The 55,729-nt window shown below is 63.8% G+C and carries 55 protein-coding genes and 1 other RNA gene (2 of these 56 only partly in view); 28 read left to right on the top strand and 28 right to left on the bottom strand.

Going from position 1 to position 55,729, the window contains the following annotated elements; translation table 11 throughout:
* The 6 genes from BLQ92_RS23615 to BLQ92_RS23590 form a co-directional block, all read left to right on the top strand.
* Window positions 1-782 carry the 3' portion of a sugar ABC transporter ATP-binding protein gene (locus BLQ92_RS23615; RefSeq protein WP_090687018.1) on the top strand. Its footprint begins 706 nt before the window's first position, so only the last 782 of its 1,488 coding nucleotides appear in the window; its start codon lies off the left edge, out of view; the stop codon is at window positions 780-782.
* Window positions 763-1,776: an ABC transporter permease gene (locus BLQ92_RS23610; protein ID WP_090687016.1), complete on the top strand. Its 1,014-nt coding sequence runs from the start codon at window positions 763-765 to the stop codon at window positions 1,774-1,776. Before BLQ92_RS23615 ends, BLQ92_RS23610 begins: the two co-directional genes overlap by 20 nt.
* Before the next feature lie 56 nt (window positions 1,777-1,832).
* Window positions 1,833-2,795, top strand: coding sequence for a substrate-binding domain-containing protein (locus tag BLQ92_RS23605; protein ID WP_090687015.1), 963 nt, complete (start codon window positions 1,833-1,835; stop codon window positions 2,793-2,795).
* 58 nt (window positions 2,796-2,853) lie between these two features.
* A complete protein-coding gene (locus BLQ92_RS23600) occupies window positions 2,854-3,912 on the top strand; it encodes a sugar phosphate isomerase/epimerase family protein (protein ID WP_090687013.1) in 1,059 nt (352 codons plus the stop codon).
* A 77-nt stretch (window positions 3,913-3,989) separates the two neighbouring features.
* Complete coding sequence (locus tag BLQ92_RS23595) at window positions 3,990-5,141, top strand: Gfo/Idh/MocA family protein (protein ID WP_244106358.1); 1,152 nt, start codon at window positions 3,990-3,992, stop codon at window positions 5,139-5,141.
* A gap of 53 nt (window positions 5,142-5,194) precedes the next feature.
* Window positions 5,195-5,902: an NAD(P)H-binding protein gene (locus BLQ92_RS23590; RefSeq protein WP_090687009.1), complete on the top strand. Its 708-nt coding sequence runs from the start codon at window positions 5,195-5,197 to the stop codon at window positions 5,900-5,902.
* Between the two features lie 27 nt (window positions 5,903-5,929).
* Here BLQ92_RS23590 and BLQ92_RS23585 read toward each other — a convergent pair whose 3' ends face one another.
* The 6 genes from BLQ92_RS23585 to BLQ92_RS23560 all read right to left on the bottom strand — a co-directional run bounded on the left by BLQ92_RS23585 (window position 5,930) and on the right by BLQ92_RS23560 (window position 10,569).
* A complete protein-coding gene (locus tag BLQ92_RS23585) occupies window positions 5,930-6,199 on the bottom strand; it encodes a hypothetical protein (RefSeq protein ID WP_090687006.1) in 270 nt (89 codons plus the stop codon).
* Window positions 6,200-6,256: 57 nt separating this feature from the next.
* Entirely contained in the window at window positions 6,257-6,904 is a 648-nt protein-coding gene (locus BLQ92_RS23580; RefSeq protein ID WP_090687003.1) for a retron system putative HNH endonuclease, read from the bottom strand.
* Window positions 6,901-7,947: an AAA family ATPase gene (locus BLQ92_RS23575; RefSeq protein ID WP_208449385.1), complete on the bottom strand. Its 1,047-nt coding sequence runs from the start codon at window positions 7,945-7,947 to the stop codon at window positions 6,901-6,903. The genes BLQ92_RS23580 and BLQ92_RS23575 overlap by 4 nt, the downstream gene beginning before the upstream one ends.
* Before the next feature lie 20 nt (window positions 7,948-7,967).
* Entirely contained in the window at window positions 7,968-8,207 is a 240-nt protein-coding gene (locus BLQ92_RS23570; RefSeq protein ID WP_090686999.1) for an AAA family ATPase, read from the bottom strand.
* Between the two features lie 151 nt (window positions 8,208-8,358).
* Window positions 8,359-9,519 carry an ABC transporter substrate-binding protein gene (locus BLQ92_RS23565; RefSeq protein ID WP_090686998.1) on the bottom strand — a complete coding sequence of 387 codons (1,161 nt, stop codon included), beginning with the start codon at window positions 9,517-9,519 and terminating at the stop codon, window positions 8,359-8,361.
* Between the two features lie 108 nt (window positions 9,520-9,627).
* Window positions 9,628-10,569 carry a CysB family HTH-type transcriptional regulator gene (locus BLQ92_RS23560; protein WP_090686995.1) on the bottom strand — a complete coding sequence of 314 codons (942 nt, stop codon included), beginning with the start codon at window positions 10,567-10,569 and terminating at the stop codon, window positions 9,628-9,630.
* A 216-nt stretch (window positions 10,570-10,785) separates the two neighbouring features.
* On the opposite strand from BLQ92_RS23560, the gene BLQ92_RS23555 reads away from it, so the two are divergent.
* From BLQ92_RS23555 to cobA, 6 genes are all read left to right on the top strand, one after another.
* The gene (locus BLQ92_RS23555) at window positions 10,786-12,465 is read left to right on the top strand and encodes a nitrite/sulfite reductase (RefSeq protein ID WP_090686993.1); all 1,680 of its coding nucleotides are present in this window, start codon (window positions 10,786-10,788) and stop codon (window positions 12,463-12,465) included.
* 22 nt (window positions 12,466-12,487) lie between these two features.
* Window positions 12,488-13,033: a DUF934 domain-containing protein gene (locus BLQ92_RS23550; RefSeq protein WP_090686991.1), complete on the top strand. Its 546-nt coding sequence runs from the start codon at window positions 12,488-12,490 to the stop codon at window positions 13,031-13,033.
* Window positions 13,030-13,770 (top strand): phosphoadenylyl-sulfate reductase, encoded by a 741-nt coding sequence (locus tag BLQ92_RS23545; RefSeq protein WP_090686989.1) that lies wholly within the window; start codon window positions 13,030-13,032, stop codon window positions 13,768-13,770. The genes BLQ92_RS23550 and BLQ92_RS23545 overlap by 4 nt, the downstream gene beginning before the upstream one ends.
* Before the next feature lie 90 nt (window positions 13,771-13,860).
* Window positions 13,861-14,823 carry a sulfate adenylyltransferase subunit CysD gene (cysD, locus tag BLQ92_RS23540; protein WP_090686986.1) on the top strand — a complete coding sequence of 321 codons (963 nt, stop codon included), beginning with the start codon at window positions 13,861-13,863 and terminating at the stop codon, window positions 14,821-14,823.
* A 21-nt stretch (window positions 14,824-14,844) separates the two neighbouring features.
* Window positions 14,845-16,158 (top strand): sulfate adenylyltransferase subunit 1, encoded by a 1,314-nt coding sequence (locus tag BLQ92_RS23535; RefSeq protein ID WP_090686984.1) that lies wholly within the window; start codon window positions 14,845-14,847, stop codon window positions 16,156-16,158.
* A gap of 125 nt (window positions 16,159-16,283) precedes the next feature.
* Window positions 16,284-17,036: a uroporphyrinogen-III C-methyltransferase gene (gene cobA / locus BLQ92_RS23530; protein WP_090687218.1), complete on the top strand. Its 753-nt coding sequence runs from the start codon at window positions 16,284-16,286 to the stop codon at window positions 17,034-17,036.
* A 662-nt stretch (window positions 17,037-17,698) separates the two neighbouring features.
* Here the strand turns inward: cobA and BLQ92_RS23525 are convergent.
* From BLQ92_RS23525 to lptF, 3 genes are read right to left on the bottom strand one after another with little or no spacing between them, the layout of a single operon-like run.
* The gene (locus tag BLQ92_RS23525; protein ID WP_090686982.1) at window positions 17,699-18,076 is read right to left on the bottom strand and encodes a sirohydrochlorin chelatase; all 378 of its coding nucleotides are present in this window, start codon (window positions 18,074-18,076) and stop codon (window positions 17,699-17,701) included.
* Window positions 18,077-18,086: 10 nt separating this feature from the next.
* A complete protein-coding gene (gene lptG / locus BLQ92_RS23520; RefSeq protein ID WP_090686980.1) occupies window positions 18,087-19,235 on the bottom strand; it encodes an LPS export ABC transporter permease LptG in 1,149 nt (382 codons plus the stop codon).
* A gap of 3 nt (window positions 19,236-19,238) precedes the next feature.
* Entirely contained in the window at window positions 19,239-20,339 is a 1,101-nt protein-coding gene (gene lptF / locus BLQ92_RS23515) for an LPS export ABC transporter permease LptF (protein WP_090686978.1), read from the bottom strand.
* Between the two features lie 134 nt (window positions 20,340-20,473).
* Here lptF and BLQ92_RS23510 point away from each other — a divergent pair, with 134 nt between their 5' ends.
* The 3 genes from BLQ92_RS23510 (at window position 20,474) to BLQ92_RS23500 (ending at window position 23,104) form a co-directional block, all read left to right on the top strand.
* On the top strand, window positions 20,474-22,000 hold the full coding sequence (locus BLQ92_RS23510) for a leucyl aminopeptidase (RefSeq protein ID WP_090686976.1): 1,527 nt from the start codon (window positions 20,474-20,476) through the stop codon (window positions 21,998-22,000).
* Window positions 22,001-22,049: 49 nt separating this feature from the next.
* On the top strand, window positions 22,050-22,466 hold the full coding sequence (locus BLQ92_RS23505; protein ID WP_090686974.1) for a DNA polymerase III subunit chi: 417 nt from the start codon (window positions 22,050-22,052) through the stop codon (window positions 22,464-22,466).
* A 101-nt stretch (window positions 22,467-22,567) separates the two neighbouring features.
* Entirely contained in the window at window positions 22,568-23,104 is a 537-nt protein-coding gene (locus tag BLQ92_RS23500) for a DUF2486 family protein (protein ID WP_090686972.1), read from the top strand.
* A gap of 41 nt (window positions 23,105-23,145) precedes the next feature.
* Here the strand turns inward: BLQ92_RS23500 and BLQ92_RS23495 are convergent, their stop codons facing one another.
* Entirely contained in the window at window positions 23,146-23,472 is a 327-nt protein-coding gene (locus BLQ92_RS23495) for a c-type cytochrome (protein WP_090686970.1), read from the bottom strand.
* A 171-nt stretch (window positions 23,473-23,643) separates the two neighbouring features.
* Window positions 23,644-25,317, bottom strand: a complete 1,674-nt coding sequence (gene ilvD, locus BLQ92_RS23490; protein ID WP_090686968.1) for a dihydroxy-acid dehydratase — start codon at window positions 25,315-25,317, stop codon at window positions 23,644-23,646.
* A 153-nt stretch (window positions 25,318-25,470) separates the two neighbouring features.
* Here ilvD and BLQ92_RS23485 point away from each other — a divergent pair, with 153 nt between their 5' ends.
* Together BLQ92_RS23485 and lgt are read left to right on the top strand one after the other, a co-directional pair.
* On the top strand, window positions 25,471-26,463 hold the full coding sequence (locus BLQ92_RS23485; RefSeq protein ID WP_090686966.1) for a LysR family transcriptional regulator: 993 nt from the start codon (window positions 25,471-25,473) through the stop codon (window positions 26,461-26,463).
* A gap of 129 nt (window positions 26,464-26,592) precedes the next feature.
* Complete coding sequence (gene lgt, locus BLQ92_RS23480) at window positions 26,593-27,498, top strand: prolipoprotein diacylglyceryl transferase (RefSeq protein WP_090686964.1); 906 nt, start codon at window positions 26,593-26,595, stop codon at window positions 27,496-27,498.
* Window positions 27,499-27,651: 153 nt separating this feature from the next.
* Here lgt and BLQ92_RS23475 read toward each other — a convergent pair whose 3' ends face one another.
* The 5 genes from BLQ92_RS23475 to BLQ92_RS23455 all read right to left on the bottom strand — a co-directional run bounded on the left by BLQ92_RS23475 (window position 27,652) and on the right by BLQ92_RS23455 (window position 30,257).
* Window positions 27,652-28,377 carry an SIMPL domain-containing protein gene (locus tag BLQ92_RS23475; protein ID WP_090686963.1) on the bottom strand — a complete coding sequence of 242 codons (726 nt, stop codon included), beginning with the start codon at window positions 28,375-28,377 and terminating at the stop codon, window positions 27,652-27,654.
* Between the two features lie 297 nt (window positions 28,378-28,674).
* Window positions 28,675-29,133 carry an EVE domain-containing protein gene (locus tag BLQ92_RS23470; protein WP_090686961.1) on the bottom strand — a complete coding sequence of 153 codons (459 nt, stop codon included), beginning with the start codon at window positions 29,131-29,133 and terminating at the stop codon, window positions 28,675-28,677.
* 156 nt (window positions 29,134-29,289) lie between these two features.
* Window positions 29,290-29,471, bottom strand: a non-coding RNA gene (ssrS, locus tag BLQ92_RS23465) — 6S RNA.
* A 118-nt stretch (window positions 29,472-29,589) separates the two neighbouring features.
* Window positions 29,590-29,904, bottom strand: coding sequence for a cell division protein ZapA (locus tag BLQ92_RS23460; RefSeq protein WP_074302088.1), 315 nt, complete (start codon window positions 29,902-29,904; stop codon window positions 29,590-29,592).
* Complete coding sequence (locus BLQ92_RS23455; protein WP_090686959.1) at window positions 29,901-30,257, bottom strand: ATPase; 357 nt, start codon at window positions 30,255-30,257, stop codon at window positions 29,901-29,903. The genes BLQ92_RS23460 and BLQ92_RS23455 overlap by 4 nt, the downstream gene beginning before the upstream one ends.
* 613 nt (window positions 30,258-30,870) lie before the next feature.
* Between BLQ92_RS23455 and BLQ92_RS23450 the strand changes: the two genes are divergently transcribed.
* From BLQ92_RS23450 to cobC, 5 genes are read left to right on the top strand one after another with little or no spacing between them, the layout of a single operon-like run.
* Window positions 30,871-31,914 carry a FecCD family ABC transporter permease gene (locus tag BLQ92_RS23450; protein WP_090686957.1) on the top strand — a complete coding sequence of 348 codons (1,044 nt, stop codon included), beginning with the start codon at window positions 30,871-30,873 and terminating at the stop codon, window positions 31,912-31,914.
* Window positions 31,911-32,771, top strand: a complete 861-nt coding sequence (locus BLQ92_RS23445) for an ABC transporter ATP-binding protein (RefSeq protein ID WP_244106360.1) — start codon at window positions 31,911-31,913, stop codon at window positions 32,769-32,771. Before BLQ92_RS23450 ends, BLQ92_RS23445 begins: the two co-directional genes overlap by 4 nt.
* Window positions 32,772-32,806: 35 nt before the next feature.
* Window positions 32,807-33,859, top strand: coding sequence for a nicotinate-nucleotide--dimethylbenzimidazole phosphoribosyltransferase (gene cobT, locus BLQ92_RS23440; protein WP_090686955.1), 1,053 nt, complete (start codon window positions 32,807-32,809; stop codon window positions 33,857-33,859).
* Between the two features lie 24 nt (window positions 33,860-33,883).
* Window positions 33,884-34,642 carry an adenosylcobinamide-GDP ribazoletransferase gene (locus BLQ92_RS23435; RefSeq protein WP_090687214.1) on the top strand — a complete coding sequence of 253 codons (759 nt, stop codon included), beginning with the start codon at window positions 33,884-33,886 and terminating at the stop codon, window positions 34,640-34,642.
* On the top strand, window positions 34,627-35,217 hold the full coding sequence (cobC, locus tag BLQ92_RS23430; protein ID WP_090686953.1) for an alpha-ribazole phosphatase: 591 nt from the start codon (window positions 34,627-34,629) through the stop codon (window positions 35,215-35,217). Before BLQ92_RS23435 ends, cobC begins: the two co-directional genes overlap by 16 nt.
* Window positions 35,218-35,284: 67 nt before the next feature.
* On the opposite strand, the gene BLQ92_RS23425 is transcribed toward cobC, so the two are convergent.
* Genes BLQ92_RS23425 through cobU form a run of 4 tightly spaced genes read right to left on the bottom strand, consistent with a single transcriptional unit; the run spans window position 35,285 to window position 38,810 of the window.
* Window positions 35,285-36,232, bottom strand: coding sequence for a cobalamin-binding protein (locus tag BLQ92_RS23425; protein WP_090686951.1), 948 nt, complete (start codon window positions 36,230-36,232; stop codon window positions 35,285-35,287).
* 55 nt (window positions 36,233-36,287) lie between these two features.
* Window positions 36,288-37,331: a threonine-phosphate decarboxylase CobD gene (gene cobD, locus BLQ92_RS23420; RefSeq protein WP_090686948.1), complete on the bottom strand. Its 1,044-nt coding sequence runs from the start codon at window positions 37,329-37,331 to the stop codon at window positions 36,288-36,290.
* Window positions 37,324-38,259 carry an adenosylcobinamide-phosphate synthase CbiB gene (gene cbiB, locus BLQ92_RS23415; protein WP_090686945.1) on the bottom strand — a complete coding sequence of 312 codons (936 nt, stop codon included), beginning with the start codon at window positions 38,257-38,259 and terminating at the stop codon, window positions 37,324-37,326. Before cbiB ends, cobD begins: the two co-directional genes overlap by 8 nt.
* Window positions 38,260-38,261: 2 nt before the next feature.
* The gene (gene cobU, locus BLQ92_RS23410) at window positions 38,262-38,810 is read right to left on the bottom strand and encodes a bifunctional adenosylcobinamide kinase/adenosylcobinamide-phosphate guanylyltransferase (protein WP_090687212.1); all 549 of its coding nucleotides are present in this window, start codon (window positions 38,808-38,810) and stop codon (window positions 38,262-38,264) included.
* Between the two features lie 65 nt (window positions 38,811-38,875).
* Here cobU and BLQ92_RS23405 point away from each other — a divergent pair, with 65 nt between their 5' ends.
* Window positions 38,876-40,405, top strand: a complete 1,530-nt coding sequence (locus tag BLQ92_RS23405; RefSeq protein WP_090686943.1) for a cobyric acid synthase — start codon at window positions 38,876-38,878, stop codon at window positions 40,403-40,405.
* 152 nt (window positions 40,406-40,557) lie between these two features.
* The gene (locus BLQ92_RS23400) at window positions 40,558-40,974 is read left to right on the top strand and encodes a DoxX family protein (RefSeq protein WP_090686940.1); all 417 of its coding nucleotides are present in this window, start codon (window positions 40,558-40,560) and stop codon (window positions 40,972-40,974) included.
* A 69-nt stretch (window positions 40,975-41,043) separates the two neighbouring features.
* Here BLQ92_RS23400 and BLQ92_RS41450 read toward each other — a convergent pair whose 3' ends face one another.
* Complete coding sequence (locus BLQ92_RS41450) at window positions 41,044-41,322, bottom strand: AbrB/MazE/SpoVT family DNA-binding domain-containing protein (RefSeq protein WP_090686937.1); 279 nt, start codon at window positions 41,320-41,322, stop codon at window positions 41,044-41,046.
* Window positions 41,323-41,394: 72 nt separating this feature from the next.
* Complete coding sequence (locus BLQ92_RS23390) at window positions 41,395-41,814, bottom strand: PaaI family thioesterase (RefSeq protein ID WP_090686935.1); 420 nt, start codon at window positions 41,812-41,814, stop codon at window positions 41,395-41,397.
* A 167-nt stretch (window positions 41,815-41,981) separates the two neighbouring features.
* Between BLQ92_RS23390 and BLQ92_RS23385 the strand changes: the two genes are divergently transcribed.
* The gene (locus BLQ92_RS23385; RefSeq protein ID WP_090686932.1) at window positions 41,982-42,623 is read left to right on the top strand and encodes a ParA family protein; all 642 of its coding nucleotides are present in this window, start codon (window positions 41,982-41,984) and stop codon (window positions 42,621-42,623) included.
* Window positions 42,624-42,725: 102 nt separating this feature from the next.
* Here BLQ92_RS23385 and panD read toward each other — a convergent pair whose 3' ends face one another.
* From panD to BLQ92_RS23365, 4 genes are all read right to left on the bottom strand, one after another.
* A complete protein-coding gene (gene panD, locus BLQ92_RS23380) occupies window positions 42,726-43,112 on the bottom strand; it encodes an aspartate 1-decarboxylase (protein ID WP_090686929.1) in 387 nt (128 codons plus the stop codon).
* A 60-nt stretch (window positions 43,113-43,172) separates the two neighbouring features.
* Window positions 43,173-44,006, bottom strand: coding sequence for a pantoate--beta-alanine ligase (gene panC / locus BLQ92_RS23375; protein ID WP_090686926.1), 834 nt, complete (start codon window positions 44,004-44,006; stop codon window positions 43,173-43,175).
* A 199-nt stretch (window positions 44,007-44,205) separates the two neighbouring features.
* A complete protein-coding gene (locus BLQ92_RS23370) occupies window positions 44,206-45,078 on the bottom strand; it encodes a segregation and condensation protein A (RefSeq protein WP_090686924.1) in 873 nt (290 codons plus the stop codon).
* 2 nt (window positions 45,079-45,080) lie between these two features.
* Complete coding sequence (locus BLQ92_RS23365) at window positions 45,081-45,266, bottom strand: DUF3460 family protein (protein WP_090686922.1); 186 nt, start codon at window positions 45,264-45,266, stop codon at window positions 45,081-45,083.
* 444 nt (window positions 45,267-45,710) lie between these two features.
* Between BLQ92_RS23365 and BLQ92_RS23360 the strand changes: the two genes are divergently transcribed.
* Both BLQ92_RS23360 and BLQ92_RS23355 read left to right on the top strand, forming a co-directional pair.
* Complete coding sequence (locus BLQ92_RS23360) at window positions 45,711-47,492, top strand: autotransporter assembly complex protein TamA (RefSeq protein WP_425312492.1); 1,782 nt, start codon at window positions 45,711-45,713, stop codon at window positions 47,490-47,492.
* A 69-nt stretch (window positions 47,493-47,561) separates the two neighbouring features.
* A complete protein-coding gene (locus tag BLQ92_RS23355) occupies window positions 47,562-51,767 on the top strand; it encodes a translocation/assembly module TamB domain-containing protein (RefSeq protein WP_090686917.1) in 4,206 nt (1,401 codons plus the stop codon).
* A gap of 87 nt (window positions 51,768-51,854) precedes the next feature.
* On the opposite strand, the gene metG is transcribed toward BLQ92_RS23355, so the two are convergent.
* Window positions 51,855-53,999, bottom strand: a complete 2,145-nt coding sequence (gene metG / locus BLQ92_RS23350) for a methionine--tRNA ligase (protein WP_090686915.1) — start codon at window positions 53,997-53,999, stop codon at window positions 51,855-51,857.
* A 378-nt stretch (window positions 54,000-54,377) separates the two neighbouring features.
* Complete coding sequence (locus BLQ92_RS23345; protein WP_090686913.1) at window positions 54,378-55,028, bottom strand: YiaD family glycine zipper/OmpA-like lipoprotein; 651 nt, start codon at window positions 55,026-55,028, stop codon at window positions 54,378-54,380.
* Window positions 55,029-55,345: 317 nt separating this feature from the next.
* Between BLQ92_RS23345 and apbC the strand changes: the two genes are divergently transcribed.
* Window positions 55,346-55,729, top strand: partial view of an iron-sulfur cluster carrier protein ApbC gene (apbC, locus tag BLQ92_RS23340; protein ID WP_090687210.1) — the 5' end (the start) only. The gene runs 705 nt beyond the window's last position; 384 of the gene's 1,089 nt are visible here — the first part of the coding sequence; it begins with the start codon at window positions 55,346-55,348; the stop codon falls past the right edge of the window.

Here is a 55,729-nt window from a genome sequence, read left to right as displayed (position 1 = left end):
TGGTCGGGCGCGACGTGTCCGACATGTTTCCGGACAAGGCGCCGGTGGCCGCTGACGCCGCGCTCGCGTTGAAGGTCGAAGGCCTCGTCGTGCCGCATTGGGTCGAAGATTTGAGCTTCGAAGTGCGCGCGGGCGAAGTGCTGGGTTTCGCCGGTCTGGTCGGAGCCGGCCGTACAGAAGCCTTCGAGGCGATCCTCGGCTTGCGCCGCCGCAGTGCCGGGCGCATCGAGATTGGCGGGCGCGCGGTCGATGTGAAAAGGCCGCGCGATGCCATGCGCCACGGTCTCACGTACCTCAGCGAGGACCGCAAAGGCAAGGCACTGCACGTCAATCTGAACTTGCAGGACAACCTCACGCTGATGACGCTCGAGCGCTACACGCATCCGCTGCTCGATCTGAAAGCGGGGCGGGTGGCCCTGCAGCAGGCGGTCAGCGATTTCGGCATTCGCACCGGCGACCTGTCGAGCCGCGCCCGCATGCTCTCGGGCGGCAACCAGCAGAAGCTCGCGCTCGCCAAGTTCCTGCAGCCCGACCCGAACGTGGTGGTGCTCGACGAGCCGACCCGCGGCGTCGATGTCGGCTCGAAGCGCGACATCTATTTCCTGATTCACCGGCTCGCCGCCCAGGGGCGCGCGGTGATCGTCATCTCATCTGAGCTGATCGAGCTGATCGGCCTGTGCCATCGCGTCGCCGTGATGCGCGCCGGCCGCCTGCAGGCCACGCTCGATCTCGACCACCTGACCGAAGAGGAGTTGATCGCTCATGCGACCGGCACCCACTGAAGCCGCGCAATCCGGACGTGCGCTGCGTCTCGCGCACCATCTGTATGGGCTGGGGCCGCTCGCGGGCCTCATCGTGCTGTGCATCGCCGGCACGCTGCTCAATCATGACTTCGCGACCATCGATAACCTGATGAACGTGCTCACCCGCACCTCGTTCATCGGCATCATCGCGGTCGGCGAGACCTTCGTGATCATCTCCGGGGGCATCGATCTGTCGGTCGGCTCGATGGCCGCGTTGATCGCCGGCAGCATGATCTGGCTGATGAACGGCTTGTCGGCGGGCGTGGGCGGCCACACCCTCGCGCCGCTGGCGATCATCGCCATCGGCATCGTGCTTGCGCTTGTATTGGGTGGACTGTTCGGCTGGGCGCACGGCCTCTTGATCACCAAGGGGCGCATCGAGCCGTTCATCGTCACGCTGGGCACGCTCGGCATTTTTCGCGCGGTGCTCACATGGCTCGCCGACGGCGGCGCGCTCACGCTCAACAACTCGTTGAGCGATCTCTACGGCCCTGTCTATTACGCGAGCCTGCTCGGCGTGCCGGTGCCGATCTGGGTGTTTCTCGTGGTGGCGGCGGGCGGCACGCTGATCCTCAACCGCACCGCGTTCGGCCGGCATGTGCAGGCAATCGGCTCGAACGAACAGGTCGCGCGCTACGCGGCGATCCGCGTCGATACGGTCAAGATCGTTACTTACGTACTGCTTGGTATTTGCGTCGGCGTCGCGACGGTGTTGTACGTGCCGCGGCTCGGTTCGGCCACGCCGACCACTGGAATCTTGTGGGAACTGGAGGCGATCGCGGCGGTGGTGGTCGGCGGCACCGCGCTCAAGGGCGGCGAGGGACGCGTGATCGGTACGGTGATCGGCGCGATCCTGCTTTCGGTGATCGCGAACATTCTCAATCTGACCAGCATCATCAGCGTGTATCTGAACGCGGCGGTGCAGGGCGCGGTGATTATCGTCGTGGCGTTTTTGCAGCGTGGGCGACGCTAAGCAGCAGTGCAAAAATCCGGGGCGCACGAAAGCGCTCACAAACTGGAGACACAACCATGAAGCAGGTCATTCGAGCGGTCGGCGCCGGCGTGCTGGCGTTGGGGATACTGGGGACGACGGGCGCAGCGCGCGCCGACGACAAGGTCGTTCTGGGCGTGGCGATACCGACGGCCGATCACGGCTTTACCGGCGGCATCGACTGGTGGGCCAACAAGGCCAAGGAGGACCTGGAGAAGGCGCATCCCGACCTGAAAGTGATCCTCAAAACCTCGGCGAGCGCGCCGGAACAGGCCAACCAGTTGCAGGACATGGTCACGGTCAACAAGATCAACGCGCTTGTGATCTTCCCGCATGAATCGGCTTCGCTGACCCAGCCCGTAGCGCAGGTGAAGAAGAAAGGCATCTACGTGACCGTGGTGGATCGCGGCCTGACCGACACCAGTGCGCAGGACGCTTACGTGGCCGGCGACAACACTGCCTTCGGCAGACTCGCCGGCGAGTACTTCTGCAAGACGCTGAACGGCCAGGGCGACATCGTTGCGCTGCGCGGCATTCCGACCACGCTCGATAACGAACGCTATACCGCGTTCACCAACGCATTGAAGGCGTGTCCCGGCGTGAAGGTGCTCGACGCGAAATACGCCAACTGGAATCGCGACGACGCGTTCAAGGTGATGCAGGATTACCTGACGCGCTTCAAGCATATCGATGCGGTCTGGTCCGCCGATGACGACATGTCGGTGGGCGTGCTCAAGGCCATCGATCAGGCGAAGCGCACGGACATCAAGGAAGTGCTCGGCGGCGCCGGCTCGAAAGAGATGGTCAAGCGTGTGATGGATGGCGACAGGCTCATCAACGCGGACGTCACGTATTCGCCCAAGTTCATCTACGACGCGATCAAGCTGACTGCCGAAGCCCGTCTGAAGGGCCAGACGTTGCCGCCGACGACGATCGTGCCGTCGGTGCTCATCACCAAGGACAATGCCAAAGACTACTACTTCCCGGATTCGCCGTTTTGATGTGCTGGGCCGCGCGCCCGGCGGCGTGCGGCCCAGGCTTTGAGCGAGGAGCGACACGATGAAAACCATCAAGGGGCCGGCGATCTATCTCGCCCAGTTCCTGGGCGACAAGGCGCCCTTCGATACGCTGGAGAACCTGGCCGGCTGGGCTGCCAAGCTCGGCTATGAGGGGATTCAGGTGCCGGTCGACGCACGCCTGATCGACCTCGAGCAGGCGGCGGCGAGCCAGACATATTGCGACGATCTGCTGGGCGTGGTGGCCGACGCCGGTGTCGAGATCACCGAGTTGGCGACCCATCTGCAGGGGCAACTGGTGGCGGTGCATCCGGCCTATGACCTGCTGTTCGACGGCTTCGCCGCACCGCACGTGCGCGGCAATCCAGCGGCGCGCACCGAGTGGGCCATCCAGCAACTGAAGCTGGCGGCGCAGGCGTCGCGGCGTCTCGGGCTCGACACGCATGTGTCGTTTTCCGGTGCACTGGCCTGGCCGTATATCTACCCGTGGCCGCAGCGGCCCGCGGGCCTCGTGGACGCCGCCTTCGATGAACTCGCGCGCCGCTGGACGCCGATTCTCGAGGCATTCGACGAGGTGGGCGTGGACGTTGCGTACGAACTGCATCCGGGCGAGGACCTGCACGACGGCGTGACGTTCGAGCGTTTTCTGGAGCGCCTGAACGGAACTCGCGCACGGCACCGCGCGAACATCCTGTTCGATCCGAGCCACTATGTTTTGCAGCAACTCGATTACCTTGCGTTCATCGATATCTATCACGAGCGCATTAAAGCCTTCCACGTCAAGGATGCGGAGTTTCGTCCAACGGGCAAGGCCGGTGTGTATGGGAGTTACAGCGGCTGGACCGAACGTCCGGGCCGCTTCAGGTCGCTTGGCGACGGCCAGATCGACTTCGGCGCGATCTTCTCGAAGATGGCGCAGTACGATTACCCGGGCTGGGCCGTCCTCGAATGGGAATGTGCACTGAAGCATCCGGAAGATGGCGCACGCGAGGGCGAGGAGTTCATTCGCCGTCACATCATTCGTGTCGCCGAACATACGTTCGACGACTTCGCCGGCAGCGGCGTAGACACTGCGCAATTGAAGCGCCTGCTGGGCCTCTGAGCAAGCGGCGTCGCGCGCTGGCGCGACGACCCATGTGGCGACGCGCGCCCAAACGCATCATCAAAGGAGCATCTCCCATGACACGAAAATTACGCCTGGGCATGGTCGGCGGCGGGCAGGGCGCCTTTATCGGCGCGGTGCATCGGATCGCCGCGCGCCTCGACGATCGCTTCGAACTGGTGGCGGGGGCCCTGTCGTCCGATCCCCAGCGAGCCGCGGCAAGCGCGGCGGAGGCCGGCATTGCCCGCAGTTACGCGCACTGGCGCGAGATGGCGCAAGCGGAAGCCGCGCGCGAGGACGACGGCATCGACGCGGTGGCGATCGTTACGCCCAACCATCTGCATGCGCCGGTCGCCACGGCGTTTCTCGAAGCCGGGATTCACGTGATCTGCGACAAACCGCTCGCGGTCTCGCTCGCCGAAGGGCAGGCGCTGGCGAAGCTCGCGCGCGAGAAGCACCTGCTGTTCGCGCTGACGCACACCTATTCCGGTTATCCGCTGGTGCGTCATGCGCGCGAACTGGTCGAGGCCGGCGAACTCGGCGAGGTGCGCGTCGTGCAGGTCGAATATGCGCAGGACTGGCTGGCGGAGCCGATCGAGACGACCGGCACCAACAAACAGGCCGGCTGGCGTACCGATCCGTCGCAGGCCGGCCCGGCAGGGTGTCTCGGCGATATCGGCACGCATGCGTATCACCTGGCCGCGTTTGTGACCGGGATGCAGCCTAAGTGGCTGTCGGCCGAACTGCACACCTTCGTGCCGGGCCGCCGCGTCGACGATCACGTGCAGGCGATGCTGCGCTATGAGAACGGCGCGCGCGGCATGCTGTGGGCAAGCCAGGTGGCGAGCGGCGCCGAGAACGCGCTGCGGCTGCGCGTATACGGCACGAAAGCGGGTCTATCCTTCGATCAGGAGAACCCCAACGAACTGTGGCTCACGCCGCTTGGCGGTCTCGCGCAGCGGCTCACCCGTGGCCGGGTGCGAAGCGCGATCGCCGCGCATGCGACGCGCGTTCCGCCCGGGCATCCGGAAGGCTACCTGGAGGCGTTCGCCCAGCTCTATCAAGACGCGGCGCTGCAGATCGAGGCGTTAAATGCCGGCCAGCCGCTGCCGCCGGAAAGCCGGCTTCTGACGACCGTAGACGACGGCGTCGCCGGATTGCACTTCATCGAAGCGGTGCTCGCAAGCAGCGCGGCCCATGGACAGATCCACGAAGTGCGGGGCGGGTAAGCATTGGGACGACGCGGTAAGATGCTGCGGTGCCCCTTTTCACGGACTCACGCATGTCGACTCCCCTCGCGTCCAGCCAGTCCAAAGCCGTTCGTAAACAGACCGTCCTGCTGCTTGGCGGCACGGGCCTGGTCGGCAGCGCTTGCCTGCGCCTGCTCGCCAGAGACGACCGCGTCGGCGAGGTTCGACAGCTTGTGCGCCGCGCCTCGGGGGCGGCGGTGACGGGGCTCAACGCGACCAACCGGGTCGTCGAGCATCTGATCGACTATGACTGGCCCGATGCGGATTCGGACGTGTTCGATGTCGATGCGGTCATCTGCGCGCTCGGCACCACCATCCGCACCGCGGGTTCGCAAGCTGCGTTCCGCAAAGTGGACTACGAGTACCCCCTGCGGATTGCCGGCATCGCACGCCGCCACGGCGCGTCGCACTTTGCGCTTGTCAGTGCGATCGGCGCCGATCCGCATGCCCGGACCTTTTACAGCCGGGTGAAAGGGAATGTGGAGGAAGGGCTGAGGAAACTCGACTATCCGACGCTGACGATCGTCAGGCCCTCGTTCCTGATGGGCGAGCGTACCGAGAGCCGGCCGCTGGAGAGCATTGCCCGGCACGTTGGCGTGTATCTACCGCTGAAGTGGCGCTCCGTCTCGGTGGAGCGGGTGGCGCGGGCGCTGGTGACCGAGGTGCTCAGCAACGACACGCGTGGCGTGAATATCATCGAGAACGATGCCTTGCATCGGGCGCCGCCGTTGTGCCGGTAGGCAGGCGCTTCGCTTCGCCAGTTCCGTTCAGGTCTCGTCGCGGCCTTTGCTCTTCCTGATCTGCTCTTCGAACGCCAGATCGAGCTTGCTGGCCTTGCGCGGCTTCGGCGGCCCGAAGGCGTCGACGAATTTGACGAAATCGTCGAGCGTCAGCGGGTCGGAGACTTTTTTGTCGGCGCCGCTCGATTTGTCGACCAGGTAAAACAGGCCGCCGGACAGGCTGATCGCCGCAAACTGCGGATTGCCGCTGCGGGTTTTCAGCCGTTCGACGGCGTGGATGGCTCGGGTGGTGCGCATGATGGGGTACGGCTGCGGAAGAAGGGGCAACTACTGTACTGCGATTGCGAAGTAACCTCAAACGCCCATTAGCTGTTCGGCGAACCTGGCGATGACGTGCGCAAAGTCCTGAAAGTTTCTATCGCCATCGCGCGTTCGGTAAGTCTCGCGGATTTTCTCGAGGTCTTCGTCAGTTGCGGACGCAAGAAACTCGTTATCGAACATACCTGCCAAAATCGCCTCGCGCCGATTGCGCAGTGCTGCAATGTCGAGTTTAAGGAGGTCGATCATATAACGTGCGTTTTCGTCGGCCTCATTTGCAGGGAGCAAACCGCCATCCAGCGCATATCGAAAGCGGTGTTCGTAGGCAGGGTCGAGCGGCGATATGCTTCGTTTCAAATCCAGGTGCTGGCCTTTCGCGTGACCACAATGGAGAGGGAGCCTTGGCGTGAGGGCCCGGATACATGACGCATGTAGATTGCGATACTCGAGCGCGAGGTCCTCACTCGCTTCCTGAGGAACGAAGTGCTCGATATGGCTTTCTTCCAGACTGATTCTTCGGCCGCAATAGCAGCAAGTACCGCCTTGTTCTGTCAGTAGAGCAAGGTGCACGTCGCGCTTTTCTGGATTCTGTAGGTCAGGGTATGACGGAGTCCATTCTTCGTTTACCTGCTCTTTCCACGCAGCAAGAGAATCAGGCTCTCTATCTTTTGCTACAAATCTCATCGGCCGAGAACCTCTTCGCGTTTCAGCAGCGCTTCTGCACGATTCAGATCAGCGATTCCCGGTGCATTGTTTCGCAAGTTGGCGAGCATTTGTCGTGCGGCGTCGAGCTCATTTCGTTCAAGCGCCGCAAACAGTTGTTCCAGATCGCCTTTGATCTCAGTTGGTCGGGCAGACGCGTCCATGATCTCTTCAAGGACAGCGCTGGAGTCGAGTCCGTAGCTCACCTGCGGATTCGAGGCGGAACCCGCGGTGAGTACGATGATCTGCTCCGGTTGCATTTCGCTAAGTATTTGTGGCGAATGGCTTGCGACGATGAACTGGACGGACGGGAAGGCTGCTTGCAATCCTCGCGTCAGGGACCGCTGCCACTTCGGATGCAAATGCATGTCGAGCTCGTCGATAAGTACGATCCCGGGCGTCTGAGTCATGACTTCTTGGCCAAGATGCGGATTCAGTAGGCAGATCCGCCTCGCAATGTCCGAGATCAGGCCGATAATTGCTTTTTGGCCATCGCTGAGATTTTCGAATATCGTGGGACGTCGTTCGGACAGCGCAGGCTGCTTCCATTCGACTAGCAGGCTCTTCTCTCGCATGTCGTATTTGACGCCTTCTGCTTCCTCTATAGCGTTGGAAATGGCGCTATTGACGAGTGCTAGTTCATCGTCGTGGACGTCATCAAAGGCGATGCCGGTTTCGGACGACACCTGGAAACGCTCAAGGCACTTGGAAATTACCCACGTGTTGAGCACGCCGGAGTCTGTGGAGGCGTCCCAGTAATTTCGATACCCGTCGGCTCGGCTGTACTTCTGAGTAGCCGCGGCCAACTCGTTATTTTGCGGCGTATTCCAGTGGCGGTTGGCACGATAGAAAGCCAGCACAGGGAGTGTTTGCCCGGGTTGGCTTGTTTCTGACTGGCCTTGGGCACGTAGCCACACGTTTCCCGGAGGTGACCCGAGCCACTCGATTGGCTTTGCCGCCGAAGCGCGCGTCACTCCCCAACTCACCGGCCTGCCGGCGAATGTTCCGCTTGCATCGACAACCACCGGATACTGCGGCTCGAACCTTAAGCGGCCTCCTGTTTCGAGCCGTTCAACGCGAATCGAGTCGGGCGCGAGTGGGGAATGAGCGTCGTTCCGAGGGCGGCGAAGTGTATAAATCCAGAAAAAGTCTCCGCGATCGCCCTTAGGAGCGAGGTTTTCCCACTGCCGTTGACCCCGATCAGCACATTGAAATTCGGCGTGAAGCAGGCCTCCAGATCACGATGGCATCGATAGTTGGTCAGTCTTACCTTATCGAATTTCATGATGATGTTTTCCGTTGCACTGCTCTATAACAATGACCTGCATCTCTCGTGGGGACTTTAGGCCGGTCGCGGACATGCCGCAGACGCATTGCAGGTTCTCGATAGATTCTACCTTTGGCGAACCGCGTCCGGTTTGTTGATATTGCTTCGCTTACTGACTCAAATACGTAAACTTCCCGTCCTTGATAATCCCCATCACGCTCGCGCGCTGATCGAGCCCGACGTGATCCTTGGCGCTGGTATTGACCACACCGTTCGGCACGACGAGTTCATGCGCGTGTTCCAGCTCATCGCGCAGCGCAACGCGAAACGCGGGGGTACCCGGTTGCGCCGTCTTCAATGCTCGCGCCACGGCATCCTGCAGACGCGGATAGACGCCCGCCGCATCGCCGGCGAACTGCGTAACCGTCCCCGGGCCGTACTTGGCCTCATACGCGTTCACGAATGCGAGCGCGGCCTTCTTCGCCGGATGATCGGCCGGCAGCGTACGCGCCACTACGACCGGCTGCGTCGGAAACAGCGTGCCTTCGACATCCTTGCCGCCGAGCTTGATGAATTCCGGCGTCGCGATGCCGTGCGTCTGGTAAATCGGGCCCTTGAAGCCACGTTCGATCAGCGTGCGCTGCGGCAGCACCGTCGGCGTCCCCGCGCCCGCGATCAGGATCGCATCGGGCTTGGCCGCCATCACCTTCAGCACCTGCCCCGTGACGCTCGCGTCGGTACGGTTAAAGCGCTCGGTGGCAACCAACTGGATATGCCGGAGCGCGGCGAACTTCGAAAACTCGTTGAGCCAGCTTTCGCCATAACCGTCCGCAAAGCCGATAAAACCCACCGTCTTGACGTTGTGGTTCGACATGTAGCGCGTCATCACGTCGGCCATCGCGCTATCGGTCTGCGCCATCTTGAAGGCCCAGATGCGCTTGCCTTCCTGCGGTTCTACGACGCTCGCCGAGCCGACCAGTGTGATCATCGGCGTCTGGCTCTCCGCGACCGGATCCAGCGCGGCCATCGCCGCCGGCGTGATATTCGGCCCGACGATCACGTCGACGTGGTCTTCGTTGATGAGCTTGTGAATGTTGCGCACCGCCGCGCCCGGGTCCGAGCCGTCGTCCAGGATGATGTAGTCGGCTTTCTGTCCGGCGATGGTGTCCGGCCACATCAGCATGGCGTTCTTGCTGGTAATGCCGATCACGGCCGCCGGGCCGGTGCTCGACAGATCGATGCCGACTTTCAGGTCGGCATGGGCAGCCGTAGCCGCAAGCAGTGCCCCGAGCACGGCCATGCCGCGCAGGGTCTTTTTATACGACGTCATCGGAGGTCTCCGTAGCAGGAAGCGGAAATTGAAGCCGCTCAAAAAACGCGCTGCAAGGGCCTGATCCCTTGGTGGCCAGGCGCGCAGCAACGGGTTTGAGCGGGCTCCTTATAGTTCGTACGTTTCGTGTTCGCCCTTGAGGGCCTGCTCGATCAGCTTGCGGTTCATGCTCGGCGACAACAGTTCGACGAGCGTATACACATAGCTGCGCAGATAGGCGCCGTTCTTGAGCGCGAGGCGCGTCACGTTGCTGCCGAACAGATGGCCGACCGGCATCGCCCGCAAATGGCGGTCGCGCTCGGCGTTAAAGGCGATGTCCGCCATGATCCCCACGCCCAAGCCCAGTTCGACGTAGGTCTTGATCACGTCGGCGTCGATCGCCTCGAGCACGATGTCCGGCGACAGCCCGCGCAGCCGGAACGCCTCGTTGATCTTGGTGCGGCCCGCAAACGCGTTGTCATACGTAATCAGCGGATATTGGGTCAGATCGTCGAGCGACAGCAGCTTCCGGTCGAGCAGCGGATGATCCGGCTGCATCACGGCGACGTGGTGCCACTGGAAGCAGGGCAGCGAGACCAGCTCCTTATAGTTAGCGATCGCTTCCGTGGCGATCGCCAGATCCGCCTGGTCGTGGATCACCATCTCGGCCACTTGCGTCGGGCTGCCTTGCAGAATCGAAAGGTGGACTTTCGGAAAACGCTTCTTGAATTCGGCGATGGCGGCCGGAAGTGAGTAGCGGGCCTGGGTGTGGGTGGCCGCGATGACGAGGTTGCCCTGGTCCTGCGCCGCGTAATCTTTACCGACGCGTTTCAGGCTCTCGACCTCCTGCAGGATCTTCTCGACCGAAGCGAGGATAATGCGCCCCGGCTCGGTCAGCGAGCGCACGCGCTTGCCGTGCCGCGTGAAGATTTCGACGCCCAACTCGTCTTCCAGCTCGATGATCGCCTTCGAGACGCCCGGCTGGCTTGTATACAGCGCCTTGGCCGCTTCCGTGAGGTTGAAGTTCTGCCGCACGGCCTCGCGCACGAAGCGGAACTGGTGCAGGTTCATATATAACCTCGTTGCATATCAAAAGAATTTTTTAGTCGTTTGAAGTATATGGGGAGTTTATTACTATTTCCCCATCTTTTTCAATATGGATATCTGTTTTTGTCATTAGCAAGTGAGCGGGGGGTCTAAAGGTCCCGCTCACCCGCACTGGCAAAGGCTGAGATCTTTGCGTGGCGCAACCGGAGCGCTGCGTGTAACGCAAACTGGGGTCCCCGAATGTACCAATACGATCAGTACGACCAGACCATCGTTGACGAACGGGTCGCGCAGTACGCCGATCAGGTTCGCCGCCGCTTGTCGGGCGAATTGAGCGAAGAGGAGTTCCGTCCGCTGCGCCTGCAGAACGGCCTGTACATGCAGCGCCATGCGTACATGCACCGCATCGCGATTCCGTACGGCAACCTGCGCAGCGACCAGATGCGCGTGCTGGCCCAGATCGCGCGCGAGCACGACCGCGGCTACGGCCACTTTTCGACGCGCTCGAACATCCAGTACAACTGGATCCAGCTCGAAGAAACGCCGGAAATCCTGCGCAAGCTCGCAGCTGTGCAGATGCACGGCATCCAGACCTCGGGCAACTGCATCCGCAACATCACCGCCGACCAGTTCGCCGGCGTCGCGCCCGACGAAGTCGTCGATCCGCGTCCGTGGGCCGAAATCCTGCGCCAATGGTCGACGTTTCACCCCGAATTCGCCTGGCTGCCGCGCAAGTTCAAGATTGCCGTGTCCGGCTCGAAGGAAGACCGTGCGGCCGTACAGATTCACGATCTGGGCGTTTATCTGAAGAAGAACGCACAGGGCGAACTGGTGGTCGACATCCTGGCCGGCGGCGGCATGGGCCGCACGCCGATCGTTGGTGCGATCATCCGCCGCGACCTGCCGTGGCAACACCTGTTGACCTACTGCGAAGCCGTGCTGCGCGTGTATAACCGCTACGGCCGCCGCGACAACATCTACAAGGCGCGCATCAAGATCCTGGTGAAGGCGTTGAGCCCGGAGAAGTTCTCGGCGCAGGTCGAAGAGGAATGGCAGCATCTGAAGGACGGCCCGTCGACGCTTACCCAAGCCGAGCTCGACCGTGTTTCGCAATACTTCCAGCCGCCGCAGTACGAAAAGCTGCCGGATACGGACGCTTCGTTCGAAAAGCATCTGCTGGAAGACCGTGGCTTTGCCCGCTGGGTCGAGCGCAATGTGCGTCCCCACAAAGTGGCAGGTTATGCTTCGGTCACGTTGTCGTTGAAGCCCACCACGATCGCCCCCGGCGACGCCACGGACACCCAGATGGAAGCCGTGGCCGACTGGGCCGACAAGTACTCGCTTGGCGAGATTCGCGTGTCGCACGAACAGAACCTGATTCTGGCGAACGTGCAGAAGCGCGATCTGTTCGAGCTGTGGGGCGAGGCCAAGGCGCAAGGTTTTGCGACGCCGAATATCGGCCTGTTGACCGACATCATCGCCTGCCCGGGCGGCGATTTCTGCTCGCTGGCCAACGCGAAGTCGATTCCGATTGCGCTGGCGATCCAGGAGCGCTTCAACGATCTGGATTACGTGTATGACCTCGGCGACGTGTCGCTGAACATCTCGGGTTGTATCAACGCTTGCGGCCACCATCACATCGGCAATATCGGCGTGCTGGGCGTCGATAAGGACGGCTCGGAGTGGTATCAGGTGACGCTCGGCGGCGAGCAGGGCAACGGCGCGACCGGTGCGCAGATCGGCCGCGTGATCGGCCCGTCGTTCGCGGCGGAAGAGATGCCGGACGTGGTGTCGAAGGTGATCGATACGTTCGCGGAGAATCGCCTTGAAGGCGAACGCTTCATCGACACGTACAACCGCATCGGCATGGCCCCGTTCAAGGAACGCGTGTACGCATCGCGTCAACCGGCTCACGCGTAACCGAGAGACAAGGAACTAGCAGATGGCTTCGATTATTAAAAACCGCGCGATCGTCAACGATGACTGGACGGTAGTGCGCGCAGCGGAAGACGGCGCCCTGCCCGCAGTGGACGCGCTGCCGGCCGGCAAGATCATTGTGCCGCTCGCCTTGTGGCAGGCTGCGCGCGAAGCGTTGAGCGCTTCGCGCAGCGCCGCTGACATCGCAGTGTGGCTCGCGCCGGACAGCGAACCGGCGGATATCGTCGGCGACTTCGACAAGATCGCGCTGATCGCCGTGGACTTCCCGGTGTTCCGCGACGGCCGCGGCTTCAGCATCGCGCGTCTGCTGCGCGAGCGCTATGGCTACAAGGGCGAGATTCGCGCGATCGGCGACGTGCTGCGCGATCAACTGACGTTCATGTTCCGCTGCGGCTTCGACGCGTATGCCGTGCGGGCCGACAAGGACCTCCACGACGCGCTGAAGGCGTTCGACGAATTCACCGTGCAGTATCAGGGCGCCGTGGATAATCCGTCGCCGCTGTTCCGCCGCCGTGAAGCGGCTGCGGCCGCGCAGAAGGCCGCGGTATGAACACCGCTGCCGAAATCAAGCCGGAACTGGCTGCGAAGATCGAGCGCCTGAACGCGCTGCTCGATTCGATCGCGGCCCGTCACGACAAGGTCAAGCTCGCCAGCAGTCTCGCGGCGGAAGACATGCTGCTCACGCACGCGATCCTGTCGCGCCAGGTGAAGATCGGCATCTTCTCGCTGAACACCGGCCGCCTGCATGCGGAAACGCTCGGCATGCTCGACCGTGTGCGCGAGCGCTACGGCTACGAGATCGAGCAGTTCCATCCGCAAGCGGCCGCGGTCGACGAATACGTCGGCTCGCACGGCGCGAACGCGTTTTACGAAAGCGTCGACCTGCGCAAGCGTTGCTGCGAGATCCGCAAGGTCGAGCCGCTCAACCGCGCGTTGTCGGACGTCAGCGCCTGGGTGACCGGACAGCGCCGCGAGCAGTCGGTGACGCGTGCCGAGTTGCACGAGGAAGAGCAGGACGCGGCGCGCAATATCGCCAAGTTCAATCCGCTTACGGACTGGACCGAAGCCGATGTGTGGGCCTATCTGACGGCGTTCGACGTGCCGGTCAACCCGCTGCATGCGCGCGGCTATCCGAGCATCGGTTGCGAGCCGTGTACGCGAGCGATCCGTCCCGGCGAGGACAGCCGGGCAGGGCGCTGGTGGTGGGAGTCGCGCGATACGAAGGAATGCGGCCTCCATATCACCACGATTCCGCTTGCAGTCGTCGGCGAAAACGCTTCTGCCTGAACGCCGAAGCCGATTGCGATTCTCGATAGAATATTTGTTTCGCGTGACGCGGGCAGCCGCTGGCGACACGAACTCACGAAGGACCCGAACATGAGCACTACGCTCGATTCCACTGTCAACGCACCGCTCACCACTACGGCGAACCGGATGGATCACCTGGACTGGCTCGAAGCTGAATCGATTCACATCCTGCGCGAACTGGTCGCCGAATGCAGCAAGCCCGCGCTGCTGTTTTCGGGCGGCAAGGACTCGGTCGTCGTGCTGCATCTGGCCTTGAAGGCATTCGGCCTCGGCGCGAACCGCAAGACCGTGCTGCCGTTCCCGCTCGTGCATATCGACACGGGCCACAACTATCAGGAAGTAATCGACTTCCGCGACCGCCGTGCCGAGGAAATCGGCGCGGAACTGGTGATTGGTCATGTCGAAGATTCGATCAAGCGCGGCACCGTGCGCCTGCGCCGCGAGACGGATTCGCGCAATGCTGCGCAAGCCGTCACGCTGCTCGAAACGATTGCAGAACATGAATTTACCGCGCTGATCGGCGGTGCCCGCCGCGACGAAGAAAAGGCCCGTGCGAAAGAGCGGATCTTCTCGTTCCGCGACGAATTCGGCCAATGGGATCCGAAGGCGCAGCGCCCGGAACTGTGGAGCCTGTACAACGCGCGTCTGCACAACGGCGAACACCTGCGCGTGTTCCCGATTTCAAACTGGACCGAACTGGACGTGTGGCAATACATCGCCCGCGAGCAGCTCGAACTGCCGTCGATCTACTACGCGCATCAGCGTGAGATCGTACGCCGCAACGGCCTGTTGGTGCCTGTTACGCCGCTCACGCCGATTCGTGAAGGCGAGACGAGCGAGGTGGCGCAAGTGCGCTTCCGCACGGTGGGCGACATTAGCTGCACCTGCCCGGTGGAAAGCGACGCCGACGATCTGGAGAAGATCATCGCCGAAACGGCCGTGACCGAAATCACGGAACGCGGCGCGACGCGGATGGACGACCAGGTCTCCGAAGCCGCGATGGAACAGCGTAAGAAGCAAGGTTATTTCTAAGCACACGACGGTAAGGACATCATGAGCATTCATCAACCGGAAGACCTCGGCGTGCTGCGCTTCATTACTGCGGGTAGCGTCGACGACGGCAAGAGCACCTTGATCGGGCGTCTGTTGTACGACAGCAAGGCGGTGCTTTCAGATCAGTTGTCGGCACTGTCGCGCGCGAAGAACAAGCGTACCGTGGGCGACGAAATCGACCTCTCGCTGCTGACCGACGGCCTCGAAGCCGAACGCGAGCAGGGCATCACGATCGATGTGGCGTATCGTTACTTCGCGACCGCGAAGCGCAAGTTCATCATCGCGGATACGCCGGGACACGAGCAGTACACGCGCAACATGGTGACGGGCGCATCGACGGCGCACGCAGCGATCATTCTGGTCGACGCGACGCGCGTCACGTTCGAAAACGGCGTGGCGCAACTGCTGCCGCAGACCAAGCGCCATAGCGCGATCGTCAAACTGCTCGGCCTGCAGCACGCGATTGTGGCGATCAACAAGATGGACCTGGTCGACTACAGCGAAACGCGTTTCAACGAAATCCGCGACGCGTACGTCGAACTTGCGCGTCAACTGGGCTTGACCGATGTGCGCTTCGTGCCGGTGTCGGCGCTGAAGGGCGACAACATCGTGACGCTGAGCGAACGCATGCCGTGGTACGGCGGCGAGCCGTTGCTGGACCTGCTCGAAGCGCTGCCGGTGGAGATTCCGACGGGCCAGGCGCTGCGCTTCCCGGTGCAGTGGGTGGCGCGCCAGGACGGCAGCCAGGCAGACGATTTCCGCGGCTACATGGGCCGGATCGAAGCGGGCGAAGTGAAGGTGGGCGACACGATCGTGGTGCTGCCGGCGAACCGCGAAGCGACGGTGGCGGAAATCATCGCCCCGGTGCCGGGCGGCACGGCGCAGGTGGAACGCGCCTTCGCGGGCCAGACGGTAACGATTCGCCTGGCGGAAGACGTGGACGTCTCGCGCGGCGACACGTTCGTGCTGCGCGCGGCGGCGCCGGAGCCGGCGAAGAAACTGGAAGCCGACCTTTGCTGGTTCGACGACACGCCTTTGTCGACGCAGCGCAAGTATCTGCTGAAGCAGACCACGAACACGGTGTTCGCGCGGATTGGTGCGATCAAGCAGGTGCTGGACGTGCATACGCTGTCGCACGCGACGGACCGTCACGATCTGACGATGAACGATATTGGCCGGGTAGCATTGACGCTGCAAAAGCCGCTGGTGTGCGACGTGTACGATTCGCACCAGGGCACGGGGGCATTCGTGCTGATCGATGAGGCGACGCACCACACGGTGGCGGCCGGGATGATCCGGGCGTTTTCGGCTTAAGGTCGTTTGCGCTTAGAATTGACGGCTGGGCCGAGTTAAGGATTGACTGCGGGGCCGCCTGAGGGATAGGCGGCGCGCTCGGGGCTTCGGACTTTGCGCGAACCGGACGAATGGGGTTGAGGCAAATGGGTAAGGTGTATCTGATCGGTGCAGGGCCGGGGGCCGCGGATCTCATCACGGTTCGGGGCGCGCGGCTGCTGGGCTTGGCGGATGTGGTGCTGCACGACGCGCTGGTCGAGCCGGCGATGCTCGAGTACGCGCCGCAAGCGCGCAAAATTGCGGTGGGCAAGCGCTGCGGTCAGCTGTCGACGGCGCAGCAGTTCATCAACAAGCAGATAGTGGATGCGGCGCAGGAGCATGACGTTGTGGTTCGCCTGAAGGGCGGCGATCCGATGTTGTTTGGGCGTGCCGATGAGGAGATGCGGGCGCTCGAGGCGGCTGGGATCGAGTATGAGGTGGTGCCGGGGATTACCGCTGCGCTGGCAAGTGCGGCCTCTTTGAAGCGGTCTTTGACGTTGCGGGGTGTTTCTCGTAGTGTTGCGCTTGCTACGCATAGCCGGGCGGCTGATACTCAGGCGATTCGTGAGCAGGTGAATGCCGATTCGTTGGTGTTTTACATGGGGCGGGATAGTGGGCCTGAGATTGCGCAGCAGTTGATCGACGCGGGGCGTGATGGCCGGACGCCTGTGGCGATTGTTGAGGCTTGCAGTACGGCTCGTGAGCGGATGCTCACACTCACGCTTGATGGGCTCGCCTGCGGCGAGGCTCAGCAGTGGCTCGATGCTTCGCAGCCTAGTCTTCTTATGATTGGGGAGGCTTTTGCTGCGCGGGATTCACAGAAGGATTCTGCTTTGGGCGCGATGCTTAGTGCGGCGTAGGTGTTGGTGGTTTGCCTGCGGCGCCTTGGTTTTGGTTGTTCGCTTATGGCGTTGGCCTTTCCTTGTTTTGTTATCGGTCTATTAGCTTCGCCCCTGTGCGGGGCGGCACTTACTTTCTTTGCCGCCGCAAAGAAAGTAAGCAAAGAAAGCGGGCTTCCAACCGCTAGCTCGTAGATGTCTCCCTCGCGCAGCTTCGTTAGTGGTCCGAAGACGAGACCTGCTCTCGCATTTCCACCGTTAGTGACACAGCGCTCATCCACCCCACTCCGCACTTCGTGCGTCGCGATTGGGTCTGCACGGGAACACCGGCAAGCCAAGATAGTTAGAATACCTACGGAGCTTGCAGGAGGGGTTATACCCTTCGGCGGGGCGCGCAGCGCAACGCTGGAACGGATGAGTGCTGTGTCACTGAGGGGGGATGTGCGAGAGCAGGTCTCGTCTTGGGCCGTTCCCGGAAGTGGACCGGGATGGCTCACTACCAACTAGCGGGGTGAGCCCGCTTTCTTTGCTTACTTTCTTTGCGGCGGCAAAGAAAGTAAGTGCCGCCCCGCACAGGGGCGAAGCTAATAGACCGATAACAAAACAAGGAAAGGCCAACACCGTAGGAACAACAGCCAAAGCAAGGCGCCGCAGGCAAACCCCGCCGAAAGCGCAAAACCCCACTAAACCTGCACTTGCCGAAGGCAATACGCAGCCACAGCCTCAAGCACACCCTCATCCTCCCCCACGGCAGTGGAGCAAAGAATCTGAACCCCAGGATGGGCATCACGACAAACCTCGAGCACCGCAGGTAAATCCCGCCTGACATGTCCACCTTGCCCAAAGAACACGGGCACGACAGTAACAGTAGAACACCCTTGAGCGACCTGCTCAGCCACAGCCGTAGGCAAATCCGGCTCCATCAACTCCAGAAACGCCAACGAAACAGGCCCGGCGGCGCCACGAGCCGCCCGCAGCTTATCAGCCAGACGAACAAACGGCTCCGCCCACCGAGAATCCCTCGCCCCATGCCCAAAAAGCACTATCCCATGCAAGGCCATGGCAAAACTCCTAATGCCGGTCGACCCACTTCAACCCGACCAACCCAAGCACGAGATACACCAACCCAGGCGTAGCCGCAGTCAAAGGCGCGGGCCAGGTATTCAACATGCCGATGTGCGAGAACAAGGTGTTGAACAACTGGAAACTCATCCCCAGCATAATCCCGCCAAACACCTTCACACCCACCACACCCGCTCGCGTATGCAGATACGCAAACGGCAACGACAGCACCAGCATCACTAACACCGCAAACGGATACAGCAGCTTTCGCCACAACGCAATCTCATACCGTTGCGTATCCTGATGGTTCTGCTGCAAATGCTCGATGTAGCGGAACAGATTGAACATCGACATATTGTCCGGCGAAACCAGCAGCACCGACAGAATCTGCGGCGTCAGTTCCGAGCGCAACGAATACTCCGGCAGCGTCGTCTGGTTCGCGCGGTACACCGGATTCAACGCGTCCTTCGGCGTGTTCGCCGCCGGCGCCACGTCCAGCAATTGCGTATCCGTCACGTCCTTCAGCAACCAGTGCCCCGGCGGCTGATATCTGCCGCTCTGCGCAATCCGCACGTTCGACAGGCGGAACTTCGAATCGAATTCGTAGATTCGCACGTCCGTAATCGTCGCGTCCGGCTGCAGCTTGCCGACGTTCACGAAGCGTGTCACCTGCTCGCCATCCGCGCGCGCCGTCAGCGTGTCCTTCACCCACACGCCCGACTCGAAGTTGGTCGACACCGCCGAACCCAACGCCTCCAGCCGCACCCGCTCCGACAACTGATCTGTATACGGTCCGATCACTTCGCCGATGACGTACGTCAGGAACACCAGCGGAATGCCGATCTTCAGCAGCGAGCGCAGTGCCTGGTTGGTTGCCAGACCCGAGACCCGGAAAATCGTGTACTCGGAGTTCGCGGCCATCTGCGCAAACACGTAGATCGAGCTGATCAGCGCGGCGACCGGAATGATTTCGTAGAAGCGCGACGGCGTTTGCAGCGCCACCCGCAGCACGGCATATTGGAACTTGTAGTTGCCGTGGCCGACCGAGTTCAGTTCGTTGATCAGGTCGAAAAAGAAGAACAGACCCGAAAACGCAAACAGGATAAAGATGAACGTAAGGTAGACCTGACGTGCGAAGTACTTTTCATAGATCCGCATCGGTCAGGCTCCCTGCGACGAACGGTGGAACATCGCCCGCGTAAATAGCGGCCGATTGCGCACGCGCAGCCAGAAAATAAACGCCACGATCGCCGCCACGATCACGTGCAGCCCGATCAGGCCAACCGGGAACGACATCTTGCCCTGCTCGATCCATGACTGCACGACGTTCAACAGGTTTGAATACGTCAGATAAATCAGCACTGCCATCACCAGGTTGATGGTGCGGCTGCGCCGCGGGTTCTGGTGGGCGAGCGGTATGGCCAGCAGCATCAGGTTCAACGCAATCAGCGGCAAGCCCGCGCGCCACGCAAACTCAGCGAGGTTGTCGCGGGTCGGGTTGCGCAGCAGTTCGAGCGTCGGTGTGCCGGTGGTGCTAGGCGTATTGACGACCGGCTGGCTCTGGATCTTCACGCCGTAGCGTTCGAACTCCATGATGCGGAAATCGGGCTTGCCCGGTTCGCCGTCGTAACGGCGGCCGTTCTCGAGCACGACGAAGCGGTCGCCGTTCTTGTGCACTTCGGTGTGTCCGGTCTTCGATACCACGACGTTGACCTTGCCGTTTTCGGTGCTCGTCACGAAGACGTTTTCGACGCGCGACTGGTCGGGCGACATCTTCTCGATGAAGAACACCCGGTGGCTCACCGCCGATTCGCGGAACTGGCCCGGCGCTAGCAGCGAGACCTCGTCGCGCTGCTGGAAGCGCGCGCGGATCAGCTTGTTCTGCTGGTTCGACCACGGCCAGCCGACGAACACGAAGAACATGATGAGGATGATGATGGGCGTCGCGAACACGCCGATCGGCTTGATGAAGCGCGTGAGGCTCACGCCCGAGGCCAGCCAGACGACCATTTCCGAGTCTCTGTACCAGCGCGTCAGGACGAACAGGATCGACACGAACAGGGTCGCGACCAGCATGATGGCCAGATAGCCGATCACGGTCAGGCCGATCAGGACCAGCACGTCGCGTGGATCGATCTCCCCGGAGGCGGCGAAGCCGACGATCCGGATCATCATCGTCGTCAGCACGAGCGTGAGGAGAACCATGAACACGGCACCAGCCGTGTACGCGAGTTCGCGCTGGAGGGAGCGTTCAAAGATCATTGTTGAGGAAGAGAGTGCGTGCGTTCGGGTACGGCCGGGTTGATCCCGTCAGACCCCGTGCAGCCGCCGCGGGAAAAATAGCGGATAATTGCGGCTTTCATCCTAAGCCCAGATTTTATCCGAGGACAAGCGCGATGGACTTTAGCATAAAAGCCTGTGATTGGAGCAAAGGCTCGTCAAACGGGTTCCTGACTGGAAAGTCCGATTGCATCGTGATCGGTATTTTCGAGTCACAAACGCTGTCGGGTGCCGCACTGGAGATCGATGCGGCCACCAAGGGTCTCCTGACCCGCATCATCAAAGCCGGCGACATGGACGGCAAGAGCGGCACCTCCCTGTTCCTGCACGAAGTGTCCGGTATCGGTGCTTCGCGCGTCCTGCTGGTGGGCCTCGGCAAGCAGGATGCCTTCAACCAGAAAGCCTACGGCGATGCCGTGCGGGCCGCCTGGCGCGCCATTCTGGCCACCAAGATCGTCCAGGTTACCTTCACGCTCGCCCAGTTGCCTATCCTCGAGCGCTCGGCCGACTGGGGCGTGCGCACCGCCATCCTTGCACTGCGCGAACTGTCGTACAAGTTCACGCAAATGAAGAGCAAGCCGGATACTACCCCGAAGGCGCTCAAACGCATCGTCTTCAGCGTCGACACGGGCGACGAGAAAGCGGCCAAAGTCGCCGCCAAGCAAGGCGCGGCGCTTGCCAACGGCATGGATCTGACGCGCGACCTCGGTAACCTGCCGGGCAATGTCTGCACCCCGGCTTACCTCGCCAACACCGCCAGGAAGCTCGCTAAAGACTGGAAGCTGAAGGTCGAAGTGCTGGGTCAGAAGCAGCTCGAAGCGCTGCGCATGGGTTCGTTCCTGTCGGTCACGCGCGGCTCGGTCGAACCGCCCCAGTTCATCGTGCTGCAGTACCAGGGCGCCGCCGCCAAGGCTGCGCCGATCGTGCTGGTCGGCAAGGGCATCACGTTCGACACCGGCGGCATTTCGCTCAAGCCGGGTGAGGGCATGGACGAGATGAAGTACGACATGCTCGGCGCCGGTTCGGTGCTCGGCACGCTGCGTGCTGTCGTGGAAATGGGCCTGAAGATCAACCTGGTGGTGATCGTTCCGACCTGCGAGAACATGCCGGCCGGCAACGCCACCAAGCCGGGCGACATCGTCACCAGCATGAAGGGTCTGACGATCGAAGTGCTGAACACCGACGCGGAAGGGCGCCTCATTCTGTGCGACGCGCTGACCTATGCGGAGCGCTTCAAGCCGGCAGCCGTGATCGACGTGGCTACCCTGACCGGTGCTTGCGTGATCGCGCTGGGCCATCACAACAGCGGCCTGTTCTCGAAAGACGACGCGCTGGCGGGCGAGCTGCTCGACGCTTCGCGCGAAGCGTCCGATCCGGCATGGCGCATGCCGCTCGACGAGGAATACCACGATCAGTTGAAGTCGAACTTCGCGGACCTCGCCAATATCGGCGGCCGTCCGGGCGGCAGCATCACGGCGGCGTGCTTCCTGTCGCGCTTTACCGAAGCGTACCCGTGGGCCCACCTCGACATCGCCGGCACGGCATGGAAGAGCGGCGCAGCGAAGGGCGCAACGGGCCGTCCGGTGCCGCTCCTGTCGCAGTTCCTCATTGATCGGGCCGCGGACGGTCGCGCAGCACAATGACCCATCGCAGTACCCATGCGCTTGATGGTGCGATGAGGTGGAGTCGCCGATGACGAGAATCGATTTTCACTCGAACGTCGGCGATTCGCTGTTGTACGCGTGCCGCCTCGCGCGCAAGGCGTACCTGGCCGGCCAGCCGACTATCGTGCTGGCCGAGCCGCCGCGGCTGCGCGCGTTCGACGAGCAGTTGTGGAGCTTTTCGCCGCTCGACTTCGTGCCGCACTGCTACGCCGACAGCCCGCTCGCCGCGCAAACGCCGATCGTGCTGGCTGCTACGCTCGACAACGTGCCGCATTACCAGGTGCTGCTGAATCTGGGAGCGGAGGTGCCGGCGCAGTTCGCGCGCTTCGAAAGATTGCTCGAAGTGGTCGGTAACGCACCCGACGAACTGGCTGCGGGCCGCGAACGCTATCGCTTCTATCGCGATCGCGGCTATGCTCTAAACAACTACAAGCAGGGCGGCTAGCGCCGCCGTGCCCCGCGCCTGACGGCGGCGAGCCGCCGCTGTCGCGGCTGGCCGGCAACGCGCTGGCACGTCATCGCCCGCTTCCTCGACGGAGTCTATTCGTGCCCGATTCGTCCGATACTACTTTCGATACCTCGATCCCGGTTCTGGATGAGGTCCTCGTGCCGGGCAAGCCCGAGCAAGCGCGTGCGCCCCGCGGCACGGGCGAGACTCAGCCCCAGGCTGCGGAGCCGGCTGACGGTGTGACCGTCCATGCCGTCACGCCGGCCCAGGTGCAGGCGTTCGAACTGCCGGAGCCGCCCGCACCGGACGAACTGGCCAAGGCGCCTGAGCCTGCGCCGTTCGAGCCGGCCACGGCGTTCCACTTTTCCCGTGCGCAGGCGGCGCCCGCCGTGCCGGTTACCAATCTCGACGCTGACGTGCTGGCCGAGCGCCTGCGTGGGCGTTTTGCCAGTTACCTAACGGGGGAAGGGCGCGCGGTGATCGAGGCGCGTTGCCGTGATGCGCTGCAGGACCACACCACGTGGCTGGTCAACCAGATCACGCGGGAAGTTGCACTGGCGCTGGAGACGGAGATGACCGGCTGGGTGCGCGAAGCGGTCGAAGAAGAGCTGGCGCGGCGCCCCAAAGAGCATTAAGCAGGGCGCCACGGGGCATTGAGCGCGTACTGAGCGCGCCCTTATTTCAGCGTCAGGATCCAGCCGGCCAGGATGGCGGCCTGGTCGGGCGTGAGTTGGGTGTTCGCGGGCATCGGCACCTGGCCCCATACGCCCGTGCTCCCGTCGATGATCTTGTGAGCGAGGTAGGTTTCCGCGTCCGCGCGGGAAGCGTATTTGGCGGCGACGTCATGCAAGGCCGGTCCCATGAACGGACGGTTCACCGAGTGACAGCTCATGCAGTTCTGCCGCTGGGCGAGAGCGAGGCCCGGCGCCGATTCGGCCCGTGCCGGGGCGTGGATCGAGAGAGCTGCCGCCAGCGCCAGTGCTGCATACGACATTGATTTCATTCTGGTCTCCGTCGGTGCAGGTGCCCGACTCGTGGTGCCAACATTATAAAAGGAAAGGGGCGCACGGTTTTCCGTGCGCCCCTTTGTTCTGCCTGAATGTCCAGCGGCCGCTGCGGCGGTTGCGTTGCGCGTTGACCGGAATCAACTCGCCACTGCTCTGCGCCTCCGGTTTTAGCCCGTCACCGCCCCCTTGTTGGCCGGCAGCGCTAGCGCCGAGTACTTGGCCAGCACGCCGCGCGTGTAACGCGGCTTCGGTTGCTGCCATGCGGCGCGCCGGCGTTCCAGCTCGGTGTCGTCGATGTTCAGTTGCAGCAGCAGCTTATGCGCGTCGATGGTGATCGAATCGCCTTCCTGTACGAATGCGATTGTGCCGCCCACGAACGCTTCCGGCGCGACGTGGCCTACCACCATGCCCCACGTGCCGCCCGAGAAGCGGCCGTCGGTTATCAGACCGACCGATTCGCCGAGACCCTTGCCGATAATCGCCGAAGTCGGCGCGAGCATTTCCGGCATCCCGGGGCCGCCCTTCGGTCCGAGGTAACGCAGCACCACCACATCTCCCGCCTTGATCTTGTCGGCCAGAATCGCTTCCAGCGCGCTTTGCTCGTCGTCGAATACGCGGGCCGGCCCGGTGATGACGGGGTTCTTCAGGCCGGTGATCTTGGCGACCGCGCCGTCCGTGGCCAGGTTGCCCTTCAGGATGGCGAGGTGGCCTTCCTTATACAGCGCCTTGTCGATCGGGAAGATCACCTGCTGGTCGGTGCGCGGCTTGCCCGGGACGTCCTTCAGTTCCTCGGCGATGGTCTTGCCGGTGATCGTGATGCAGTCGCCATGCAGGAGACCGGCGTCGAGCAGGATCTTCATGACCTGCGGAATGCCGCCGGCCTTGTGCAGATCGGTCGCCACGTACTGGCCCGAGGGCTTCAGGTTGCAGATCACCGGCACCTTCTTGCGCATGCGCTCGAAGTCTTCGATGCTCCATTCCACTTCAGCCGCATGGGCGATGGCGAGGAAGTGCAGCACGGCGTTGGTCGAGCCGCCCGTGGCCATGATCACGGCCACGGCGTTTTCGATCGACTTCCTGGTGATGATGTCGCGCGGCTTCAGATCCTTCTTGACCGCTTCGACCAGCACGCGCGCCGACTCGGCCGCCGAAGCCACTTTTTCCTCATCCGGATTGGCCATCGTCGACGAGTACAGCAGCGACATGCCCAGTGCTTCGAATGACGAGCTCATCGTGTTGGCGGTGTACATGCCGCCGCACGACCCTGTCGACGGGCAGGCGTTCTGTTCGACCCCTTCAAAATCTTCCTGCGACATCCGGCCGGCGGTGAATTCGCCGACTGCTTCGAACGACGACACGATGGTCAGGTCGACGCCCTTCCAGTTGCCCGGGCGGATCGTGCCGCCGTACACGTAAATAGCCGGCACGTTGGCGCGCAGCATGCCGATCATGCCGCCCGGCATGTTCTTGTCGCACCCGCCGATCACGACCACCCCGTCCATCCACTGGCCCTGCACGCAGGTCTCGATACAGTCGGCGATCACTTCGCGCGACACCAGCGAGTACTTCATGCCTTCGGTGCCCATCGACATGCCGTCGGAGATCGTCGGCGTGCCAAAGATCTGCGGATTCGCGTCGGCGCCTTTGACCGCGGCGACCGCTGCATCGGCGAGGCGCTGCAGGCCGGCGTTGCACGGCGTGATCGTCGAGTGGCCGTTGGCGATGCCGATCATCGGCTTGTCGAAGTCTTCCTTCTGATAGCCGAGGGCGTAATACATCGAACGGTTGGGCGAGCGCGCGACGCCTTGCGTGATGTTCTTCGAACGACGGTTGTACGGCATGGGGGTCTCCTCAAGGGTGCTCCGGCGCCTTCAGCCAGCTTCGGCTCCGCTCTGATCAGTTTAGGTGGTGGCGCGTCACGCAAGAATGCAGTTTCTCAATGTGCGCGTCTAATATATTATTCAAGGTCTATTAGGTCGTAAAATATATCAATCATGCTGCCCATCGCGCCCGATTTGCGCCAGTTGCGCTATTTCATCGCCGTGGCCGAAGAAAAGCACTTCGGCCACGCCGCCGCGCGGCTCTCGATGACGCAGCCGCCGCTCTCGCAGGCGATTCGCGCGCTGGAGGAGACGCTCGGCGTCGAGTTGTTCGCGCGTACCAAGCGTTCGGTCGAGTTGACCCCGGTCGGCGCCGACCTGTTGCCCGAAGTGCAGCGTCTGCTCGCTAGCGCCGAAGGGCTGCGGCCGCTCGCGCAAAGTCTCGCGCGCGGCGAGGCGGGGGTGTTGTCGCTCGCCTTCGTGTCGACCGCGGACTATGGCTTGCTGCCCTTGCTGCTGCGCGACTTCGGCGCCCGCTACCCACGCGTGCGGCTGCAACTGACCGAGGCCACCAGCGACGTGCAGATCGACGAACTGGTGGCCGGCCGCATCGACGCGGGTCTGGTGATTGCGCCGCTGCCGCCGCGTCACGCGGCGCAATTGTCGTGGCTGCCGATTTCCCGCGAACCGCTGGTGATTGCGATGTCGTCGGAGATGGCGGCACGTGTCGAAGGGCGAGGAGATAACGACGGCGCAGCGGCTGGCGCCGAGTGGAGCGACACGCCGGTCAGCCTGCGCGATCTCGGCGACGCACCGCTGGTGATCTTCCCGAGGCGTTTGGCGCCAGGCTTTTATGACATCATTATGGATTGCTACGGCGTGGCCGGTCTCACGCCGCGTATTGCCCAGGAAGCGATCCAGATGCAGACGATCGTGAGCCTCGTCTCGGCGGGCATGGGTGTCGCACTCGTGCCGCAATCGCTGCGTAACCTGCGCCGCACCGGTGTGGTGTACCGGCCGCTGCGCGAATCGGTGCCTGCCATCGAGACAGGTCTCGTGTGGCGCACCGCGCAGGTGAGTCCCGTGTTGGCCGGGTTTATCGGCATCGTCCGTGCGCATGCGGCCACCGTCGAGGCGGGCGGCGCGGCGCTGCTGCGAGGCGAGTGAAAGCTGCGGGGCTTACACTGCGCCTTTTTGCACGCCGTTGCGAACGCATCGCGCGGCGCGCCGTCCAACGCCAACCCGCTAAGCCTTATCGAAGCCGCTTTTTGAACCTGAACTGCCCATAACAACACGATGCACATTCATCCCAACTTCGACCCGATCGCGATCCATCTAGGGCCGCTCGCCGTACGCTGGTACGGTCTGATGTACCTGGTGGCATTCATCATGGCGATCGTCGTCGGCCGGCTGCGCTTGCGTTTGCCCTACGTCGCGGCGCAAGGCTGGACCGTCAAGGATATCGACGACATGCTGTTCTACGGCGTGCTCGGCACGATCTTCGGCGGCCGCCTCGGTTACGTGCTGTTCTACAAGGCGGATTACTACTTCGCGCATCCGCTCGACATCTTCAAGGTGTGGGAAGGCGGCATGTCGTTCCACGGCGGCTTCCTCGGCGTCACACTCGCGATGGTGCTATTTGCCTGGCAGCGCAAGCGCTCGTGGCTGCAGGTCACCGATTTCGTTGCGCCTATGGTGCCCACCGGGCTCGCGGCGGGCCGCCTCGGCAACTTCATCAACGGCGAGTTGTGGGGCCGCGTGACGGACCCGAACGCACCGTGGGCCATGATGTTCCCGGGCGCCTCGAACGACGACGCCATCTGGCTCACGCGCCATCCGGACCTGGCAGCAAAATGGCATCTGAATGAGATCTTCGCGCAATATCACATGCTGCCGCGTCATCCGTCGGAGCTGTACGAGATCGCGCTCGAAGGCATTACGCTGTTCTTCGTGCTGTGGTTCTTCTCGCGCAAGCCGCGTCCGCTCGGCGCCATTTCCGCGGTGTTCCTGATCGGCTACGGCCTCGCACGCTTCACGGTGGAATTCGCCCGTGAGCCGGACGACTTCCTCGGTCTGCTGGCCATGGGGCTTTCGATGGGACAGTGGCTGTCGCTGCCGATGATCCTGGTCGGCGCAGGGCTGCTGGCATGGGCTTACCGGCGCAAGGGCCGCGAAGCGGTCAAGGCTGTCGGCGCGAACTGATTCGAGCCGCGCTCGTTGCTCGTTGATCGTTGAAGCAGAAACGCCACGGCATGCCGTGGCGTTTTTGTTTGGTGCTGCTCATGTTGAGTATTCGCAGCAGGAAGCGGCCTCGCGTGCGGAGCGAGCGTCACTCCGCACGGGGCTGCTTCATCGTTACTTCATCTGCACCGAGCCCGACACGTTCACCGTGACCGTCGAGGTGCCCGCTTCGAGCGGCAGCGGTGCCGCGGCCTTGGCGTCGGCGCCCATCGCGCGCGCGCTCATCATCATCATGGGACGCGGCATCACGCCGTTTTGCCCGACGTTCACTTCGCGGATCGAATAGCCGCCGTAGCCGAATGCCTGAGCCGCAGCGCCCGCCTGCTTGCGGAACGAGGCGATCGCTTCACCGGTGAGCTTCTGTTCGGCGGCACGCTGCGCTTCCGGCGACAGCGAGAATTGCACGTTGCCGACTTGCATGTTCGATGCCATTTCGCCGGCCAGTTTCGAGGCCGCGGCGAAATCATGCGATTCGAGCACCACTTCGGTCCGGCCGCGCCATGCGGAGATACGGCCATCGCGATCGGTTGACGGATAGATTGCAAACGAACCGGTGCGTGCGGTAACGCCGCTCACGCCCTTGGCCTGGCGCAGTGCCGCGTCGGCGCGCTGGTTGAGCGTAGCGGTGAGGGCCGACGGATCGCTCGCTTCCTGTTCGTAGAACAGCGTGATGTTCACCACGTCCTGCGGGACCTCGGCGCTGGCTTGTGCGTTCAGCGACAGCACGCCGGCCGGTTCAGCTTGCGTGACACCCTGGGCGCGGGCAGCGGCCGAGGCGAAGGCAAACGGCGTAGAGAGAGCGATGGCGAGTGCGATGGCACGGGCGGCTTTTTGCGTCATTATTAGACTCCTTGCTTGAGCAGGTTATGCGCGATGACTGTATGCGGGCTGCGTGCGGCGGCCTCCCATGAAGCCGTCGCGACGCGTAACGCGTGCTCGACATCGGGATGGATCGTTCTACCCGATGGCACGCTGCTTGCGAGCCGCGCTTGTGACCCAATTAGGCGCACCCACCCCCGCCTTGGTTCCCCAACTTGACAATTGGCTTGCTGCGACGCGAGGTCACATGTCCGGCGCGCGAGCGCGACGTTGCCGCGTGGCCCGAGTGCATCCGGCCACGGCGCGTAGTCAAGATTGTTAAACGAGGCGCTTGGTGATGAAGCGCCACTCGGCCTCGGTGACCGGTGTGATGGACAGCCGGTTGCCTTTGGCGAGCACGCGCATGTCCGCGAGTTCGGCATGCTCGCGCAGCGCGGCCAGCGGAATCAACGGGAGTTTCTTCTTGAACACGACGTCGACGAGCACCCAGCGCGGCGTCTCAGGGGACGATTTCGGATCGTAGTACGGGCTTTTCGCGTCGAACTGCGTGGGGTCGGGGTAGGGTGTCGACGCTACTTCGGCGAGGCCGGCAATGCCCGGCTCGGGGCAGCTCGAATGATAGAAGAGGACCCCGTCGCCGATTTGCATCAGGTCGCGCATGAAATTGCGCGCCTGATAGTTGCGCACGCCGGTCCACGGCAAGATGTGTTGCGGTGCGTGGGCGAGGTGGTCGATGCTTGCTTCGTCCGGTTCGGACTTCATTAGCCAGTAGCGCATGAATCGAATTGAACGTTGAAAAGAAAGAGAAAACGCCGTAAATCAAGGCCTAAAAAGATGGGCGCAGGGTAGACGCAGTGTAGATGCAAAAGCGCAGACCCGAAAGCGTGGCCCCAAAGAAAAACGGCACCGGACTCCAGTCCGATGCCGTTTGATAAGGTCCCCGCCTTAGCCGCTAGGCCGGCATCCTGAACCTGAGGTTCAGAATTGGTCGCAGTTAGCAGCACTTCGGGTACATCAGACAGAGTGACGCGCACACCCGTGCTACAAATTTCCGCAACCGTGCACATGGCATTGGTTCAAGGAATATATGACCTTGGCGAACCAGGCAGGGAAGCTAAACTGATTGAATTCAAACGCTTGCTGGTCCCTTCGTGAATCTTGTGAGGCAGGACCGCGTACTTTGCGTGAATTCTAATTGGCCGTACAGCTACCGTACAGCTACTTCAAACCCTTTTACTGCATGCTGTACTGTTGAATCACAGTACCTAGCTGTTCGTTCATTTGATGCATTGTACGCCGGATTTCCTCGGCGGGAAATGCTTCTCCGTGTCGCACGCTCGCTTGCAGCTTAAGCAGTTCCGATGCCAGCGACAACGCAGCCATCACGGCGATGCGATCGACGCCGCGCACATTGCTGTGCGCGCGGATCTTCGACATCTCAGCGTCGACGCGTGCCACCGCTTCGAGCAGCGCAGCTTCGGTTTCCGGCGAGCAGGCGAGACGATAGGGCTGGCCGAGAATCGATACTTCGATCTGCTTGGTGGTCATGCGTTTTCTCCGTGGCGGGTGACGGCGTTACCGGCCTCTTCTTCCTGTGGCGCTGCTTCGAGCAGATCGAGCTGGTTGTCCGGCTCGTTGTGCGCACGCGCCCGCGGCAATTTTTCGAGGATCGCATTCAGGCGCACCTGGGCGTCGTCGATCTTGGCAGACAGGGCATCGCGCTCGGCTTGCAGCGCGTCGCGCTCTTCGCGCATCTGTGCGAGTTCGGCACGTGTTGCCTCGGCTTCGGCGCGCACTTGTGCGAGCTGTGTTTCGAGTGCTTGACGCGCTTCGTTGTGACGCTGGCTGATCGCAATCAGCCTGCCGATATTCTGTGAAAGTGTTTCGAGTTCGGTGAGCATGTGCTGCGTCCTCTAAAGACATCGCATTTTAGCGCGGAATGTCGCAGGTTCCGATAATTGTCTCGTTTCGAGACGTAACAGCATCGCTTTGTGCAGACTTCCGCTGCCGAAACGGTTGGAACGTACCCGTCAATTGCACATCGGTCAGTCTGCGAACGCACGGAAACTGGCCTGCTTGACCTTTCTTGACGGTTCTCGGTGCCACTCCTAAACTTGCGGCGCTTTGGGGCCGGCACACGTTTTCCAATGCGGTTTTCAAATGCGAACCCGCGAGTGTGCCACTACCCGAGAGGCGTGGGAAGGCGAGTCGATGCGTCGCTGCACCATAACCCGTACCCGTATTTCGGCTTCGCCAGACCGAACAGTTACTATCTGGGCTAGACCCTGAATCTCACCGAACGCTGGAAAGTTACTGCGAGCGATGCCGACGCGTTGCGTGCGCTCCAACGCAACGAGCCAACGTGGCGAACCCTTCGTACATGGCCGCGCAAATCCAGAATCTGCTGAACACTATGAACTGGCCTACACCTACAACCCGCCGCGTCGCGGCGCCGACCTCACGCTGGCCGCTCAGCAGTCATGATGCCGGGCCGGCGGCACTGAGGCTGCACGAATGAATCGCCTGTCCGTGCGCAGTCTGCCGCTCATGCACGCGAAGCGCGCCGCGGCGATCTGGTGTGTGCTCGCCGTGCTGGCGCTGGTGGTACTGATGGCGTCGCTGGCGCTCGGCAGCGTAGCGCTTTCGCCGGCCCGCGTGTTGGCCGCGCTGCTACCGCTGCCCGCGCATGGCGGCGCACCGGCCGACCTGGCGGGAGAAATCGTGCGCTCGCTGCGCTTGCCGCGCGCGCTGGCGGGTTTTGCGTGCGGCGCGTTGCTGGCGGTGGCCGGCGCGCTGCTGCAGGTGTTGCTGCGCAATCCGCTGGCCGAGCCGTATGTGCTGGGCGTATCCGGAGGAGCCGCGAGTTTCGCGCTGTTCGCGATGATGGCCGGTTGCGCGTGGTGGCTCGTCGATGCCAGCGCGTTCGCCGGGGCGTTCGTGTCGATCCTGCTGGTGCTCGGTCTCGCGCGCCGCGAGTTGTGGCGCGGCGAGCCGCAGGACACCTCGCCGCGTTTGCTGTTGACGGGCGCGGTGATCGCGGCAGGGTGGGGCGCGCTGATCACCTTGCTGTTGACGCTCGCGCCGGATAACCGCTTGCGCGGCATGTTGTTCTGGCTGACCGGCGATCTGAATGGTGGCGGCTTTCCCTGGCTCGCGCTCGCCGCGCTTGTGGCCGTGCTGGTTGCGATTCTGCCTGCTGCGCCTCAGCTCAACGTGCTGTTACGCGGCGATGCGGCAGCCCAGGCGCTGGGCGTCTCCGTGATGCGCCTGCGTTTGCGTGTCTATCTGGTCGCTTCGCTCGCGGCAGCAGCGGCCGTCACGACCGGCGGGACGATCGGCTTCGTGGGCCTGGTGGTCCCGCACACCTTGCGGCTTGCGTTCGGCAACGATCAACGCATGCTGTTGCCGGCCGCTGCGCTTGGCGGCGGTGTGGCGGTGATGGGCGCGGACCTCGTCGCTCGCACGGCGGTCGCGCCCGCCCAATTGCCGGTGGGTGTGATCACGGCGTTGATCGGCGTGCCGGTGTTCCTGTGGATGCTGTTGCGCAGGCCACGATGACGACACGCATGCTACCAGGGGCTTTGCATGCTTCACTCGCCCCTCCCGCCACATTGAGCGTGCAACACCTGACGTTGCGCGCAGGCGCGCGCACGCTGCTCGATCGTTTCACGCACACGTTCTATCCGGGCGAAGTCTGGTGCATCGCCGGGCCGAACGGTGCGGGCAAGACCACCTTGATTTCCGCGCTGGCCGGTCTGTTGCCGCCAGCGGCAGGTCACGTCGAACTGGACGGCGTGCGCTTGGCCGAGTGGCCGCTTGCATCGCTCGCACGACGCCGTGCGCTGATGCCGCAAAGCGCACACGACGCCTTCAGCGCGAGCGTGCTCGATATTGTGATGCTGAACCGCTTTCCGCATCTCGCGGGCTGGGGATGGGAGCGCCCGGCCGATCGCGCCGCTGCGCATGCCGCGCTCGACCTGCTCGGCCTCAGCGCGTTCGCCACCCGGGACGTGCTGTCGCTCTCGGGCGGCGAGCGGCAGCGCGTGGCGCTCGCCGCCGTGTTGTGCCAGGAGGCACCGTTGTTGCTTCTCGACGAGCCGCTGTCTCATCTCGACCTGCATCACCAGATCGACTGCCTCGAGGCATTGATTGGTTGGGCGGCCGAGCCGAAGCGTACAGTAGTGTTTTCGTGTCACGACCTGAACCTCGCGCGACGCTTTGCAACCCATGCGCTACTCCTGGATGGCGCAGGCTCGGCATTCGCAGGTCCGGTGCGCGAGGTGCTGACGCCGGCGCTGGCGAGCCGGGCCTTCGGTTATCCGCTGATCCTGCTGCAGGACGGCGGGCATGAGGCGTTGATTCCCGCGCCACGGCCGCACTCGGCGCAGAGCGGGGCGGCAGGACCGTCTTCATGACGCGCGCTACAGACTTTTCTCTTACTCGAATACCTATGACTTCGTCACTCGCATTGCCCGTCGTCGAACCGCTCGATCAGACGCTGCGCAAGACACTGCAACATCTGATCGATACGAAAACCAAGCCGCCCGGCAGCCTCGGGCGGCTCGAAACGCTCGCGCGGCAGATGGGCCTGATCCAGCGGACCACTCATCCTACGGTGCAACGTCCGGCAATGATCGTGTTCGCGGGCGACCATGGCATTGCTGAAGAAGGCGTGAGCCCGTATCCGCAGGCCGTGACTGCGCAGATGGTGGCGAATTTTCTGGCCGGCGGGGCGGCCATCAATGCGCTGAGCCGCGTCGCCGATATGACGCTCGAAGTGGTCAATGCAGGCATTGCGACGCCGCTGCCGGCTACCGAGGGGCTCGTCGATATCCCGGTTGCCGCGGGCACGCGCAACTTTGCCCATGAACCTGCGATGACGCGCGAGCAGGCGCTCGCCGCGATGCGTGCTGGAGCCGCGCGCGTGCGTCATCACGCGGCGCTCGGCACCAATGTGATCGGCTTCGGCGAGATGGGCATTGCCAATACGTCGGCGGCCGCCTGCCTGATGAGCCGTCTGTGCCGCGTGCCGATCGACGAATGCGTCGGACGCGGCACCGGTCTCGACAATGCCGGGCTCGCGAAGAAACGCAATGTGCTGGCCTCGGCGCTGGCGCATCATGCGCCGAGCGCCGATCCGTTGGTTGTGCTCGCAACCTTCGGGGGCTTCGAAATCGCCATGATGGCGGGCGCTTATCTCGCCGCCGCCGAAGCACGCATGACGATTCTCGTCGATGGGTTTATCGCCACTTCCGCGCTGCTGGTCGCCGATGCATTGGAGCCCAACGTGCGTGAATACTGCGTGTTCGCGCATGCCTCGAACGAAGCCGGGCATCGCCGCATGCTCGACCATTTCGGCGGAATTCCGCTGCTCGCACTCGACATGCGCCTGGGCGAAGGCACCGGTGCAGCGCTGGCCGTGCCCTTGCTGCGCGCCGCGACGGCCTTCCTCAACGAGATGGCCAGCTTCGAATCGGCCGGCGTCGCGGATCGCGATGCTTAAGCGGCTCACAGGCCTCGCATGCCGATGAATCCGCTGATGGAGTTGCGCTACTTCTTCACGGCGCTTGGCTATTTCACCCGCGTACCGGTGCCGCGCTGGGTCGGCTATGAACCGCACTATCTGAACGCGGCTGCGCGCTACTTTCCGCTGGTCGGCGTGCTGGTGGGCGGCCTCGCTGCGCTCGTCTATCTGGCGGCCCTGCATGTGTTTCCGCCGGGCGTGGCAGTGCTGCTGTCGATGGCCGCGACCCTGCTCGTCACCGGTGCGTTTCATGAGGACGGTCTGGCGGATTGCTGCGATGCGTTCGGTGGCGCCTATACGCGCGAGGACGTGCTGCGCATCATGCACGATTCGCGCATTGGCGCGTTCGGTGCAATTGCGCTGGTGATTGCGCTGGCTCTGAAGTGGCAGACGCTTGCGGCCTTGCCGCCGTTGCGCGCCGCAGGTCTGATGATTGCGGCGCACGCCGCGAGCAGAACCGGCGCGATCAGCTATCTGGCGACGCTCGATTACGTGCGTGCCGAGGGCAAGGCGAAGCCGGTCGCGCAACGCTTGAGCGGTGCGGCGTTCGCGCTGGCGGCGCTGTTCGGACTGCCGGCGCTGTTCTGGCCGGACTGGCGTTTCGGCTGTGCGGCGCTCATGCTGCTGGTGGTGCTGCGCGTCGTCATGGGCCGCTATTTCGTCAGACGCATTGGCGGCTATACCGGCGATTGCCTGGGCTTCGCGCAACAGATTTTTGAACTGGCTATCTATCTGTTGGGGCTTGCATGGATCTCGTCCTGATTCGTCATCCGGCGGTCGCCGTCGATGCGGGCGTCTGTTACGGGCACAGCGATGTCGCCCTGGCCGCCGACCCAGAGGAGTCTGCAACAGCGCTGGCGATGCGCCTCGCTACCTTGCAGGTGCCGCCGCCGCGCGTGCTGCTGGCGAGTCCGCTGCTGCGCTGTGCCTCGGTCGCCGCGGCGCTGGCGGGGAGTTTCGGTTGCGCCCATAGTTTCGACGACCGCTTGAAGGAAATGGATTTCGGCGCGTGGGAGCAACAGCGCTGGGACGCGATTGATCGCGCGCTGCTCGACGACTGGGCGGAGAATTTCGACCACTCGCGTGCGCATGGTGGCGAGAGCGTCGCGCAGTTTGTCGCGAGGGTGCAGGCGTGGCTCGATGCGTTTGCTCAGACACGCGAATGTTCGCCGGCGTATGTGGTGACGCATGCCGGCGTGATGCGGGTGATCGCCTCGTTGGTGCTTGGCGTGCCGGTGGCGCGCACGACCCAGTGGTCGCTCGAGATGGCGGGCGTGGCGTGGCTGCGGCGTGACGATGAGCAGCAAGTCTGGTCGCTGGTGCGCTGGAATGCCTGAGCGGTTCGCGTTATCAGTTGATCGCTAGTGCGCTTGACGTGAGCGCGCCGCTGCTCGCGGCTCACTCTTACTGTGCGTTGGCCGGCCTGCGCGAGCGTGCCACCTCCAGATCCTCACATAATTGCGCGGCGCCTTGCGCGATCCGCGGTGCAGGACGGTCGATCAAATCGCCGTCGATGGCGAACAGGTTGTTGCGCGCCACCGCCGTGACGCTCGGCCACGCACGCCATGCATCGAGTTTCGCCAGCGGCGCATCGGGCTTGGTGGCACCTGCCGATGCGGTCACGATGGCCTCCGGGTTGGCGGCAAGCACCGCCTCGGTCGAAACCGTCGGCACCAGCGGTTCGAGTTTGGCAAACACATTGCGGCCACCGCATAGCGTGATCACGTCGCTGATCATATGCGTGCCGTTGAGCGTCATCAGCGGTTGATCCCACACTTGATAGAACACGCTGACAGGCGGCCGGCTTGCATAGCGTGCGCGCAGCCGTGCGATGTCCTCGCGGTATGCGGTCGCGGCGGCATCTGCGGTGTCCGACGTGCCGAGCAGGGTGCCAAGCCGGGTCAGGGTGAGCGCCACGTCATCCAGTTGATGCGGCTCGCTGAAGAATAGCGCGATGTGCAACTCGCGCAGGCGTTCGAGTTGAGATTGAGCATTGCCGTGCCGCCAGACCACGATCAGATCGGGTTTCAGCGCGACGATGCGTTCGAGGTCGAGCGCCTTGTTGTCGCCGACGCGCGGCACCTGCTTCGCAGCCGGCGGGTAGTCGCTGTAGGACACGGCTCCTACCAGCTTTGCGCCGCCGCCCGCTGCGTAGATCAACTCGGTCACGTGCGGCGCGAGGCTGATCACGCGTTGGGCCGGGGCGGCGAGCGTGACGGTGGCGCCGGTGTCGTCGGTCGCGCTGACCGTGGCCTGTGCGGTCGACGCGAAAGCGCAGGCGAAGAGCGTGGCGCAGATGAGCGAGACGAAACGCGAAGCGAAAAACGAGGCGAAGCGTGAGGGTCGAGTCATGTGGCTGGCCGGCGCTCGGCGACGAGTAGGCGGAGGGTGAATGGGGTAGTTGGCTTCAGCCGGGACGTGCAGCATCGATGGTGCTCATACTTTCGCGCAGGCCTTCTTCGAACCGTCGCCATTCCTCCTCGGAGCCCGGCAGCCCGAAGCGCACGCTTCCCGAGGCGGCAAACAAACGCGTCCAGATGCCGCGCAACGCCAGTTGGTGATGCAACGCCGCGGCACGCGGATCGTCGGTCCACGCAAAGAGCGGTGTGCTGTGCGGCGAAAAACGTTGCGCCCGCAACAGTCCGGTCAGGCGCGCGCTGTCTGCTTCAAGCTGTGCGCGCATCCGACCTTGCCACACGAGATCCTTGAAGGCTGCGCTCACAGCATGCCGGGCGGGACCGCTGACGGTCCACGCGCCGAGTATTTCGCGCAAGCCGTCGAGCAGCGCCGGGTCGCTCAGCACGAAACCTGCGCGCACACCGGCGAGGCCGAAGAACTTGCCCGGCGAACGCAGCACGACGAGGCTTGGCCGATCGGCGTAGCCAGCCAGCGATGCGGCAGGAAGCGCATCGGCAAACGCTTCGTCGACCAGCAGCGTGCCGCCGCGCGCCGCCAGTTGCGCGTGCCATTGCAGGAGTTTGTCTACGCTCAGATGATGGGCAGTCGGGTTGTTCGGATTGACCACGACGGCGTGCGTGACCTCGTCGGGCAGCATGTCGCATGAGACGTCGAGCGGCGCGATCCTATGACCGGCCCGCTCGAACGCAGGTGCGTATTCGCTATAGGTGAGCGGGGCAATGGCGACCGTCGCGCGCGGCAACAGCGCAGGCAGCGAGCGGATCGCCGCCTGGCTGCCTGCGACCGGCAGCACATGCTGAGGAGAGGGGGCGCCGTAGTAGCCTGCGGCGCATGCGGCAAAGCCGTCGCCCTCATCGGGCAGGCGGCGCCATGCGTCGGCGGGTACCGGTGGCACTGGGTAGCCGTGCGGATTGATACCGGTCGAGAGGTCGAGCCACTGGGCGTACTGGATGTCGTAGCGCTGCGCCGCTTCATGCAGGTTGCCGCCGTGGACGACGCTGTGGACCACGCTGCGAACTATTGTGTTAGCCATGGAACGGGACGCTTAACAAGGCGAGCACGATCAGCACCGCGAGCCACAGAATTACCGTGCGCTCGACCAACTGCAGCGCCGCGACGATATGCGCGGTAGTGGCGGGTTGTCCGGCGCCGAGCGTGGGGCGCGCTTCGAGCGCGCCGTGATAGACGGCCGACCCGCCAAGCAGCACGTTCAGGCTGCCGGCGCCCGAGGCCATCACCGGCCCCGCGTTGGGGCTATCCCAGCGCGGCGCCTGGTCGCGCCAGCAGCGCCACGCAGTGCGCGTGTCGCCTAGCAGCGCGTAGCTCGCCGCTGTCAGGCGCGCGGGAATCCAGTTCAGCACGTCGTCGATGCGCGCGGCCGCCCAGCCGAAGCGCAGATAACGCGGCGTGCGATAGCCCCACATGGCATCGAGCGTGTTGGCGAGGCGAAACGCCAGCGCGCCTGGACCACCGGCAATGGCGAACCAGAACAGCGCGCCGAAGATCGCATCGTTGCCGTTTTCCAGCGCCGATTCGACCGCGGCGCGCGAGAGCGCGGCCTCGTCGGCATGGGCGGTTTCGCGCGAGACGATGCGCGAGGTCAGCAGGCGCGCCTCGGCGAGATTGCGTTGAGCGAGCGCGCGAGCGATTGGCGCAATGTGATCGTTGAGGCTGCGTGCGCCGAGCGCGAACCACAGCAGCAGGACGTGCACCGCGCAGGCCAGCACGAACGGCAGCACCGCAACGAGCCAGGCCGCGATCAGCACCGGCGGCAGCACGGCGAGCGCCCAGGCGGCAATACCCAGCAGCCGACCGCGCCGTCCGGTGTTCAGGCGCGCTTCGATCTGCATGGCGAGCTTGCCGAAGCCGACCAGCGGATGGGCGGTGCGCGGCTCGCCGAACCAGCGGTCGACGGCGACACCGGCGGTCGCGAGGGTGGCGATCAGGGGTAAGGACAGCACGACTAGCGGCTCGCGGACTTGAGCGCGAGCGGCAGCCCCGCGACCATCATCGTGACCTGAGTGCTCAATGCGGCGATGCGCTGATTGAGACGCCCGAGTTCATCGACGTATAGACGCGTCGCTGCGCCGAGTGGCACGACGCCCAAGCCGATCTCGTTGCTGACGACGATGATCTTGCCTTGAGCCGAACCGAGCGCGGCTTCGAACGCGGCGAGGCGCGCGAGATAGTCGTCGCTAGGTGCGGTCCCATCCGCCGGGCATAGCAGGTTGGCGAGCCACAGCGTCAGGCAGTCGATCAGGATGCAGTGGTCAGGCGCGTCGGCTTGCGCGACGGCCCCGGCGAGGTCGATCGAGGCTTCGAGCAATTGCCAGTGCGCCGGCCGCCGCGCGCGATGGTGGGCGATCCGGGCGGCGAATTCCTCGTCGCCCGCGCGCTGCGCAGTGGCGATATAGGTGACGGGCCGCGCGCTGTCGCTTGCGAGTTGTTCGGCATGCACGCTCTTGCCTGAGCGGGCGCCGCCGAGAACGAAGGTGAGGTCGCGGGGAATCATCGCGTGATTGTACCGGGGCGATGGGATAATGCCGGCTTCCATCAACCGGCCCGGCCCTCTGTTTCATGACGACGGTAAAGACTTCGAACTTGCCTGACGGCATGCGCGTACCGCGCGGCACGCTGATGATCCAGGGGACGACCTCCGATGCGGGCAAGAGCACGCTCGTGGCCGGCCTGTGCCGACTCGCGCGGCGCGCCGGCGTGCGGGTCGCGCCGTTCAAGCCGCAGAACATGGCGCTCAACAGCGCGGTGACGGTCGACGGCGGCGAGATCGGCCGCGCCCAGGCTCTGCAGGCCGTAGCGGCGGGCATCGCCGCGCACACCGATCTGAACCCGGTGCTGCTCAAGCCGACCAGCGATCGCGGCGCCCAGGTGATCATCCACGGCAAGGCGCGCATGAATCTCGATGCGCGCGCCTATCACGACTACAAGCCGGTGGCCTTCGAAGCGGTGCTGGCGTCATACGCGCGCCTGCAGGCCGGCTACGACACGATCTTCGTGGAAGGGGCGGGCAGTCCCGCGGAGATCAACCTGCGCGATCGCGATATCGCCAACATGGGTTTTGCGGAGGCGGTCGACTGCCCGGTCGTGCTGGTCGCGGATATCGATCGTGGCGGGGTGTTCGCGCATCTGACCGGGACGCTGGCGTGCCTGTCGGCGAGCGAGCAGGCGCGCGTGCGCGGTTTCATCATTAACCGGTTTCGCGGCGATATCAGCCTGCTCCAGCCGGGTCTCGACTGGCTCGAAGAGCGGACCGGCAAACCGGTGCTTGGCGTGGTGCCGTATCTGCATGGCCTCACGCTCGATGCCGAAGACATGTTGCCGCGCGAACTGCGGGCCGCGCAGGCCGCTGGGGCCGAAGCGCGCACGGCCTTGCGCGTCGTCGTGCCGGTGTTGCCGCATATCAGCAATCACACCGATTTCGACGCGCTGCGCTCGCACCCGCAGGTGGATTTTCATTACGTGCGCAGCGGTATGACGCCACCAGCGGCTGACCTGATGATCCTGCCGGGTTCGAAAAACGTGCAGGGCGATCTGGCGTTTCTGCGCGCACAAGGCTGGGACCAGGTGCTGCAACGTCACCTGCGCTACGGCGGCAAGGTGATCGGCATTTGCGGCGGCATGCAGATGCTCGGGCGCGAAGTGGCCGATCCGCATGGCGTCGAAGGGGCGCCGGGAAGCGTCGCGGGGCTTGGCTGGCTCGATTACTCGACGACCTTGACGCAAGAGAAGACGCTGAAGAACGTGACGGGTCGGTTAGCGCTGCCGGGCGCGGCAGATGTGGCCGGCTACGAGATTCATATGGGCGAGACTGAAGGCCCGGCTCTCGCTGCGCCGGCATTGCGGCTGGTCACGCCGGAGGGAGGGGAGCGGCCCGATGGCGCACTTTCTCCCGATGGGCAAATTCTCGCTACCTACGTGCACAGCTTGTTCGATACGCCAGCGGCTTGTGCTGCGCTGCTGGAATGGGCGGGTTTGAACGATGCCGGGACGATCGACTATCCGGCGCTGCGTGAAGCCTCACTGGACCGGCTGGCCGATACGCTGGCCGAGCATCTGGATCTGGCGAGGCTGTTTGCGGCGATTGGTTGATTCGCCTGTTTTTCATCTGGCGGCGATTGATTAACTCCTGATAGGAAATAATCTAAGCCTGCAAAGCAGTTTCTCCGACTCCACGGTTCGAATACAGTCCGGTCTATCGACGGCGCGCGTGCGTCGTCCCACCCAACTGACAAGGACTCTTGATGAACTCGAACCGTTCGGCCGATCTCGCCGCCACGCTCCTGCGCGTCGCGCTAGGCGTCTTGTATCTCGCGCACAGCCTGCAGAAGATTTTTGTTTTCACGCTGCCGGCTACGGCGCATTTCTTCGAATCGCTGGGTTTGCCGGGCTGGCTTGGCTATCTCACGGCCTTTGTCGAACTGGCGGGCGGGATCGCGCTGCTGCTTGGCGTGCAGGTGCGCTGGGTTGCATTGGTGCTGCTGCCGTTCATGCTCGGCGCGATGTCGGCTCACCTGCATAACGGCTGGGGCTTCGCGTCGCCGAACGGCGGCTGGGAATATCCGGCTTTCTGGGCGGTGACGCTGGTGGTGCAGGCGCTGCTCGGCGGGGGAGTGGGAGCGTTGAGCGGGGCGAAGGCGCCGCGGGCAGTGGCGGCTTGAGGGAACGCGTTGACGCGCATTTGACATTGAAACCCCTTCGGACGTGGGCCGGAGGGGTTTGTCGCCGGCTCAGCGGCGTGCAGGGCGTCGGAGTTCTTCGATGACGGATATCGTCATAGGCAGGGACCGGCGAGTCTCTTCCAGTTCCCGCGCGAAAGCCCTCCGGTTCCACGCTGCGGCGCGAATATGGATACCGCCGTCAACCGTCAGGTTCACTCTTACCTGGTCGCCTTGCTGGATGCCGAGGTGGCGCAAGTAGAGGTCGGGAATGCGTAGCGCAAGGCTATTGCCCCACTTTTCGATCTTAAGTTTCCTCGAGTCCTCGCGGATATTCGCTTTCTTGCACATTCCTTACCGAGCACGGAATTCAGCGCTGTGCTTTATACAGCGTCTGCTGTGCAATCTACAGCGCTTCATCCCTCACGCCAACACCATCTGCGTACACCGGAACAGCGCAATCGTCTTGCCGTTCGGATCGAACACGGTAGCGTCCCATACCTGGGTGGTCCGCCCCAGATGCACACCCTTGGCAACCGCCCGGATCGTGCCTTCGACGCACGTACCGAGGAAGTTGCTCTTCAGCTCGATCGTGGTGAAATTGCGCGCCGTGTCGGGCAGATGCGCGAGACACGCGTAACCACACGCCGTGTCAGCGAGCCCGATCACGGTAGCCGCATGCAGAAAGCCGTTAGGCGCCAGCAACTCCGGCCGCACGGTCAGCTCCGCCGTCAGCGAGCCCTGTTCCAGCGCACTCACCCGCACTCCCAACAAGTCGGGCAAGCGACCCCGCTGGCGCTCATGAAGGGCGTCGATCGTGCAGTCCGTGCGTAGTTTGCTCATGATATTTCGCTCCTTTTTGTAAGAATCGCGCCCCAAATAGCCCTTCAGGGCTTCGACCCGGCTGGATTTGTCGATATTATCAACGGCTGGATCGACGGGGTCGACGCAATCTCAGACTAGACGCGGCAAACCGGCTGGCGGCGCCAGCCATCTTCCCGGGAGTACTCATGACGGTAATCGTGGTGGCCAATCCGAAGGGCGGCGTGGGTAAGAGCACGCTATCGACCAATCTGGCCGGCTATTTCGCGGCGGCAGGCGAGTGGGTCGCACTGGCGGATCTGGACAAGCAGCATTCGGCCCACGCGTGGCTCGAACTGCGGCCCGCCACGCTGCCGCCGATCGAAGTCTGGGAAGTGGACCAGGAAACGCCCGCGAAGCCGCCCAAGGGGCTGGAGCACGCTGTGATCGATACGCCGGCGGGTTTGCACGGCAACCGGCTCGGCATTGCGCTGGATCTGGCGGATAAGGTGATCGTGCCGCTCCAGCCGTCGCTGTTCGATATTCTCGCCACCCAGGAATTTCTCGAGCGGCTCGCCAAAGAGAAGGCGGTGCGCAAGGGTGGGATCGAAATCGGTGTGGTGGGCATGCGGGTCGATGCCCGCACGCGCTCGGCGGAGCAACTGCATCGCTTTGTCGAGGGATTGAAGCTGCCCGTGCTGGGTTTCCTGCGCGACACGCAGAACTACGTGCAGCTAGCGGCGCATGGCCTGACGCTGTGGGATGTGGCGAAGAGCCGGGTGGAGAAAGATCTGGAGCAGTGGCAGCCGATCATCGAATGGCTCGAACGCAAGCCCAAACCTAAGGCTTAAGCGGGCCGGCGGGCGCAGCCATGTGACCTGCGGCGGCGCGCTCCATGTGGTTTCGGACGCGCCGCGGGTCTGGCTCCGGCGCTGCCGGCGCGCCGCGGTACTTCAGGTCCAGGTCTGGGTCGGCACGTGGTCGCGGCTGCCCTTGATCTTGTTGTTGTCGTCGACGAACACCAGATCCGGCTTCCAGCCCGCTTTCAATTCCGCTTCTTCCACCATCGCAAACGCCGCGATGATCACCAGGTCGCCCAGTTGCGCGCGCCGCGCCGCCGAGCCGTTCAGCGAGATCATGCCGCTGCCGCGCTCACCTTTGATCGCGTAGGTCGAGAACCGCTCGCCGTTGTTGATGTTCCAGATGTCGATGCGTTCGTTCTCGACGATATTCGCGGCTTCCAACAGATTCTCGTCGATCGCGCATGAGCCTTCGTAGTGCAGCTCGCAGTGCGTGACGGCGACGCGATGAATCTTCGATTTCAGCATGTGGCGTTGCATGACCGTTCCCTATGAGTCCTTTTGGGGGTGTTGCGGCGCGTTCCCGAGCGATCGGGAGCGTCAGATTTCGAGGTTGTCGATGAGGCGCGTGGCGCCCAGCTTGGCCGCGGCGAGCACGACGAGCGGGGCGTCGGTGTCCTGCGCGGTGGGCGGCAGCAGGTTCGAGCGCTTGCGCACGGCGATGTAGTCGGGCTGCCAGCCGCGGGCGGCGAGTGCGGCCATTGCTTCGCGCTCGACTGCCGCGAAATCGCGGTTGCCGGCCAGCACCGCGTCGCGCACCCGGTTCAGCTCGATCGCGAGCTTCGGCGCTTCGGCGCGCTCGGCTGCCTGCAGATAGCGGTTGCGCGAGCTGAGCGCGAGGCCGTCGGTGTCGCGCACGGTTTCAGCGGCGATGATTTCGGTCGGCAGCGCGAACTGCTGGCACATCTGGCGCACGATCATCAGTTGCTGGTAATCCTTCTTGCCGAACACCGCGACGCGCGGCTGCACACACGACATCAGCTTCATCACCACCGTACACACGCCCTGGAAGAAGCCCGGGCGGAATTCGCCCTCGAGGATGTCGCCCAGGTCGTGCGGCGGATGCACGCGGTATTCCTGCGGCTCCGGGTACAAATCGCGCTCGGTCGGCGCGAACAGCACGTAGACGTTCTCTTTCTGCAGCTTCTCGATGTCGGCTTCGAGCGTGCGGGGATACTTGTCGAAATCCTCGTTCGGCCCGAATTGCAGCCGGTTGACGAAAATGCTCGCCACCACCGGGTCGCCGTGCTGGCGCGCGAGGCGCATCAACGACAGATGGCCCTCGTGCAGATTGCCCATCGTCGGGACGAACGCAGTGCGGTTCTGGCCGCGCAACTGGTCGCGCAATTCGTGGATCGAGCTGATGACTTTCATGATCGGACGGTGTTTTCCTCGCGCGGCGCAGGACCCGGCGGGCACTTAAATGGTGCATGCCGCCCCATTTGGCCCGTCAGGCTCCCGTTCCGGTGATGACTGGTTCGGAGCGCCGGATTGTAGTGGATTTGTGGGTTGGGCGCACCGAAACGAGGCGTGCCTCTAGAGTGCGCCTAAGCCGGCAGCTCAGATGACAAACTCAGGCTGGCAAATAAGCGAGCCGCACGTAGATCGGCGCGAACGGTTCGGCCTGGGTGATCTCAATCAGCGATTCGCGCGACAGCTCCAGCATCGCAATGAAATTGACCACCACCACGGGCACGCCGCGCGAGACGTCGAACAGCTCCGTGAACTCCATGAAGCGCGCATTCTGCAGACGGCGCAGGATCACGCTCATATGCTCGCGTACCGACAGCTCTTCACGCGAAATCCGGTGGTGCTGCACGAGCTTGGCGCGCTTGATCACGTCGGCCCAGGCGGCGCGCAGATCTTCGCTGTTCACGTCCGGGAAGCGCGGCGTGATGCTTTGCTCGATATAAACGTCGGCGCGCAGGAAGTCGCGGCCCAGTTGCGGCAAATGGTCGATCCGCTGCGCGGCGAGCTTCATCTGCTCGTATTCGAGCAGGCGCCGCACGAGTTCGGCACGCGGGTCTTCCGCCTCTTCGCCGGTGTCGGCCTTCTTGACCGGCAGCAGCATGCGCGACTTGATCTCGATCAGCATGGCCGCCATCAGCAGATATTCGGAGGCGAGTTCGAGATTGGTCTGCCGCAACTGCTCGACATAGCCGAGGTACTGCGTGGTGACATCCGCCATGGGGATGTCGAGCACGTTGAAGTTCTGCTTGCGGATCAGGTATAGCAACAGATCCAGCGGGCCTTCGAACGTTTCGAGGAAGACTTCGAGCGCGTCCGGCGGGATGTAAAGATCCGTCGGCAGCTTGAAGAGCGGCTCGCCGTACAGGCGCGCGAAAGCGATACCGTCGACGGTATCAGGCGTCGAATCGGTCGCGGGCGCGGCGAGCGCAGCGTCGGGCTGCGCCTTCGCGGCGCGGGCCTCGTCGGCGGTGCTCACGCTTAGAAGTTCTGGTAGTACTGGTAGGCAGTCTGTTGCACGCGCGAGGCTTGCTGCTCAGCGCGTTCTTCGAGGTCGATCGGCTGCTTGTCCCACAGCAGCGAACGGCCACGGCGTTGTTCCGCCTCGAGATTGGGCTTTTGTTGCTTCAGCTGATTCAGGAACTGCGTGATGTCCGATTGATACATGGCTCAACGTCCGTGATAGAGAAGTGGCGGCGGCCCTCGGGGCCGTTGCGCGTGTCGAGCGCAATTTTACAGCAAGCGTCGCCCGCGGGCGAAAAACGCGCGGAACATCGGCACGGCTGCCGACTCCAAGGCGGGCGCGCCGCCAAGAGGGCACGAGGTTCGGTTACTTAGGGGGCGCCGAGAGGCCGCTGAGCTGGGCCGCCTAGGGGCTACCCAGCGGCCGGCCAGCGAAGTCCCTGTCGGCGCAGGCGCGCAGGGCGTAGATGGGGCCTGCAGATGCCAATTCTGAGATGATCGCGGGGCGGCTTCGGTGTGGTCAAATAGCGAGCTTGCCGGCTGCTGCAGGGGCTGGCAAGCCGAATCATTCATCAACAACGGCCGCGGAGGTCCTGTTTGGCGGGTTGTGCGATCGAACCGTCGCGTGTGCGGCATGGCAAACCGGGTGTGCGGCAGCGGCGGCTCGCTCGCAGCGCGCCGGGCGCGGCACGGCTGTTGCGCGCATGGCTGGCGTTCGGCCTCGTCTGGCTGGTGTTTGCCGGAGGCGAGGCGCGCGCAGCCTATAAGGTCGATATCGAGGCCTCGCCGCGCGCTGTGCGCAAGCTCCTCGAGGAGCACCTGGACATCGCCCGCTTCGCCAGGCGCGACGACATCAGCGACGACCAGTTCGGCTTTCTCGTCACCGCGACCCCGCAGCAGGTGCGCGACCTGACCGCCACGGCGGGCTATTTCTCGCCGGTCGTGCGCACCGACGTACGCACCATAGACGGCAAGAAGCGCGTCACGGTGAGCGTCGATCCCGGTCCGCAAACCACCATTTCGGCCATTGATCTGTCGTTCAAGGGGCCGGTGCTGACCGAAGACCCGGGGCAGCAAAACGCCACCCGCTTCGCTTTTTCGCTGCATCAAGGCGACCCGTTCTCGCAAGGGGGCTGGGACGACGCCAAGAACGCGGCGCTCAAGGCCCTGCAAGCGCGCCGCTATGTGGCGGCCAAGATCGCTCATTCCGAGGCGCGCATCGATCCGCGTACGCACGAGGCCAAGCTCTCGGTCACCTTCGATAGCGGGCCGACCTTCACAATTGGCAAGCTCGAAGTGTCCGGCACGCGGCGCTACCCCGAGCAGATCGTCGACAACGTGAACCCGATTTCGGTCGGCGCGATCTACGACGTGCAGCGCGTCGCCGAATTGCAGCGCCAGTTGCAGAACACGCCGTACTACGCGAGCGTCGCGATCGACGTCGCCAATGATCCGGCCAAGCCGATCGAGACGCCGGTGCGCGTGAAGGTCAGCGAGTATCCGTACAACAGCATCCGCGGCGGGGTGGGCTATGCGACCGACACCGGCCCGCAGGTCCAGGGCAACTACACGTACCTGAACACCTTCGGCGCCGCGTGGCCGTTCTCGGTGGGTGGGCGGATCGACCAGATCGAGCAGTTCGGCCAGATCCAGCTTTCGATGCCGCCGTGGCGGCGCGCCTGGACCAACAGCATGCTCGCGTCCTATACGACCACCGACGTGTCGGACACGCGCATCTACAGTATCCGTGCGGGGGTGCAGACCACACGCACCTCGCAGTTTATCGACTATGGGTATTCGGTCCTTTACTACCAGGACCGGCTCGACCAGAACGCCATCGGGCCGACCACCAGCCGCGCGCTGGTGCCCGCCTGGTCGTGGACCCGCCGCAACACCGACGACCCGTTGTTCCCGCGCTCCGGCAACCTGGTGCGTCTCGAAGCGGGCTTCGCGGTCAAGGGCGTGGCGACCGATCAGACCTTCGCTCGCGCTTACGCGCGCGGCCAGCAGTACTTTCCGATCGGCAAGGAAGACCTGCTGTTGTTCCGCGCCGAACTGGGCGGCGTGTTCACGGCGGGCAGTTCGAGCGGCGTCCCGGCCTCGCTGCTGTTCCGTGCGGGCGGCTCGAACTCGGTGCGCGGCTATGGGTACCAGAGCATCGGTAACAGCGTCGACGGCTCGGTGCTGCCGACCAAGTACCTCGTCACTGGCACGACTGAATATCAGCACTGGTTCAACCACGACTGGGGCGGCGCGGTGTTCTTCGATATCGGCACCGCCACCGATACGTGGCACGAGAAAGTGTTTTACCCGGGCGTGGGCTTTGGTGCGCGCTGGCGCAGCCCGGTTGGTCCGGTGAACGTCGACCTCGCGTACGGGATTCGCAACAAGCAGGTGCGGCCTTACCTGACGCTGGGCATCGCCTTCTGATTTTTCGGCCACACTTCGACCTCATTTGACCTTATTTGTCTTGACTAGCCTGATTCGCATGGTTCGAATATGACGACGGATGCTTCCGCCAACCCGCCTCCGCAGACGCCCGGTGACGCTACGCCGGGCGGCCCTGACACGCCTCCTCCCGTGCGCCGCCAGCGACGGCTGTGGAAGGCGCTGGCGTGGGCGATGGGCATGCCGGTGCTGCTGGTCGCGCTGGCAGCTGGGCTGTTGTACGGCGCGGTGGCGACCGAGCGCGGTACGGCCTACGCGTGGCAGGGCGCCGTCAAGCTGCTGGGCGGCCGGCTTGCCGGCAAGCTGGAGGGCGGCGCACTGGCGACCGGCGTGCGGTTGCGTCAGATCGAGTGGCGCAGTTTCGACGGCAGCGGCACCGATATCAAGATCGACAAGATTGACGGACGCTGGGCGCTGACGGACCGGCCGTGGCGTTTTGCGGTCGATTACCTGCATATCGGCACGATCGACGCGCGCATCGGTTCGTCAACCTCGCCAAGTAGCGGCCCTATTAGCTTGCCGCAGGATCTGCGTCTGCCGATGCAACTGGAGGTGCGCGATCTGCAGGTCGGCACGCTGCTGCTGCATGAGGGCGGGTCGACCACGGAGTTTTCGCACCTTCTGTTTCATGGGCGCAGCGATGGGGTGCATCACGAGGCCGCGATCGAGCGTTTCGACACGCCGTTCGGCGCGGTCACGGCGTCGGCCAAGCTCGACGGCATGCGGCCGTTCGCGCTGAGCGGCGACATCGGTTATGCCGGCAAGGTCAACGAGGAGCCGGTGCAGGTGGGCGGCCATTTGAGCGGCACGCTCGAAACCCTGGTCGCCGAGCTCGATGCGAGCGGCATGAAGCTCGCCGGCCACGCGCGTATCGAGGCGACGCCGTTTTCGGATGTGCCGTTGCAACGCGCCACGCTCACGTTCGATCACGTGAATCCGCAGGCGTTTGCGCCGGGGGCGCCGCTCGCCGATCTGGCGGTGCGGGCGGAATTGCAGCCGGTCGTGGGGGCGGCGGTGCAAGCGGCGGTGGCGGCAAGCGCCACGACAACCGCTAGCGCCGCGGTAGTCACCAGCGGTTCTTTGGCGGCCACCCATGACACCTCGCCCTCAGCCGCAAAGCCCGCAGCCGGCTTCGTCGTCGCAGGGCAGGTCTCAATCGTCAACGCCAAGCCTGGTGCGGTCGACGAAAACCTGCTGCCGCTCATCGACGCACACGCCGACGTGCGGCTCGACGCCAACGCGCAAAGCATCTCGAACCTGAAGCTGCGCCTCGTCAAGAACGCCACGGTGACCGGCACGGGCTCGCTGTCCGGCAAGCACGGCCAGCTCGACCTGCAGGTGGCCGGGCTCGACCTGAACGCGCTGGAAGCGAGCGTGCGCCCCACGCAGCTTGCCGGCCCAATCGGCATTCGCCTGAACGACGATGTGCAGAGCATCACGCTCGATCTGGCGGATCCGAAGGCGGCCCTGCGCGCCCAGGGCAAGGTGGTCTTCGACCCGGCGCGCATGAGCTTTAACGACGTGCGGATCACCTCGGGCCGGGGCCGCATCGACCTGTCTGGCGCGATCAAACACGATGCGAACTCCACCTACAACCTCAAGGCGCAACTGACCGATTTCGATCCGCTCGGGCTCACCTCGCAGATGCCCTCGCGGGTTCCGGCCAGCACACCGGGAAGCGCACCTAAAAGCGCCGCGGCGAATGCCAAGGCCCATGTGGCGGCGAAAGCGGCGGCAGCGAAACGGGCCGCCCCGGCACCGGCGCGCAAGATCGAAGCCCGCGTGAACGGCATGCTGAATGCAGCCGGCGTGCTTGGCCCCACCTTCACGACCAAGGCGGATTTCAAGCTTGGCGAAAGCGTCTACGACGGCTTGCCGTTGACGGGCGGCGGCACAGTCCAGTTGGCCGGCTCGCGGATTCTGCCGAGCCGGGCGAATCTCTCGGTGGCGGGCAACCAGGTCGATCTGCAAGGCAGCTTCGGCGCGCCTGGCGACCGGCTGCGCTTTCGCGTCGACGCGCCGGAACTCGAGCGCCTCGGCTTCGGGCTGGCGGGCGCGATGGCGGCCGATGGCGACGTCACCGGATCGTTCGCGCATCCGAACGTCCTGCTGAATTACAAGGCCGATAGCGTCGTGTTCGGCGCCAACCGCCTCGGCCATGCGGAAGGCCACGCCGAGTTGCGCGATGGCGCGAACGGCGCCATGGTCTTCACGACCGACGCCCGCGACCTGAGCGCGGAGGGCGTCGAGCTTGCGACGCTCAGCGCCCGCCTGAACGGCACGCGCGCGAAGCATACGTTGGAAGCGCAGGCCACCGGCAAGGTCTACCAGCGTCCGCTCGACGTGACGCTCGCGGCCAACGGAGGCCTCGCCGACACCCGCGAAGGCACCCGCTGGGACGGCACGGTCACGCAACTGCAGAATCGCGGCACGCCGGCGCTCAATCTCGAAGCGCCGCTCACGGTGAGCGCCGCGCCGAACCACGTCACGCTCGGCGCGGCCCGGCTCACGCTGGAAGGCGCGGTGCTCGACCTGAAGTCGTTCGCGCTGGATCACGGGCGCATCCAGTCGACTGGCTCGCTGACCGATATTTCGCTCGCGCGCCTCTTCACGCTGCGTCAGGAGATCACCGGCGAGCCGCCGCCGGTCAAGACCGATCTGGTGTTCGACGGCGACTGGGATTTCGCGCTCGGCAACACGGCGAGCGGCCATATCCAGTTGAAGCGCCGCGGCGGCGACGTGACGGTTGAGATCGGCAGCGGCCTCGCGTCGCTCGGCATCACCGACCTCGGGGCGCGCGCCGACTTCAGCGCCGGCAACCGTCTGAACGCCACGGTGCATGCGCAGGCGAGCCGGATCGGTGTAATCGACGCCGATGCTCACACCACGCTGGCGATGACCGACGGCGTGCTCGGCGTCAACGAGGAGGCGCCGCTCACCGGCAATGTGAACGCCAACGTGCCGTCCTTGAAGACGACGGGCGGCCTGTTCGGCCCGAGCTATCTGCTCGACGGGCACCTCGCGCTGAAGCTTGCGCTAGGCGGCACGGTGGCCAAGCCGAACCTGTCGGGGTCTCTGCTCGGCGACGGCCTGTCGGCCACCATGGTCGACCAGGGCGTGCAGTTGAAGGATGGCGTGATCCGCATCGCGCTTTCGCAGAATCTGGTCGACTTCCAGCAGGTCGAATTCCACGGCGGCAGCGGCACGCTGCGCGCCACCGGCCAGGTGCGCCTCGACGGCGCGGAGCCCGATCTGACGGCGAGCATCGTGGCCGACAAGCTCGAACTGTTCGCTTCGCCGGACCGCAAGCTGTCGCTGTCCGGCAGCGCCACGGTAGCCAACGGCGGGCACCTTGGCGCGATGGATATCAATGGCAAATTCACGGTCGATCGCGCGCTGTTCGACATGCCTGAGCAGGCCGCGCCGAGGCTCGGCGACGATGTGGTGGTCGTGCGACCCGACGGCACCGTGCCTGGCGAGAAGGCGCCCGGCGTGCCGGTCACCGACAAGCCGGTGGGCCGCTTCGCGCCGCACGCCAGCATCGACATCAATCTCGGCAAGGACTTCCGTTTCCGTGGCCAGGGCGCGGACCTCGGCCTGACTGGCACGATCACCGCGTTGAGCGCGCCGGACCTGCCGCTGCGCGCGGTCGGCAACGTGCGCGTGACCGAAGGTTCCACTTACACGGCGTTTGGCCGCAAGCTCGGCATCGAAAACGGTTTCTTCACTTTCAATGGACCGGTAGCGAATCCGGGCATCAACATTCTCGCCATGCGCCGCAACCAGCAGGTCGAGGCCGGGGTGCAGGTGACCGGCACGGTGGATGCGCCGGTCGCCAAGCTGGTGTCGGAGCCGAACGTGGCGGACAACGAGAAGCTCTCCTGGCTGCTGTTCGGCCATGGCACCGATCAGGGCAATAACCTCGGACAGCAGAGCACCATGACGACGGCCCTCGCGTTGCTCGGCAATGCGAGCGGCAAGCGGATTGCGCAGACCTTCGGTCTCGATGAGTTCTCGATCGGCACCAGCGATGTCGGACTCACCGATCCGCAAGTGGTGATGGTGTCGAAGGCGCTGAGCCAGTGGCTGGTGCTCGGTTATGAGCAGGGGCTGCAGTCGGCAAGCAACGCCTTCAAGGCTACGGTCAACCTGACGCGCTACTGGTCGGTGGTCGCTTACGGCGGCACCTTCCAGGGGGCGACGCTGTTTTACACGCGGCGCTACGACCGATGGCCGTGGGGCGGGGCGCGCCAGTAACGGCGCTAATCCATCGCGCCAATAAGCAAAAAGCACGTCGCATGACGTGCTTTTTGCATTTCCGGCGGCGCGGCGAGCGCCGTGGCTTTACTTGACTCGCATGCCCGGCTTCGCGCCGCTGTGCGGTTCGAGGATGTAGAGACCCGGTTCGGCCTTCTCGTCGGTTGCCGATGCCGCCAGCACCATCCCTTCGGACAGGCCGAACTTCATCTTGCGTGGCGCGAGGTTGGCCACCATTACCGTCAGCTTGCCGATCAGTTGCTCCGGCTGATAGGCCGACTTGATGCCGGAGAACACGTTCCGGGTTTTTTCCTCGCCGACGTCGAGCGTCAGTTGCAACAGCTTGTCCGAGCCGTCCACCGCGCGGCAGTCGACGATCTTGGCGATGCGCAAATCGATCTTCGCGAAGTCGTCGATTGAGATGATGCCGGACCCGTCGTCCTCGTCACCAGCCTTCGCTGCCGGAGCAACCGTCTTTGCCTTGGACTTGGTCTTCGCCTCGGCAGGCGCCGCCGCTTCGGTGGCTTGCAACGAATCGCGGTTGGCCGCCAGCAGCGCTTCGATCTGCTTCGGATCGACGCGCGTCATCAGATGCTTGTACGCGTTGATCGGACGCCCGGAACTTAGCGGCACGGTCGCATCGGACCACTTGAGCGGCTCGATGCCGAGGAACCCTTCGACGGCATCGGCAAGCTTCGGCAGCACCGGCTTCAACGCCAGCGACAGCAGGCGGAACGCTTCCACGCTGACGCTGCAGGTTTCATGCAGCGCGACTGCATTGGCCGGGTCTTTCGCCTGATCCCACGGTTTGGCGGTGTCGACATAGGCGTTGACCGCGTCGGCCAGTTCCATGGTCTGGCGCAGCGCGCGGTTGTACTCGCGCGCTTCGTAGTTGGCGGCGATCTGCGGGATCGCCGCGCGCAGCGTGCCGAGCAGCGGATGCTGCATCGCGCTGTCCAGGATGCGGCCGTCGAAACGCTTGATCAGGAAGCCCGCCGCGCGGCTCGCGATGTTCACGTACTTGCCGACCAGATCACTGTTCACGCGCGCCTGGAAGTCGTCGAGGTTCAGGTCGAGGTCTTCCATCGTGCTGTTGAGCTTGGCGGCGAAGTAATAGCGCAGCCATTCCGGATTGAGGCCCGTGTCGATCACGCTCTGCGCGGTGATGAAGGTGCCGCGCGACTTCGACATCTTCGCGCCATCCACCGTCAGGAAGCCGTGCGCAAACACGTTGGTCGGCGTGCGATGGCCCGAGAATTCGAGCATCGCCGGCCAGAACAGCGTGTGGAAGTACAGAATGTCTTTGCCGATGAAGTGGTACTGCTCAGCCGTCGAACCCTTGCGGATCCACGCATCGAAATCGATATCGCGCTTTTCGGCGAGGTTCTTGAAGCTCGCGTAGTAGCCGACCGGTGCATCCAGCCACACGTAGAAGTACTTGCCGGGCGCGCCGGGAATCTCGAAGCCGAAGTACGGCGCATCGCGCGAGATGTCCCAGTCGGCGAGTTTGGCCTCGCCGGCGTCGCCGAGCCATTCGCGCATCTTGTTGGTGGCTTCCGGCTGTGCGAGACCACCCACCCAACTGCGTAGGAAATTCTCGCAGCGCGAGTCGGACAGGCGGAAGAAGTAGTGTGTCGAAGTCTTGCGGATCGGCGTGGCGCCCGAGACGACTGAGTACGGATTGAGCAATTCCGTCGGCTGGTAAGTCGCGCCGCATACCTCGCAGTTGTCGCCGTACTGGTCTTTCGCGCCGCACTTCGGGCACTCGCCCTTGATGAAGCGGTCCGGCAGGAACATTTCCTTGACCGGGTCGTAGGCCTGTTCGATATCGCGCGCCTCGATCAGGCCCGCATCCTTGAGCGCCGTATAGACGGATTCGCTCAGCACGCGGTTCTCTTCCGAGTCGGTTGAATAGTAATTGTCGAAGGAAATACCGAAGCTGTCGAAATCGCGCTTGTGCTCTTGCCAGACGCGGTCGATCAGTTGCTTGGGCGTGATGCCTTCCTTTTCAGCCCGCAGCATGATCGGCGTGCCGTGCGTGTCGTCGGCGCCGACGTAGTAGACCTCGTGCCCGTGCATTCGCAGTGTCCGGACCCAAATGTCCGTCTGGATATATTCGACCAGATGGCCAATATGGATTTGCCCGTTCGCATACGGAAGGGCCGACGTGACGAGGATCTGGCGACGGCCGGACGGCGCGCCTGCGGGGAGACCGGTTGCGGATGCTGACATAGGGATTGTGAGGGCTTGCGGGGAGACGAAACTACGATTCTAGCAGGGCGGCCGCGGGGGAGCGGCTCTGGCGCCTCTGGCCTTGGTGCGCGGACCCGCACCAAAAAAAACCGGGGCTATGGGCCCCGGAGCAACAACGACAAGAGGAGAATGGTGCCGCGGCGGCAAAGCCAGCCACGTACCGTAAAGAGAGACAGCGGATTTTCCGGAGAGTTCGAAATATTTTTCGATTCGGTTACCGGAACGTGCAACCGCTCCCCGGGGGCTTTTCCAGCCGGGTGGAGCCACCCGGCCGGACCTGGCCGTCCCGGAGCGAGCAGGCCGTTCTACCCGGCCGCACCTGGCAGGCCGCCGCCCCATTCCCCAGGATACCAGCCGTTAGCCTGCGTGCTGCGCGGTGGCGCGCAGGTAGATTTCCACGCGGCGGTTCGCGGCGCGGCCGGCTTCCGTGTTGTTGTCAGCAACCGGATTGTTCTGGCCCATACCTTGTGCAGACAGGCGCTGCGGATTGATACCACGCTGGCCCAGGTAGCCGGTCACGCTTTGTGCGCGGTTCACCGACAGAGTCTGGTTGTAATCCGCCGAACCGGTGCTGTCCGTGTAACCGACCACTTGCGCGATCACCTCAGGATTCTGCTGGAGCGTCTGCGCCAGTTGATCCAGCACCGGCGCGAACGACGGCTTGACCGCATAGCTGTTGGTGTCGAACGTTACCGAGCTCGGGATGTTCAGCTTGAGCGAGCCGTCCGGCTGCTCGGTGATCTGCGTGCCGGTGCCCTTGGTGGCGCCCGACAGCTTGTTGTGAATCGCTTGCCAGTTGTAGCCGGTGATGCCGCCGACCGCTGCGCCCACGCCTGCGCCGATCGCCGCGCCCTTGCCGCCGCCGAAGATCGCGCCGATTGCCGCGCCCGTGCCGGCACCGACGCCTGTACCCACGGCCGTGTTAGTGCCTTGCTGGGTGGCACAGCCTGCCAGCAACGAACCGGCTACGGCGAAGACTGCCAGGCGAGTCATGACTTTTGCGTTCATTTTGATTCCTCTTGATTATTGAAGCGGGTCGCCCCTTGCGGATTGTCGAAAACGGCAACCACGCAGAAGCTACGCAAACACCTCGCCGGATTTCATGGCCCTCCTACAGCAATGAAGGGTCTTCCGGCAAGGCCTGACGCCAGCCACTACAATGATGACTGAAGTACGCAGCGATGCGACCCTGCGGCCTGCTGCTGCCGAAGGGTGCCCGGCAAGGCAAAATTTCGCAATGCTGCATAACAATTTTTTTCAATTTCCGGCTGACGGCCGAAGCTTTCGATTCCGCCGCGCCGCAAGTGTTCCCCAACGGAGTTTCAATGAGCATTGATCGGGCTTTGGTCGACGCCGCCCTCGCGACCGTCGCTGACCCTAACACGGGGCGCCCGTTTGCGGCGGCCAAGAACTTCCGGAACGTCGCTGTCGATGGTGCCACGGTTAGCGTCGAGGTGGTACTCGGCTATCCGGCCAAACGCCAGTTTGAAGCGGTCCGCACGCTGGTCGGCGACGCGCTGCGTGCGGTGCCGGGCGTGGCCGAGGCGCAGGTGCAGGTGTCGCAGCAGGTGGCGGCGCATACCGTGCAGCGCGGCGTGAAGTTGTTGCCGAACGTGAAGAACATCATTGCCGTGGCATCGGGCAAGGGTGGGGTCGGCAAGAGCACCACCGCGGTGAACCTGGCGCTGGCGCTGGCCAGCGAAGGCGCT

Origin of the sequence: Paraburkholderia phenazinium (genome assembly GCF_900100735.1) — a bacterium.
GTDB lineage: Bacteria > Pseudomonadota > Gammaproteobacteria > Burkholderiales > Burkholderiaceae > Paraburkholderia > Paraburkholderia phenazinia.
The sequence above is the reverse complement of the archived record's forward strand: the minus strand, read 5'-3'. Positions and strand labels throughout refer to the sequence as shown.

Bases quoted from the DNA above. Each gene is read 5' to 3' on its own strand.
- BLQ92_RS23610 (WP_090687016.1), top strand. From the start codon at position 763: ATGCGACCGGCACCCACTGAAGCCGCGCAATCCGGACGTGCGCTGCGT.
- BLQ92_RS23605 (WP_090687015.1), top strand. From the start codon at position 1,833: ATGAAGCAGGTCATTCGAGCGGTCGGCGCCGGCGTGCTGGCGTTGGGG.
- BLQ92_RS23600 (WP_090687013.1), top strand. From the start codon at position 2,854: ATGAAAACCATCAAGGGGCCGGCGATCTATCTCGCCCAGTTCCTGGGC.
- BLQ92_RS23595 (WP_244106358.1), top strand. From the start codon at position 3,990: ATGACACGAAAATTACGCCTGGGCATGGTCGGCGGCGGGCAGGGCGCC.
- BLQ92_RS23590 (WP_090687009.1), top strand. From the start codon at position 5,195: ATGTCGACTCCCCTCGCGTCCAGCCAGTCCAAAGCCGTTCGTAAACAG.
- BLQ92_RS23585 (WP_090687006.1), bottom strand. From the start codon at position 6,199: ATGCGCACCACCCGAGCCATCCACGCCGTCGAACGGCTGAAAACCCGC.
- BLQ92_RS23580 (WP_090687003.1), bottom strand. From the start codon at position 6,904: ATGAGATTTGTAGCAAAAGATAGAGAGCCTGATTCTCTTGCTGCGTGG.
- BLQ92_RS23570 (WP_090686999.1), bottom strand. From the start codon at position 8,207: ATGAAATTCGATAAGGTAAGACTGACCAACTATCGATGCCATCGTGAT.
- BLQ92_RS23565 (WP_090686998.1), bottom strand. From the start codon at position 9,519: ATGACGTCGTATAAAAAGACCCTGCGCGGCATGGCCGTGCTCGGGGCA.
- BLQ92_RS23560 (WP_090686995.1), bottom strand. From the start codon at position 10,569: ATGAACCTGCACCAGTTCCGCTTCGTGCGCGAGGCCGTGCGGCAGAAC.
- BLQ92_RS23555 (WP_090686993.1), top strand. From the start codon at position 10,786: ATGTACCAATACGATCAGTACGACCAGACCATCGTTGACGAACGGGTC.
- BLQ92_RS23550 (WP_090686991.1), top strand. From the start codon at position 12,488: ATGGCTTCGATTATTAAAAACCGCGCGATCGTCAACGATGACTGGACG.
- BLQ92_RS23545 (WP_090686989.1), top strand. From the start codon at position 13,030: ATGAACACCGCTGCCGAAATCAAGCCGGAACTGGCTGCGAAGATCGAG.
- cysD (WP_090686986.1), top strand. From the start codon at position 13,861: ATGAGCACTACGCTCGATTCCACTGTCAACGCACCGCTCACCACTACG.
- BLQ92_RS23535 (WP_090686984.1), top strand. From the start codon at position 14,845: ATGAGCATTCATCAACCGGAAGACCTCGGCGTGCTGCGCTTCATTACT.
- cobA (WP_090687218.1), top strand. From the start codon at position 16,284: ATGGGTAAGGTGTATCTGATCGGTGCAGGGCCGGGGGCCGCGGATCTC.
- BLQ92_RS23525 (WP_090686982.1), bottom strand. From the start codon at position 18,076: ATGGCCTTGCATGGGATAGTGCTTTTTGGGCATGGGGCGAGGGATTCT.
- lptG (WP_090686980.1), bottom strand. From the start codon at position 19,235: ATGCGGATCTATGAAAAGTACTTCGCACGTCAGGTCTACCTTACGTTC.
- lptF (WP_090686978.1), bottom strand. From the start codon at position 20,339: ATGATCTTTGAACGCTCCCTCCAGCGCGAACTCGCGTACACGGCTGGT.
- BLQ92_RS23510 (WP_090686976.1), top strand. From the start codon at position 20,474: ATGGACTTTAGCATAAAAGCCTGTGATTGGAGCAAAGGCTCGTCAAAC.
- BLQ92_RS23505 (WP_090686974.1), top strand. From the start codon at position 22,050: ATGACGAGAATCGATTTTCACTCGAACGTCGGCGATTCGCTGTTGTAC.
- BLQ92_RS23495 (WP_090686970.1), bottom strand. From the start codon at position 23,472: ATGAAATCAATGTCGTATGCAGCACTGGCGCTGGCGGCAGCTCTCTCG.
- ilvD (WP_090686968.1), bottom strand. From the start codon at position 25,317: ATGCCGTACAACCGTCGTTCGAAGAACATCACGCAAGGCGTCGCGCGC.
- BLQ92_RS23485 (WP_090686966.1), top strand. From the start codon at position 25,471: ATGCTGCCCATCGCGCCCGATTTGCGCCAGTTGCGCTATTTCATCGCC.
- lgt (WP_090686964.1), top strand. From the start codon at position 26,593: ATGCACATTCATCCCAACTTCGACCCGATCGCGATCCATCTAGGGCCG.
- BLQ92_RS23475 (WP_090686963.1), bottom strand. From the start codon at position 28,377: ATGACGCAAAAAGCCGCCCGTGCCATCGCACTCGCCATCGCTCTCTCT.
- BLQ92_RS23470 (WP_090686961.1), bottom strand. From the start codon at position 29,133: ATGCGCTACTGGCTAATGAAGTCCGAACCGGACGAAGCAAGCATCGAC.
- BLQ92_RS23460 (WP_074302088.1), bottom strand. From the start codon at position 29,904: ATGACCACCAAGCAGATCGAAGTATCGATTCTCGGCCAGCCCTATCGT.
- BLQ92_RS23455 (WP_090686959.1), bottom strand. From the start codon at position 30,257: ATGCTCACCGAACTCGAAACACTTTCACAGAATATCGGCAGGCTGATT.
- BLQ92_RS23450 (WP_090686957.1), top strand. From the start codon at position 30,871: ATGAATCGCCTGTCCGTGCGCAGTCTGCCGCTCATGCACGCGAAGCGC.
- BLQ92_RS23445 (WP_244106360.1), top strand. From the start codon at position 31,911: ATGACGACACGCATGCTACCAGGGGCTTTGCATGCTTCACTCGCCCCT.
- cobT (WP_090686955.1), top strand. From the start codon at position 32,807: ATGACTTCGTCACTCGCATTGCCCGTCGTCGAACCGCTCGATCAGACG.
- BLQ92_RS23435 (WP_090687214.1), top strand. From the start codon at position 33,884: ATGAATCCGCTGATGGAGTTGCGCTACTTCTTCACGGCGCTTGGCTAT.
- cobC (WP_090686953.1), top strand. From the start codon at position 34,627: ATGGATCTCGTCCTGATTCGTCATCCGGCGGTCGCCGTCGATGCGGGC.
- BLQ92_RS23425 (WP_090686951.1), bottom strand. From the start codon at position 36,232: ATGACTCGACCCTCACGCTTCGCCTCGTTTTTCGCTTCGCGTTTCGTC.
- cobD (WP_090686948.1), bottom strand. From the start codon at position 37,331: ATGGCTAACACAATAGTTCGCAGCGTGGTCCACAGCGTCGTCCACGGC.
- cobU (WP_090687212.1), bottom strand. From the start codon at position 38,810: ATGATTCCCCGCGACCTCACCTTCGTTCTCGGCGGCGCCCGCTCAGGC.
- BLQ92_RS23405 (WP_090686943.1), top strand. From the start codon at position 38,876: ATGACGACGGTAAAGACTTCGAACTTGCCTGACGGCATGCGCGTACCG.
- BLQ92_RS23400 (WP_090686940.1), top strand. From the start codon at position 40,558: ATGAACTCGAACCGTTCGGCCGATCTCGCCGCCACGCTCCTGCGCGTC.
- BLQ92_RS41450 (WP_090686937.1), bottom strand. From the start codon at position 41,322: ATGTGCAAGAAAGCGAATATCCGCGAGGACTCGAGGAAACTTAAGATC.
- BLQ92_RS23390 (WP_090686935.1), bottom strand. From the start codon at position 41,814: ATGAGCAAACTACGCACGGACTGCACGATCGACGCCCTTCATGAGCGC.
- BLQ92_RS23385 (WP_090686932.1), top strand. From the start codon at position 41,982: ATGACGGTAATCGTGGTGGCCAATCCGAAGGGCGGCGTGGGTAAGAGC.
- panD (WP_090686929.1), bottom strand. From the start codon at position 43,112: ATGCAACGCCACATGCTGAAATCGAAGATTCATCGCGTCGCCGTCACG.
- panC (WP_090686926.1), bottom strand. From the start codon at position 44,006: ATGAAAGTCATCAGCTCGATCCACGAATTGCGCGACCAGTTGCGCGGC.
- BLQ92_RS23365 (WP_090686922.1), bottom strand. From the start codon at position 45,266: ATGTATCAATCGGACATCACGCAGTTCCTGAATCAGCTGAAGCAACAA.
- BLQ92_RS23355 (WP_090686917.1), top strand. From the start codon at position 47,562: ATGACGACGGATGCTTCCGCCAACCCGCCTCCGCAGACGCCCGGTGAC.
- metG (WP_090686915.1), bottom strand. From the start codon at position 53,999: ATGTCAGCATCCGCAACCGGTCTCCCCGCAGGCGCGCCGTCCGGCCGT.
- BLQ92_RS23345 (WP_090686913.1), bottom strand. From the start codon at position 55,028: ATGAACGCAAAAGTCATGACTCGCCTGGCAGTCTTCGCCGTAGCCGGT.